The sequence below is a fragment of the Segatella hominis genome, from assembly GCF_004535825.1.
Taxonomy (GTDB): Bacteria; Bacteroidota; Bacteroidia; order Bacteroidales; family Bacteroidaceae; genus Prevotella; species Prevotella hominis.
Genome location: NZ_SGVY01000002.1, coordinates 115,344 through 170,983, shown reverse-complemented (window position 1 = coordinate 170,983; position 55,640 = coordinate 115,344). Strand labels below are relative to the sequence as shown.

At 46.8% G+C, this 55,640-nt stretch carries 32 protein-coding genes and 1 pseudogene; 24 read left to right on the top strand and 9 right to left on the bottom strand.

The window, feature by feature from the left end; translation table 11 throughout:
• The 5 genes and pseudogenes from EXN75_RS01380 to EXN75_RS01360 form a co-directional block, all read right to left on the bottom strand.
• Window positions 1-318: pseudogene (locus EXN75_RS01380) on the bottom strand (IS1380 family transposase); the annotation flags it as partial.
• A gap of 199 nt (window positions 319-517) precedes the next feature.
• Entirely contained in the window at window positions 518-1,549 is a 1,032-nt protein-coding gene (locus tag EXN75_RS01375; protein ID WP_118120265.1) for an L-rhamnose/proton symporter RhaT, read from the bottom strand.
• Between the two features lie 106 nt (window positions 1,550-1,655).
• The gene (locus tag EXN75_RS01370) at window positions 1,656-2,909 is read right to left on the bottom strand and encodes an L-rhamnose isomerase (protein ID WP_134842497.1); all 1,254 of its coding nucleotides are present in this window, start codon (window positions 2,907-2,909) and stop codon (window positions 1,656-1,658) included.
• Between the two features lie 74 nt (window positions 2,910-2,983).
• Complete coding sequence (gene rhaB / locus EXN75_RS01365) at window positions 2,984-4,483, bottom strand: rhamnulokinase (RefSeq protein WP_134842496.1); 1,500 nt, start codon at window positions 4,481-4,483, stop codon at window positions 2,984-2,986.
• A gap of 420 nt (window positions 4,484-4,903) precedes the next feature.
• Window positions 4,904-5,779 carry a helix-turn-helix domain-containing protein gene (locus EXN75_RS01360; RefSeq protein WP_134842495.1) on the bottom strand — a complete coding sequence of 292 codons (876 nt, stop codon included), beginning with the start codon at window positions 5,777-5,779 and terminating at the stop codon, window positions 4,904-4,906.
• 553 nt (window positions 5,780-6,332) lie between these two features.
• Here EXN75_RS01360 and EXN75_RS01355 point away from each other — a divergent pair.
• From EXN75_RS01355 to EXN75_RS17980, 11 genes are all read left to right on the top strand, one after another.
• The gene (locus EXN75_RS01355) at window positions 6,333-9,647 is read left to right on the top strand and encodes a SusC/RagA family TonB-linked outer membrane protein (RefSeq protein WP_134842494.1); all 3,315 of its coding nucleotides are present in this window, start codon (window positions 6,333-6,335) and stop codon (window positions 9,645-9,647) included.
• Between the two features lie 34 nt (window positions 9,648-9,681).
• On the top strand, window positions 9,682-11,985 hold the full coding sequence (locus EXN75_RS01350; RefSeq protein WP_167639423.1) for a RagB/SusD family nutrient uptake outer membrane protein: 2,304 nt from the start codon (window positions 9,682-9,684) through the stop codon (window positions 11,983-11,985).
• Window positions 11,986-12,027: 42 nt separating this feature from the next.
• Entirely contained in the window at window positions 12,028-14,898 is a 2,871-nt protein-coding gene (locus EXN75_RS01345; protein WP_134842492.1) for a SusC/RagA family TonB-linked outer membrane protein, read from the top strand.
• A gap of 18 nt (window positions 14,899-14,916) precedes the next feature.
• The gene (locus EXN75_RS01340; RefSeq protein ID WP_134842491.1) at window positions 14,917-16,743 is read left to right on the top strand and encodes a RagB/SusD family nutrient uptake outer membrane protein; all 1,827 of its coding nucleotides are present in this window, start codon (window positions 14,917-14,919) and stop codon (window positions 16,741-16,743) included.
• Window positions 16,744-16,878: 135 nt separating this feature from the next.
• Window positions 16,879-19,002 (top strand): hypothetical protein, encoded by a 2,124-nt coding sequence (locus tag EXN75_RS01335; RefSeq protein WP_134842490.1) that lies wholly within the window; start codon window positions 16,879-16,881, stop codon window positions 19,000-19,002.
• A 415-nt stretch (window positions 19,003-19,417) separates the two neighbouring features.
• Entirely contained in the window at window positions 19,418-24,028 is a 4,611-nt protein-coding gene (locus EXN75_RS01330; RefSeq protein ID WP_134842489.1) for a rhamnogalacturonan lyase family protein, read from the top strand.
• A gap of 474 nt (window positions 24,029-24,502) precedes the next feature.
• Complete coding sequence (locus tag EXN75_RS01325) at window positions 24,503-26,563, top strand: rhamnogalacturonan lyase (RefSeq protein WP_134842488.1); 2,061 nt, start codon at window positions 24,503-24,505, stop codon at window positions 26,561-26,563.
• 75 nt (window positions 26,564-26,638) lie between these two features.
• Complete coding sequence (locus EXN75_RS01320; protein ID WP_167639422.1) at window positions 26,639-28,255, top strand: rhamnogalacturonan acetylesterase; 1,617 nt, start codon at window positions 26,639-26,641, stop codon at window positions 28,253-28,255.
• 18 nt (window positions 28,256-28,273) lie between these two features.
• Complete coding sequence (locus EXN75_RS01315) at window positions 28,274-30,823, top strand: glycoside hydrolase family 2 TIM barrel-domain containing protein (RefSeq protein ID WP_246031256.1); 2,550 nt, start codon at window positions 28,274-28,276, stop codon at window positions 30,821-30,823.
• A gap of 595 nt (window positions 30,824-31,418) precedes the next feature.
• A complete protein-coding gene (locus tag EXN75_RS01310; protein ID WP_246031255.1) occupies window positions 31,419-33,629 on the top strand; it encodes a glycoside hydrolase family 127 protein in 2,211 nt (736 codons plus the stop codon).
• 70 nt (window positions 33,630-33,699) lie between these two features.
• On the top strand, window positions 33,700-33,978 hold the full coding sequence (locus tag EXN75_RS17980; RefSeq protein WP_246031254.1) for a DUF5675 family protein: 279 nt from the start codon (window positions 33,700-33,702) through the stop codon (window positions 33,976-33,978).
• Between the two features lie 11 nt (window positions 33,979-33,989).
• On the opposite strand, the gene EXN75_RS01305 is transcribed toward EXN75_RS17980, so the two are convergent.
• Window positions 33,990-34,955, bottom strand: coding sequence for a hypothetical protein (locus EXN75_RS01305; protein ID WP_134842487.1), 966 nt, complete (start codon window positions 34,953-34,955; stop codon window positions 33,990-33,992).
• A gap of 295 nt (window positions 34,956-35,250) precedes the next feature.
• On the bottom strand, window positions 35,251-36,231 hold the full coding sequence (locus EXN75_RS01300; RefSeq protein WP_134842486.1) for an ROK family protein: 981 nt from the start codon (window positions 36,229-36,231) through the stop codon (window positions 35,251-35,253).
• Between the two features lie 120 nt (window positions 36,232-36,351).
• Here EXN75_RS01300 and EXN75_RS01295 point away from each other — a divergent pair, with 120 nt between their 5' ends.
• From EXN75_RS01295 to EXN75_RS01270, 6 genes are all read left to right on the top strand, one after another.
• Window positions 36,352-37,029: a LysE family translocator gene (locus tag EXN75_RS01295; protein ID WP_134842485.1), complete on the top strand. Its 678-nt coding sequence runs from the start codon at window positions 36,352-36,354 to the stop codon at window positions 37,027-37,029.
• Window positions 37,030-37,109: 80 nt separating this feature from the next.
• Window positions 37,110-37,664: a DUF4924 family protein gene (locus EXN75_RS01290; protein WP_118116231.1), complete on the top strand. Its 555-nt coding sequence runs from the start codon at window positions 37,110-37,112 to the stop codon at window positions 37,662-37,664.
• A gap of 44 nt (window positions 37,665-37,708) precedes the next feature.
• On the top strand, window positions 37,709-39,295 hold the full coding sequence (locus tag EXN75_RS01285; protein ID WP_118116229.1) for a peptide chain release factor 3: 1,587 nt from the start codon (window positions 37,709-37,711) through the stop codon (window positions 39,293-39,295).
• Between the two features lie 38 nt (window positions 39,296-39,333).
• Entirely contained in the window at window positions 39,334-41,136 is a 1,803-nt protein-coding gene (locus EXN75_RS01280) for a chloride channel protein (protein ID WP_134842484.1), read from the top strand.
• A 74-nt stretch (window positions 41,137-41,210) separates the two neighbouring features.
• Complete coding sequence (fmt, locus tag EXN75_RS01275) at window positions 41,211-42,212, top strand: methionyl-tRNA formyltransferase (RefSeq protein WP_134842483.1); 1,002 nt, start codon at window positions 41,211-41,213, stop codon at window positions 42,210-42,212.
• Window positions 42,213-42,401: 189 nt separating this feature from the next.
• Window positions 42,402-42,974 (top strand): L-threonylcarbamoyladenylate synthase, encoded by a 573-nt coding sequence (locus EXN75_RS01270; protein ID WP_134842482.1) that lies wholly within the window; start codon window positions 42,402-42,404, stop codon window positions 42,972-42,974.
• Between the two features lie 94 nt (window positions 42,975-43,068).
• On the opposite strand, the gene EXN75_RS01265 is transcribed toward EXN75_RS01270, so the two are convergent.
• Both EXN75_RS01265 and EXN75_RS01260 read right to left on the bottom strand, forming a co-directional pair.
• The gene (locus tag EXN75_RS01265; RefSeq protein ID WP_246031258.1) at window positions 43,069-44,547 is read right to left on the bottom strand and encodes an MFS transporter; all 1,479 of its coding nucleotides are present in this window, start codon (window positions 44,545-44,547) and stop codon (window positions 43,069-43,071) included.
• A gap of 120 nt (window positions 44,548-44,667) precedes the next feature.
• Window positions 44,668-48,696 (bottom strand): DUF4922 domain-containing protein, encoded by a 4,029-nt coding sequence (locus tag EXN75_RS01260; protein WP_246031253.1) that lies wholly within the window; start codon window positions 48,694-48,696, stop codon window positions 44,668-44,670.
• Between the two features lie 136 nt (window positions 48,697-48,832).
• Between EXN75_RS01260 and rlmN the strand changes: the two genes are divergently transcribed.
• From rlmN to secG, 7 genes are all read left to right on the top strand, one after another.
• Window positions 48,833-49,900 carry a 23S rRNA (adenine(2503)-C(2))-methyltransferase RlmN gene (gene rlmN, locus EXN75_RS01255; RefSeq protein ID WP_118116221.1) on the top strand — a complete coding sequence of 356 codons (1,068 nt, stop codon included), beginning with the start codon at window positions 48,833-48,835 and terminating at the stop codon, window positions 49,898-49,900.
• 198 nt (window positions 49,901-50,098) lie between these two features.
• Window positions 50,099-51,040, top strand: coding sequence for a DUF4837 family protein (locus tag EXN75_RS01250; RefSeq protein WP_134842481.1), 942 nt, complete (start codon window positions 50,099-50,101; stop codon window positions 51,038-51,040).
• Between the two features lie 128 nt (window positions 51,041-51,168).
• A complete protein-coding gene (locus EXN75_RS01245; protein WP_134842480.1) occupies window positions 51,169-52,302 on the top strand; it encodes a PdxA family dehydrogenase in 1,134 nt (377 codons plus the stop codon).
• A 65-nt stretch (window positions 52,303-52,367) separates the two neighbouring features.
• Window positions 52,368-53,660 (top strand): sigma-54 interaction domain-containing protein, encoded by a 1,293-nt coding sequence (locus EXN75_RS01240; protein ID WP_118116215.1) that lies wholly within the window; start codon window positions 52,368-52,370, stop codon window positions 53,658-53,660.
• Between the two features lie 12 nt (window positions 53,661-53,672).
• A complete protein-coding gene (gene lptE, locus EXN75_RS01235) occupies window positions 53,673-54,194 on the top strand; it encodes an LPS assembly lipoprotein LptE (protein WP_118116213.1) in 522 nt (173 codons plus the stop codon).
• Window positions 54,195-54,383: 189 nt separating this feature from the next.
• On the top strand, window positions 54,384-55,130 hold the full coding sequence (locus tag EXN75_RS01230; RefSeq protein WP_118116210.1) for a tetratricopeptide repeat protein: 747 nt from the start codon (window positions 54,384-54,386) through the stop codon (window positions 55,128-55,130).
• A 14-nt stretch (window positions 55,131-55,144) separates the two neighbouring features.
• The gene (secG, locus tag EXN75_RS01225; protein WP_134842479.1) at window positions 55,145-55,561 is read left to right on the top strand and encodes a preprotein translocase subunit SecG; all 417 of its coding nucleotides are present in this window, start codon (window positions 55,145-55,147) and stop codon (window positions 55,559-55,561) included.
• The last annotated feature ends 79 nt before the right edge of the window (window positions 55,562-55,640 follow it).

The window sequence follows — 55,640 nt, the reverse complement described above, 5'->3', positions numbered from 1 at the left end:
AGATTTATAGGTGATGTTCTTACAAGTCAGTTCTTCGATAGCACGCAATATGGTGTCTGCGCTGCAAGTGCGAAGAGTTGGATGAAGAGACAAATGTTTCATCAGGTGAGTTGTAACATCCTCAATACATGAGCCGCCACAAAGATATACGCACATCAGAGAGCGTAGAATTTCGCTATATTGATAACCAAACATAGTGCATCTCAATCCCAAGGTGGAATCTATGGTTTGAGCTAAAAGAGCATCAAATTGCTCCATAATAGAAAAAATTCCTCCAAAAGGAGTGAGTTTCTCAGATTTTATTTGTACTTTTGCCATGTCATATTAGAGTTTTGCTTGTCTTCTTTTCGCAACACTAAGGTAAGTGAAAATTCTGACATGGCAAAATCCTGGGCAACTTTTTGTTGCTCAGGCACTTATAAATAATGTTAAACTATAGTGTTGCGGAATTAAGGTTGTTATACAAATGCTAATTAATATGATTGGTTTCTTCTTATACCATTGATATTCATCTGCATCAGATAAGCTGAGGCAAGAAGCAAGAGACGATGAGTACTAATATACCTACCAGCAGCACGCCAATGGTCTTGCCCGAACAGCCTTTCCATTCTTTCAGGATGATGCCCCATACATTGGAGAATACCACATTGAGAGCCATTAGGATGCAGAAGGAAAGGGTAGTGAGAACGGGTGATTCTGTGAGGAATCCTTTGCCCAATGACAAGCCGAAGAACTGACTGTACCACAAGGCACCGGCAAGGGCACAAAACAGAAGGTTGTTGCCCCATACTTCCTGTTTCTGATAATCGCCCCAAGTATGGTTCTTGGTATTCTGATAGAAACAGTAGATGGCATTGGTTACAAAACCGCCCAGTGTCACGAAGAAAGTGGCAGGGAGTGTCTTGTACATATCGGGAGTGAAACTGCCGAAATGAATGTCGCTGCCGAAGGCAAGACCTACGTTGAAGCAACCGCTCATGAAACCTGCAAGGAGAGCAATGGCAAGACCCTTAGGAAAGTTGAAGTCCTTCACTGCTGCCTTCTTTTCTTCCTCTGACAGTGATGCTGCTTTCATGCTGCCTGCTACACCGATGATGGCGATACCCACGAGGGTAACCACTACGCCGAGTATCACGCTGAACGTGAGTGACGACAAGGCATTCATCTCAGGGAAGAAGATGTTGAGCAAAACGGGTCCCATGATGGTTCCCAGACCCGCACAGGTTCCAAGGGCGATACTCTGGCCGAGAGCCACACCGAGATAGCGCATGGAGAGACCGAAAGTCAAACCACCCACGCCCCAAAGTACACCGAAGAGCATGGTCATCGCTACATTGAATCCGTTACCATCGAGCAATTCAAAGAAAGAATGTCCGTCTGGTACAGCCAATAAGGCTCCCAAGAAAGGCAGTATCAACCAGGCGAATACTCCCTGTACCAACCAGTAGGATTCCCAGCTCCAATCTTTGATCTTGTTGATTGGCACATAGCAACTGGATTGGCAGAAGGCACCCACGGCTATGATTAAAAGTCCAATTAATATTTCCATAATTGTATAATTAAAGTGAAGAGTGAAGAACGAAGAGTGAAGAATTCAAATGCTTTTTTAGCCATAAGACTATTGAATTCTTCGTTCTTCACTCTTCGTTCTTCACTTACTTGCGGTTAGCGAGAACTTCAGCCTCGTACTTCTCAATGTCAGCGATGTATTCCTCACCAACAGGGATGTTGTTCTTCAGGTTGAAGTAATCATATACAGCGCCGAATGGCAATGTCTTCTCTTCTTCCAAGAGAGCAAGACGCTGGAAGAGCTTGCCTTCATCCTCGTACTTGCGGAGGGTGTCGAGAGGCTCAAGGAATGCCTGCAACAATGACTTCTGGGCAGCACGTACACCGATGATGTAAGCACCGATACGGTTGATAGAACCATCGAAGTAGTCGAGACCGATATGAGCACGGTCGAGGGCATTGGTACGAACCAACTCAGAGAAGAGATTGCGGGTATTGTCGTCGAAGAGTGTTACGTGATCTGAATCCCAGTGCATTGGGCGAGATACATGGAGCATCAACTCAGGAACAAAGAGCAGGAGTGCTGAAACTGCATCCGATACGTTCTCTGTTGGCTCATAGTGACCTGTATCGAGGGTGTACATCACATTGTTCTTAGCGCAGTAGCCAGCGTAGAAGTCGTGTGAACCTACGGTGTAAGCCTCCAAGCCAATACCGAAGAGTTTAGCTTCGAGACAAGACTTCATGTTAGGCAACTCCTCTGCCAAGATCTCATCAAGAGAGTTCTTCAAAATCTCACGATAGCGTCCCTTCTCTACAGTGATATCCTTAGAGCCATCGTGTATCCAGATGTTCATGATACATGGATCGTTCTGGAACTTACCCATTGCATCAGCGATATGGCGGCAACGCTTGGTGTGCTCAATCCAAAACTCACGGATAGCAGGGTCTGGGTTTGATAAAGTGAGGTTGCCACTCAATGGGTGAGAGAAAGAAGTAGAGTTGAAATCGAGCTTCATGTTCTGCTCCTTTGCCCACTGCATCCAACCTGTGAACTGATCTACGGTTACCTCGTTACGGTCGATTTGCTTGCCCCCGAACTCACCATATATCTCGTGGAGATTGAGACGGAAGGTACCAGCGAGGAGAGAGTTTACCTTTTCAATATCCTGTCGGAGTTCATCGATATTGCGAGCCTTGCCAGGATAGTTACCTGTACTCTGGATACCTCCAGAAGCAGCCTCGCCACGCTCGAAACCAACTACATCGTCAGCCTGCCAGCAATGCAGAGAGATAGGAGTTTTCTCCAATGTCTCGATAGCCTTGTCGGTATCTACACCCAGAGCAGCATAGCGCTCTTTTGCAATCTCGTAATTCTTCAAAATCAAATCTGCTTTCATAATTGTCTTTAAGTTTTATATTGTTAATCTTTTATTGTTTATTTCTTTCTTTACCTTTTTACTTTTTTACTTTTTTACCCTTTTACCTTTAAAAACTTCTCATAAGCAGCATCCCAAGCATCCTTGTCCTGTGGCTCGAATTTCTTCAACTCCAGAGAGTTGGCGATGATTTGTCGCATTTCCCAGATATCCTTTACCAAGCCGGAAGCCTTAGCCTGCAGCATGATATTTCCGATAGCTGTACCTTCTTGTGGACCAGCAAGAACTGTTACGCCACAACTGTTGGCTGTAAACTGGTTGAGGTATTGGTTGAGAGAACCGCCACCGATGATGTGGAGCACGTTGATATCGAAATCTGCAAATTCTTTGAGCCATGTGAATACCTGACGGTAGCGAAGGGCAAGACTTTCGAAGATGCAGCGGCAGAACTCGCCGTAGCTCTCAGGTACATGCTGACCGGTCTTTTCACAATATTGCTTGATAGCTTCTACCATGCTGGATGGGTTGGCAAAGACAGCATCGTCTGGATTGATGATACTCTGGAAGGCTGGCTGCTTCATTGCTTCAGCAATCAGTTCGCCATGTCCCAGACAAGTCTGGTCACTGTTATTAGCAGCAGCCGCATCTTTCCATTCCTTACGGCAACGCTCGTAGATCCACATACCACAGATATTCTTGAGGAATCGGGTAGTACCCTCGATACCGCCTTCGTTTGTGAAGTTGAGTTCATAGCTATGTTCATTGATGATAGCCTTCTGAGTCTCTATACCCATGAGGCTCCAAGTGCCAGAACTGAGGTAAGCGAACTTTTCATTCTTGGCAGGAACGGCAGCTACTGCGCTGGCAGTATCATGCCCTGCTACAGCGATGACAGGTACTGCATTCAAGCCAGTTATCTTCTGTACTTCCTCGGTGAGTGTACCGATGATGGTAGCTGGTGCTGTCATTTCTCCAAACTGTTCGCGCTTCAATCCGAGACTCTCAACAAGATCCTGGTCGAGGTCGCCTGTCATCGGATTGAGAATCTGCGAGGTGGAGGCTACAGTATATTCGCAGATAGCGTTACCGGTAAGCATATAGCTCAGCGCATCCGGAATAAAGAGTATTTTGTTTGCATTCTCCAAAGCCACATTGCCAGCCTTGCGCATAGCGTATATCTGGAAGAGGGAGTTGAAGTTCATGAACTGGATGCCCGTCTTTTCATATACCTTTTCCTTGCTGATTTGCTCGTCGAAGTATTTCTCCATCATGCCCACTGTATGTGGGTCTCGATAGGCGAGAGGGTTGCGGAGGATGGCTCCGTCCTTGCCCACATATACAAAGTCGCATCCCCAGGTGTCGATTCCGATGCTCTGGATGTTGATGCCTCTTTGAGCCACGAGTTTCAAGCCCTTGATGATTTCCAGATAGAGCGCATAGATGTCCCAATAGAAGTGATTGCCCGTCTCGATGAGATGGTTGTCGAAACGTGTCAGTTCTTCCAGATTGAACTTTCCATCTGATAAACTACCGATAATGGTTCTTCCGCTGGTGGCGCCTAAATCCACTGCAAAGAAGTATTTCTTTTGTTCCATTTTGCTAGGTTTTTAAGTCTAATTTTATGTTATTGATTTCTAAGTTTAATTTCCGTTGATTCCGAAGTTCCTTATGTGTTACTTCAAAGTCTTTGTTGAAATTTTCGGTGCAAAGATAGACCTAAATCGTGAAATGCAACAAGGGATTTTGATTTTCAGCCCTTGATATTTGGCGGCAGTATAAAATTGGGGAAGTGATGGATGTTTTTGGGAGAAGTGATGAAAGAAGGATCATAGAATGGGAGGCTTAAAGGGGTGTATGGATAAAAAGGGAATAATCCAATGGGCTGGAATAAGACAAGGCTGCTTGTGAACCTTTAGTTCTGCAAGCAGCCTATAAGCATTTGATAATTATGAGTTGATAAATGTTAGTTACGTATTTTATTATGATTCTGATATAGTCTGTTCTGTTTTTCTGAATTATCTGTTCATGTTTCTGAAATCTGAAGGCTTCATGCCCGTCTGACTCTTGAATTTTGAAGAGAAGTAGTCTGGCGACTCGAAATTAAGGCGGTAGGCTATCTCCTTGATGCTATCATCGGTAGTGGAAAGCAGTTCCTTTGCCCTCTGCAGTTTCAGATTCTGCTGGTAAAGGGCAGGTGCGAAACCGGTGTGCTCCTTGAAGAGTTTGCGGAAGGAAGAATAGCTGATGCCGAGTTCCTGCGCAATCTCCTGAATGGTAAGGTTGCCTTCCAATGATTCGCGGATGCGAAGACGGGCTTTATTGATGATATCCACATGCTTTGAATCTTTATTCAATTCAATATTACGCTCCAAGGAGTACATCAGGCCGATGAGATGGTTGGCGATACCTGCCAAGGTTTGCTGGGCGTATGCAGCTTCCTCCTGAGCAATGTATCGTGCTTCCTCATATAGATTGACGATTTCGTTGCTGAACCCCACGTGATAGATCGGCTTCTCTGGAGAGAGGAACTTATGCTTCACTCGGTCGTCAATGTTTCTTCCCTTGAATCCTATCCAATAACTTTTCCATCCTTTTCCTTGAGTAGGGTGGTAAGTATGCCATTCGCCAGGAAACAACAGGAAGATGTCGCCAGCTTTGATGACGGTCTCTGGGCAGTGGGCTGACTGGAAAACACCTTCGCCCTCTGTCAGATAGAGCAACTGAAATTCATCCAGCGTTCTGCCTTTGTTGATATCAAAATAGTAGCCGTCAGCATGTCCCTTGGTAGGGTAGCTGTCGTGTGGCTCTATCACCTCATATCCGATAGTGCTGATGGTGAGCCCCCATTGTGCATCCCGTTCTGAGGCGAGCAAATATTTACTTGTTTGCATAGATCTTTCGTTATAAATGGTAGTTGTAACTTGTTTCTTTTGCAAAGTTACTAAAAAAAAAGGAAATGCAGAATTTTTCTATGATTATCGTTTCTAATATACCTATTTATATATAATAATATAAGCAATTTTAAGAAATAGAATTCGATATTTTAGGTTTGTTATCAAAAAAATAGGGTTAATAATCAAAATTTAAGGTAGCAAAATAAATAGATTCTGTACTTTTGCAACCGAAATAATTCTAAAACAAGACTTAAACGAAGTTAGAAATAAACTAAATCAAGAGCTTATACGGATTAGCGATTAACTAAAACGAGATTAGTGGTAAGCTAAAAAACGAGATTAGTGATCGACTAAAACAGAAGCATTCTTAAATTAGCTTTGTACAAGATGAACCTATTGGTTGCCTAAAGGAAGATGAAACTTATATGCAATTTCAAAATCATTCTGCAATAGCATTTGAGGCTATCAGATGAATATTGTAGCTGTCATTAAGCAAATTGACTTTTTTGGTATATAGGGGATTGGACAGAACATAAAACCTATATAAAATATGAGCAAACAAAACAAAATGATGAAAAAGTCTGTGTTGCCATTTGCTTTGGTATGCTCAGCGCTTATGCTCAGCCCTTACGTGGGGGGGCAAGCTCATGCTGAGGTGCTGAACGTGCAGCAGGCAAAGGCTGTCAAAGGTACGGTGGTCGATGAGACTGGCGAACCAGTGATTGGTGCGACCGTACTGGTTGTAGGCGGAAGTGCATCACAAGGTACTATTACCGATATGGATGGTAACTTCAGTATCAACGTCAAGCCAGGTCAGAAACTCAAGATTACCTATATTGGTTACGACGAAAGTATCGTGGCAGCCAAGGAAGGAATGAAAGTTCAGATGAAGACTTCTGGTGCTGTTTCTTTGAATACCGTTGAGGTTGTTGCCTATGGTGTACAGAAGAAGGTAACCATGACCGGTGCTATTTCCAGCGTAAAGAGCGAAGACTTGGTACGTACTTCTGTTGGTTCTGTCAACAATGTGCTGGGTGGTCAGCTTTCTGGTGTAACTACCGTTCAGTATTCCGGTGAGCCAGGTAGCGATGCTGCAGAAATCTTCGTTCGCGGTAAGGCTACATGGGGAGACTCTCAGCCTCTTATCCAGGTGGATGGCGTGGAGCGCACCATGGCAGATATCGACCCGAATGAAATCGAGAGTGTTACCGTATTGAAGGATGCTTCCGCGACTGCCGTGTTCGGTGTTCGTGGTGCCAATGGTGTTGTCCTGATTACTACCAAGCGCGGTTCACAAGGTAAGGCGAAGATCAGTGTGTCAACTTCCTGGACAGCCCTTTCACCTACCAAGATGGTGGAGCAGGCTAGTTCTTATGAGTATGCCAACTTCTATAATCAGATGTCTCTGAATGATTATTGGATGCGTGCAAACAAAAGTGTGGCAAATGGCAAATATCCAAATTTGGATGCATATACTTCAGAAAACACTTTTTCTAACAGTTTCTCTGAGGGTATTATTCAGAAGTTTGCCACTGGCTCAGACCCTATCCGTTTCCCAAGTACCAAGTGGGCTGATTACATCATGAAAGATGTAACTCTTCAGCAGCAGCACAACTTGAATATCTCGGGTGGAACTGATCGTGTGAAGTACTTTATCTCTGCAGGTTATTATTCTCAGGATGGTCTCTTCAAGGAGTTTGGTGCCAACTATGACTTCGGTTATCAGTACCACCGATTCAATTACCGTTCTAATCTCGACCTCAAGGCTACCAAGACTACTACATTGTCTTTCAATGTGGCTGGTAACGTGAGCAATGCCGACAAGCCATACACCGGTTCCGGTGCTGCTGGTCTGATCAAGCAGATTTATTATGCTACTCCTTTCTCCAGCCCAGGTATCATAGATAATAAGTTAGTTTACTGTACTACCGATTATACAGACGGATTGAAATTGCCGTTCACAGGAGATAATGGTATGGGTTACTATGGTAAAGGTTTCATGCAGACCAATATCAACAAGATACAGATGGATCTCGTGCTCGACCAGAAGTTGGATTTCATAACTAAGGGGCTGAGTTTCAAGGCGAAGGGATCTTACAACTCAGCTTATACAATCAACAAGCAGGGTAACTGCCAGGTGGCAAGTTACAACCCACTTGTGCAGTACGATGAGCAGGGCAATGTCATCTACAATGCTGATGGCACTCCTTATATCGTATATCGCCAGAACGGTAATGATACCGATCCTTCTTACTCAGCATCTCAGGGTAAGGCACGTGACTGGTACCTGGAGGGTAGCTTCAACTATTCACGAGTATTCGGCAAGCATACCGTGAATGCCCTGATGCTTTACAACCAGTCTAAGCAGTATTATTATTCTTATACTTCATATCCGGATGTACCTCGTTCTTACGTAGGTCTTGTGGGTCGTGTAACTTACGACTATGCCAACAGATATATGGCAGAGTTCAACATGGGTTACAATGGTTCTGAGAATTTCGCACCAGGTCGCCGTTTCGGTACCTTTCCTGCTGGTTCTATCGGTTGGATTATCAGTGAGGAAAAGTTCTGGAAGCCAATTTCCAAGATAGCTTCTTTCTTCAAACTCCGTGCCTCTTGGGGTCTCGTAGGTAATGATAAGACTTTTGATAAAATCCGATTTATGTATCTTGCTGACCCATATATCACCGGTTCTTATGGATTGGTCAATAATATGTCCAACTGGGCAGATACATACGGTTATCTCTTCGGTAATGCCCAGTCAGGTACCGTACAGGGAACATCTTCCATAGCCGGTGCTTACGAGTCTATCAAGAACAATCCGGATATCGGTTGGGAGAAGGCATTCAAGCAGGACTATGGTTTCGATCTGTATTTCTTCGGCGACCGCTTTAAGACAACCTTCGATTACTATCGTGAGCATCGTACTGATATCCTTGTACGCGATGCAACCGTACCATCTACCATTGGTTTCACCATGCCATATACCAATGCCGGTGAGACCAAGTCATGGGGTTGGGAACTTTCTCTCGGTTACAATGACAAGATAGGTAAGGACTTCCGCTTCTGGGGTAAGTTGAATCTCTCTTACAACCAGAATGAGATCATCGAGATGAGGGAAGAGCCTCAGAAGAACGACTATATGTTGGCAAAGGGTCACCGCATCGGTGCCCGTTCTATGTATAAGTTCTGGAAGTATTACGAGGGCGAGCAGACCAAGGTAGAGTATGAGCAGACTTTCGGTCAGCCATTCCCAGCACAGCTGAAGGATTACCTCATGCCTGGAGATTGTGTATATATCGATCTTGACGGCGATGGTAAGATAGATCCTAATGATAAGACCCGTGACAATGGTTATACGGATGATCCTGAGTACATGGCAGGTTTGACACTTGGTTTCAACTACAAGCGCCTGACCTTCAACATGCAGCTCACGGGTGCATGGAATGTAAGCCGTTACATCACCGATGTGTTCCGTCAGCCATTCTACTGTTCTTCCAATACAACCCAGGGTGGACTCCTCTCATACCATGTGAACAACACATGGACACCAGGAAGCTATGAGTCGCAGAATGCGCTTTATCCACGTGCCACTTGGGATAATGCTGAGCAGAATTATACAGAATCTGACCTTTGGGAGAAAGATGCGAAGTATCTCCGTCTGAAGACCGTATCTCTGTCTTACGATTTCATTAATCCTACTTTCAAGAAGATAGGTATGAACAAGTGCGAGGTAACCCTTTCCGGATACAACCTCCTTACCTTTACTCCTTACAAGTGGGGTGATCCTGAGACACGAGCATCCAATGCTCCTTCTTACCCATTGCAGCGTACCTACACCATCAGCTTGAATGTAGGCTTCTAATCAAAGGTAATGTAACAAAATGAACAAAGAAACAATGAAACATAATATATTATTTCGTAGTGCAGTAGCCATGTTGGTAGCAGGTGCAGCTTTCACAGCTTGTACCGATACCATCGCTGTGGGAGATGCTTCTCTCGACAAGGCGACCAGTTCTACTGCTACTATAGACTCTGTATTCCAGAATGCAGAATATACACGCCAGTTTCTTGTAGGTATCTACTCTAAGCAGTATTATGGTTTGCCATATTATAATGGTGGTACCAACATGCCTCATGCTGGTAACCCATATACAGGTAAGTTTGACGCCTTGACCGACTGCTGGCATGACTTCTGGAATGGAGCTGCTGTCTATTCTAAATATTACACGGGTTCTCTGACAGCCAATGTAGGTCGTTCAGACGGATTGGACGGTCCGCTTTATTCATACGACAAGGAGTTTCAGTGGAAGACCATCCGTTCTGGTTTGATTTTCCTGGCAAATGTTGACCGTGCTCCTGAAAAGGATATGGATGCATCCGAAAAGAACCGTCTGAAGGCTGAGGCACGCTGCCTTATGGTTGATGCCTTCTTCAATACCTTCCAGCACTTTGGTGGTATTCCTATCATGGATCACGTTCTGGAAACAGGCGAGGTTTCTGGCGAGTTCAAGCGCAATACCGTAGAGGAGTGTGTGAACTGGATGGTAGAGCAGCTCGACTTGGCTATTCAGGAAAATGATTTCCCTTGGAGCGTCAGTTCTACGATGACCGGTCGTTGGACCAAGGCTGGTGCGATGGCTTTGAAGTGTAAGATTCTTCAGTTTGCAGCTTCTCCATTACTCAATCCTAAGGACGGCAAACCATATTATGACGGTGCTTCTGACGAGGTAAAGCCATATATCATGTACACCGACAATTCTAAATATCAGGAGCGTTGGGATGCTTTTGCCAAGGCTTGCGATGAGTTCTATAATAAGTTGCAGGAGAAAGGCGAATATGAGTTGGAGCAGGCTAAGGTTCCTGCCAGTGCCAACACCGCAGACAAGAAGGTGCAATACTATCGTCTGGCATACCGCAAGGGTTATTACCTCAATGCTTCTAAGGAGATTTTACACTCTGTACGTGTGCAGGGTAATGATAACAGCCAATCAGGACGTTACTGTTGGCACTACTGGTATTCAAAGGCGGTTCCACGTAATGCCTACAGTCCTACACAGGAATATGTTGAGAAATTCTCATGGAGCGATGGTGAACCTTTCGACTGGGATAAAGCTGCCACGAAAACTTACAAGCAGGTGAGTGGCAAGGTGGTTACAGAACCGGATTCAACCATGGTATATAAGAAGGACGGTTCGTTTACAATCAATGTAACCAACTTCGTAACCAATAAATTCACAGGTGCGATTTCCCGTAACAAGAAATCATTGCATACGATGTTTGTAGATGGTACATTGCCAAGTGGTTCCCGCCAGATTACGACAGTTCTTACACGCGACCCACGCTTGTATGAGGAGTGTATTGTGAACGGACAGAATACAAACCTCGATTGGACAACCGCTTCTATGACAGGTTATCCTTGGGAACTCTGGTATAGTGGTAATGATGGTGGTACAGGTGTCCTGACCCAGCAGAATACTATGTTCGGTTCTGGTTATGGATTCAACAAATATTACTTGGGTGCAGGTGGTTATCCTGATGAATCTGCTGATTCTTACCGCTTCCCAACCCAGTGGGTTTCTCTGTCACTCTCAGAGTTCTATTTGCAGTATGCAGAGGCACTCGTGATGCGTAAGGATAAGGATGATAACAATGTAGGAAAAGCTGTAGCTATGGTGGATAAGGTTCGCTCTCGTGTAGGTCTTCCTACCATGGAGAGAATGTGGACCAATTCTATTTACCGCAAGTCAAAGGGTTATACAGCAACTACCAAAGAAGCAGCTGTCACTCAGAACGTGACTCTGAGCAATGGCGAGATTTCTACAGAGTTTATGGAAGAACTTCTCGATGAGCGAGTAAGAGAATTGGGACTTACCAATGCCCGCTGGTTTGATATGGTTCGCCTGAAGCGTACCGACTGGATGACCAAGCAACTGCACGGCTTGATGCAGTATCGTCTGATCCAGACCAGCGATGGTTTCCAGAGCCGTAATGCTGCGTGGGTAGGAGGTGACCGTGATAATGATCCGTCATCTACACAGCCTCTGTTCTTCCTGAGCTGCATCAAGACGATTACAGCCAATAGCCGTTATCTCTGGTCGCAGGATCCTAAGAGCAACGAAGTGAAGAAGTGGTTGTTCGATCCACTCCCACAGGCAGAAATCAATAAGAATTATGGTCTTGTACAAAACCCAGGTTGGTAAGAAGAACCTCAGGGAACTAACTAAGTTAAAATGAATTTGTATATGAAAACAAAGAATATATATATGTTGTCATTGCTTGCAGGCATAAGCCTGCCAGCAATGGCGCAGCAGGACATCATGGACTCTGTGGCATATAAGGACCAGACCGTAGATATAGGTGTCAACCGCACCTTTACCCGCGAGCAATCCACTTCTGCTGTCAGTGTCATCAGCAACAAGAATGTCAACAAGCGTGGCGCACGCAACATCGGTAATAATATCCTGGGTCAGGGCAATGGTCTCGTCAGTCTCGACGGTTCTGGTCTTTTTCATGCCCAGAATCCAGCTTTCTATATCCGTGGCATCCAGTCATCCAGTGGCAGCACTCCGCTCTTTATCGTGGATGGCGTAGAGCGTGCCATCGAGAATGTGGTAGCCGAGGATGTGGAGAGTGTATCTATCCTGAAGGATGCCGCTGCTACGGCTCTCTATGGTTGCAAAGGTGCCAACGGCGTGGTTCTGATTACTACCAAGCATGGTAAGTACAATACCAAATCCGTGACTTTCTCTTATGATCACGTGTTCTCTTTCCTCACCAACAAGCCTAAGATGGTAGATGCAGCTACATACGCATCAGCAGTCAACGAGGCTTATCATAATCAGAATGCTGGCGATGTCTATAGCTCAGATGTCATCAATGCCTATAGAGATGGTTCCAATCCGCTCTATTATCCAAATGTAAACTGGGCTGATGAAACCTTCCGCAATGTTTCCAACAACGATCGCTTCAATGTTGAATTCAAAGGAGGTACCAGCAACTTCCGTTATTATACCAACGTGCAGTTGCTGACCAACAAGGGATTCATCAAGAACTTCCAGAACGACGGATATTCTACACAGAATAAATATACTCGTGGAACACTGCGTTCCAATATGGATATTGACCTGGGTCTCAAAACAAAGTTGCATACCCACTTGTATGGCTTGCTGACAGAACAATCGCAGCCAGGTGCACAGGCAGACATCTGGTCTATGATCTATAAGGTGCCAGCCAATGCTTTCCCAGTGAAGGCTTCAGAGACCGTATGGGGTGGTAATACAGTATATACTACTTCCAATCCAGTGGCTCAGAGCCAGGGCGCAGCTTACTATAAGAACCATCAGCGTGCGCTCTATGCCGACTTGGTGTTGGAGCAGGATCTCTCATCCATCACCGAGGGTTTGAGTGCTCAGGCTCAGTTGGGTTATGATACCTGGTCTAATGTCTATGAAGACCATTCCAAGACCTATCGCTATGCCTACTACGAGGTGCCAACCAATGGTTCAGTCGTTGCTGATGGCGAAGGAATACTCTCTGCCGTACAGGGTACAGATTCCAACATGGGTACAGGTTCCAACAATAACTCATGGATTCGCCGTTGCGTATGGAATGCAGCACTCAACTATGACAGGAACTTCTCTGAGAAGCATCACGTATATGGCCAGTTGAAGTACGATTACGAGTACAACGACAAGACAGGTACCAATACCACCGTCTATCGCCACAACATCTCTCTGTTCGGTCACTATTGTTATGACAACAGACTGCTCTTCGATGTAGCCCTGGTAGAGAGCGGTTCCAGCCGTATGGCTCCTGGCGACAAGTGGGCGATGTCTCCAAACGTTTCTTTCGCCTGGAATATCTCCAATGAGAAGTTTATGAAGAATGTGAAGTGGCTCGACTTCCTGAAGTTGCGTGCTTCCTGGGGCAACCAGGTACTGGATGTGCTTCCTGGTGGAGACGTATGGACCTATTACGACCAGTTCTATCAGATGAACGGCGTAAGCTATCCATTCGATGCTACCTATACAGGTACACAGTGGGGTAATACCTATCTTGGCACAGCCAAGACCCAGCATATCGATCACGAGAATGCAAGCAAGTTCAATGTCGGTTTCGATGCCACACTTTTTGGCGGTCTGAATATCTCTGCAGATTATTACTACCAGCACCGCTATGATATCTGGTATTCTACAGCAGGCAGCTACTCCAGCGTATTCGGTATGACAGCTCCTTATGAGCCAGTAGGAGTCATCAATTCCCATGGCTTCGATGTATCGGCAGACTACAGCAAGAAGTTGAACAAGGATCTCACCATCAGTCTCGGTGGTTCCCTCACACTCAACAAGACCATCGTGAAGAATCAGGCAGAGGCTCCACAGCTCTATGCCAATACCTCTTCTACAGGCAAGCGATACGGCCAGGCATTCGGTTATATCGCAGATGGCTTCTTCCAGAAGAGTGACGACCTGAATGGCGATGGCATTATTTCAGCTTCAGAGATGAAGGAATTGGGCTACCCAATCCACAATTTCACAACCATTCATCCAGGAGATGTAAAGTACGTGGATCTGACAGGTGACGAGACGATAGACAACAACGACCGCAAGGCGATAGGTTACAGCACTACTGCGCCAGACCTCTACTACAACTTCCACCTCGGTGCAGAGTACAAGGGATGGGGTATCGATGCCATGTTCCAGGGCGTAGGCAAGTGGACCGGTTTCAAGACCACCAATGGCTTGTACCGTTCAGCCGTAGCTAATAACACGCTGTCTCAGTATCTTTACGAGAACTCCTGGTCTGCAGAGCGTGGCAATACCGAGAATCCAAAGTTCCCACGTCTCTCAGCAACCAGCAATGCCAACAACAATTTGAACAGCACGCTCAACATGTTTGACCGCAGTTATCTCAAGCTCCGCTATGTGGAGATGTATTATTATCTGCCATCAGCATGGTTGAACAAGATAGGTTTCATCAACAAAGTGAAGTTGTATGCTCGCGGAACAGACCTCTTCACGCTTGATCATCTCGACGAGGCAGATGCCGCTTCATACGGTACAACCCAGCCTCTTACCAGAAGCCTTCAGGTAGGTGCTGCAGTAACATTCTAAATTTAAGAAATTACGATTATGAAAGTAAATAAAAAACTATTTTGCTTTGTGTTGGCTGCCATGACGTTGTCTTCTTGTAATATGGACTACAATGAATATACAGCCTACGACAAGGAATACATCCAGCGCTCGTTCAAATACGTGGGTGGATTGATGACCACGATATATACCGATATCGATACCGACTGGGGTAACCTTTCGGGAGCCATGCTTTCCTCTGCTACTGATGAGTCTGAATATAGCCACGATGGCAATGCAGTAGAGGATTTCTACAACGGCAACTGGAGTCCTGTCAATGCTCACCAGACCATCTGGAAATCTGCTTATGAGGGCATTACCTACTGCAATGAGGTGATAGACAACTGGTCTAATCTTGAATTCGACCAGTTTAAGCTCAATCTCGATTATGAGAAGCAGATGTTCCTCTACAACAATTATCAGTATGAGGCTCGCTGGGCACGTGCTTACTTCTATTACACCCTGGTTCGCCAGTACGGCGGTGTACCTTTCAAGGTTCACAATACCACAGGTACCGAGGAGACAGCACTTCCACGAACCAGTGCCGACGAAATCTTCAACTTCATCATCAGCGAGTGTGATGATATCAAGGACAAGATTATCGAAGACTATGCAGGTAAGTCGGATATGATTCTCTCCAAGGCAGAGACCGCCCGCGCCAACAAGTATGCCGTTCTGGCGCTGAAGGCTCAGGCAGCTCTCTATCATGCCTCACCACTCTTCACACAGGGCAAGACCTCAGAAGAGAAGAAGAATCTCTGGGCCATCGCCGTGGCTGCCAATAAGGAACTTATCGATGCTGCAGAGGCTAAGGGCTACGGGTTAGCTACCAACTTGGAGGACCTTTGGGGCACGGAGTATTATTCAGATGCTTCCAGTACCAAGGAGATACTCTTTGCGCGCCGCACCGCTTCTTCCAGTTCTTTTGAGGGCTACAACTTCCCAGTAGGTTATTCTTCCGGTCAGGGCGGCAACTGTCCTACACAGGATCTGGTAGATGCCTTTGAGTGTACCGATGGTAAGAGCATCGCGGAAAGCAGCTTATATGATGCGACAAAGCCATACGACAACCGTGATCCACGTCTTGCCAAGACCGTTGTACTGAATGGCGAAGCATGGCCTAATGATCTGGCCGCTTACAATAGTGAGCATCCTACTATCGAAACCTATACAGGTGGTTATCATTCCCGTACAGGTAATGCAGCAGGAAAGGCATATGCTACTACAACCGGTTACTATCTGAAGAAGTTCTGTAATGCAGACCAGATTCTCCGTGGTCGTTCCGGTTATGCAGCTACCACATCTCCTCACGGTTGGCTCACCTTCCGTATGGGCGGTATGTATCTGAACTATGCAGAGGCTCTCTTCCAGTATTTCAAGGCCTGCGGCAATGCCAATGCAGCCGATGCGAGTGGTGCAGTAGTGATTACCGATGAAGAAGGCAACCAGACAACCGTGAATGTACCGGCTACCCAGACTGCAGCCAAGATGGCGAGCAAGACCCGCCTGCGTTCCGGCATGCCAGCCATCGCAACAGGTATGAGCAACGAGGCTTTCTGGGAAAAGTACAAGAACGAGCGCCGTGTGGAACTCGCTTTTGAGGGACACCGATTCTATGACGTGCGTCGCTGGATGGAGGATGGCGATAAGTTCATGAACATCCATCGCATGGAAATCACCAAGAACGAGGATGGCTCTTATATATATAATAAGGTGGCTGTGACTCGTGGCGATGGACAGTGGGAGAGCAAGTGGAATCTGTTCCCATTCTCTCAGACCGAGATTTTGAAATCCAATTATGCTATCCAGCAGAACCCTGGATGGTAAGTATCTGGTTTCTTGCCCCAAAAACAGTATTGAATTTCCTGTCCGAAATCATTTCGCCCACCTTCGGGTGGGCAGATGATTGGGGAATAGGACAAAATATTAAATACAAATTATTAACAACTAAACGTTTTAACAATGAAAAAGTTTACTTTTATTGCAATGCTTTTGGCTGTATTCGCAATGACAGCAAAGGCTCAGGTGATGGACAAGTACTTCTTCAAGGTGCCAACTGATAAGATGTCTGAGGGCTGGATTATCCAGGATGCAGGTAACTTCGCAGCAACACCAGGTAAGGATTATCTTGAGGTACAGAACAAGAAGAATGGTGGTCGTATGCTCAACTATTTCTGGAATGAGGCTGCATGGGCTGGTGTAGATCCTGCTACTCTTCCTAATCACACCTACAAGTTCACCATGGACTTGAACATGTCTAACATGGCTGCCCGTGCAGACATGGAGTTTGTGCTCCTTCCTGTTGATATGTGTACTCCTACTGATACTCGTGTAAGTACTCATAACTATCACTGGTACAAGGTTAACGACGGTGATGACTATTTCTTCCGTTGGAGAGTAGGTGAGAAGCCTGCTGCTGCTAATGGTGATTACACTATTTGGATTAACGAGGAGCCAACAGCAAAGAACGACTGGAGCCAGACTACAGAGGAGACTCTTACCCTCTCAAGCCAGACTACTTATAAGTTTGCTGTCGTTATCAATACTGAAGCTAATACAGCTACCTATACCATTTCTGATGCAGAAGGAAATCCTTTGAAGACAGGTGTTCACAACTATACTTGCGAAGAGGATCGTGCCGGTATCTTCGTATTCGGTATGAACGGTACTTCTACTCACCAGCTCTCTAACATCGGTCTTTCTTACGAGGCAGAGGGTCCATTTGCTCAGGAGCCTTCTGTAGATTTGCTTGCAGCTATTGGTCAGCAGCGTGCCTATTACGTAACATTCCCAGAGGGCCATACCCTGCATTGGACCCAGCTCGGTGATGCTGAGGGTATTGATGGTACAGCTTACGCTGATGGTGAGGAGTGCTCTGTAGCTTATAGCGATGCAATTGATACCCGCGAGATGGAGACCAGCGGTGAAGGTGGTTCTAAGATTATCTTCTGCAACAAGACTGGTCAGTTGAAAGTTTGGACAACTCTTGAGGATGACGAGACCAACAAGTCTAACGAGGTTGTCAACGATGTAGTTTGCCAGCAGATTACCATGCCTACTCCATCTGCTTCAATTGTAAATGTAGAAGAGGGCTACAAGAAGGTTTATCAGATTGTGGCTGATAACTCTGAGACTTTGATGAAGCCTACAGTTACTATCCACTATAAGAAGACTGTTGGTGGTGTGACAACTGAGGGTAATGTGTTGACAGGTGAGACTATTGCATTGGATGGTCAGGGTTCATTGGAACTTTATTCATACGACGGTACCCACCCTGTAGAGATGCCTTGGTACGCTCCATCAGAGAAAGTAACTGTAGAAAACAACGTTGAGTACGTAGTAGCTGATAAGAAGGACTACGCTTGGACTAAGGAGGAGTGCGATGCAGCAAAGACTGGCTTCACTGTAACTGAGATTGTTGATAATGCCAACAAGTCACACTGGGACCGCGCTTATTCAACCCAAATGTATGGTTATGATGCAAATGGTAATTCTACTGCATGCACAGAGGCAGATGCAGCTAACTATGTATCTACCAAGAAGGGCTTTGGTATCTTTGATATGGCAAGTATTGGTACCGACAATGCCAAGTGGAATGTTCAGGTTCCTGAGGATGCAACAACAGCATTTGCTCCATTGGCTCCAACTGCAGACTTCATTGCCAACTCTAAGTATGAAGCTTCTGCATGGAGCATCTTCCCATACGAGGGTATCGTTTACTACAACATAGCTGTTACCAATGCTGCTTTAAGTCTCGACGCTAAATATACATCTGATGATGTAGAGAAGCCAAACTTCTACATTGTTCATACTCGTGGTGGTTACGACCGTCCTGACAAGGGTGATTGCAACAAGACAACTGTTTGTGTAGCAGGTGAGAATTTCAACCTCAACCGTTACGATACAGCTCTCTGCGATGTAAAGGTAATGACTTACAAGGGCTTTGTGCCAGGCGTTTCTGGTATCAAGAATGTAAATACAGCAGAGACCTCAGCTTCAGCAGTGAAGAAGGTAGTAACCAAGAATGGTGTTGTTATCGTCAAGGATGGCAAGACATTCTCTGTAGCAGGTGCTCAGCTTAAGTAATTTGTTTCATAGATAAAGCATTGGCAATTATGGTTTTTATAATTTGCCGAGATTGAATCAATTATTTTGTGTAAAGGGATGCAGGGATGCATCCCTTTCTTTTTCCTCTTTCTCTTTCTTGTCCTCTTTCCCTTCCTCTCTCATTTCTCATTTGTAATTTCTCATTTGTCATTTTCTTGTCTTTCTAATTTCTAATTTTCTTTTCTTGTCATTTCTCATTTGTCATTTCTCATTTCTAATTTGTCATTTTTTTCTTCCCTTTTCTCAAAATAATAAGGTTAAATATCATATTTTATGGATGCTTTCTCAAATATTCTGTGTACTTTTGCCAACAAATCAGTTAAACCTGAATAAAACAACAATAATCGATATAAATCGACAATAAACAAGAATAAAAACAATAAAACCTACAATAATGAATAAAAAACTACTCGCAACATCTGCTTTAGCATTATTGGTTAGTATGGGAGCAAATGCCCAGCGCTTTACCGATAAGTTGGATCGTGGACTCATTGCAGTGCAAACCACAAATGGTGTGTACTGCTCTTGGCGTATCCAGGCCGATGAATACTATGATGTAAAGTACAATCTTTACAGAAATGGTATGAAAGTAAACTCAGAACCCCTCGATGTTTCCAACTTTACAGACAAGTCTGGTTCATCAAGCAGCACTTATACCGTAAAGGCAGTAGTGAACGGGGTAGAGCAATCTGCTTCCAAGGAAGCTACAGTTTTCAATACTAATTATAAGGAAGTAAAAATCCAGTATCCTGCTGCCCTGAAGTCAACTTATATCCCTAACGATGCCTGCTGTGCTGATGTGGATGGCGATGGCGAGTTGGAGATTCTGATGAAGTTCACCAACCAGCAGGAAAGTGAACAGCTTTATCCGAAGAATGGACCTACCATCAATGGTGTGGAGACCCGGGAATATACTATGCTGGCCTGTCTGAAGCAGGACGGTAAGATTCTCTGGTGGGTGAACTGTGGTCCTAACATGGGCGACTTCCAGAACAATGAGCAGAATATCGTAGGTTACGACTGGGATATGGACGGCAAGGCAGAAGTCGTAATGCGACTTGAAGAAGGCTCTACTGTCCACATGGCTGATGGCACTACCTATACCATTGGTGCTGACGGCAAGAATGGTTCTGCATGGACTAACTATCGCCAGCCAAAGGCTGAAGGAAGCGTAGAATGGTTTACCCATTATGGCAAGGAGTTCCTCTGGTATTGCGAGGGTGCTACCGGTAAGCCATACCAGTGCATAGATTATCCTCTGAAGCGTCTGGAAGCAGGCGAGACTGATCTGAAGGCTGCTTGGGGTGATGGCTACGGCCACCGTTCCAACAAATTCTTCTTTGGTGCTCCTTATCTCGATGGCAAGCATCCAAGTATCTTCCTGGCGCGTGGTATCTATACCCGTCATAAGTTTATAGCATACGATGTAGATCCTAATACTCATGCCCTGAAAGTTCGCTGGCAGTGGACCAATAACCAGCCGGGGTCTCCTTGGTATGGTCAGGGTTATCACAACTATATCGTAGCCGATGTGGATTGGGACGGACGTGATGAAATCGTATACGGTTCTATGGTTATCGACGATAACGGAATGGGACTTTCTACTACTGGTCTCGGTCATGGCGATGCTCAGCATGTAAGTGATTTTAATCCTTATATCCATGGTCAGGAGATGTTTGCTTGTAATGAGGATGCTCCTTCCAACAACTATCGCGATGCAACTACGAGCAAGATATATTATCGCAAGACAGATACCAATGATGATGGTCGCTGTCTGGCTGGTAATTTCTATAATGATATTCCGGGCGCCGTAGGTCACAGTGCGCATGATACGCCGATATCTACCATTACCAATGACCATGTAACAAGAAATACCAATGGCCTCAGCATGAACTTCCGTATTTATTGGGATGGCGACCTTCAGGAGGAGTGCTTCAATAATACAGAGATAACCAAGCCGGGAAAGGGAACATTAGAAACTCTGATGGGTGCTTATTCCAACAACGGAACCAAGGCTACTCCTTGTTTCCAGGGCGATGTGTTCGGCGACTGGCGTGAGGAAGTGATAGAGCGCACGGGTAGTAACAACATCCGCATCTATACCACGACCACTCCAACTCCTTGGCGCAACTACTCTCTGTGGTACGATCATCAGTACCGCAATGCGATGGTATGGCAGCCATGCGGCTACAACCAGCCTCCTCATGCTTCTTACTTCCTCGGTGAACTGGAAGGCATCACGATAGCTCCTCCACCACTCACCACCACTGGTCGTGAAGAGGTCGGTTCCTCTATCTCCAAGACATTGGACGGCAAGCATGCTCTTCTCGCTACTACTGGCGATGCCACTGTAAGCGTGGCAGAAGGTGCTTCTCCTGCTGTCTTTACCGACAATGCTCCTTCATGGGTGCAGGGTACGGCTCCGAGCGAGTGCAGAACCAAGGATACTGAAATCAAATATACTTACTATACTCATACCCTCACTGGCGGTGCCTTCTCTGGCAACATGCGCTTAGTGAAGCAGGGAGACGGTACACTCGTTCTTCCTAACGTAACCCAGACCTACACCGGAAAGACCGATGTATGGGCAGGTACACTGCAGTTTGACGGAACGATGGAGAAGAGTCCGGTATGGCTGAACCGCTTTGCTGAATTGAATTCCAACGGCGGTAACTTCAAGGGCGGTATCAAGGCTGACTATGGTTCTGTCATCCGTCCTGGCGGAAAGGACCAGATAGGTACGCTGACTACTTCCGATCTCCAGCTCGGTTTCGGTGCCCGCGTCGTCTTCGATGTGAACGGCGAGAATGTAGATAAGCTGGTTGCTGCCAAGATGAGTATCGAGAAGAAGAACTGGGAGAACGGTCCTCAGTATTCTGCTCCAGTATTTGAGTTTACATCGGCTCCTCAGCCTGGTACCTATACACTGGCAGAGGTAGGTGAGCTGACTGGCAACTTGGCTGACATCACTGTGGAAGGCCTCTCTGGCGAGAAATACAGTTTAAAGTATGCTGATGGCAAGTTGACTATTACGGTGAGCAATTCACGCGACAGCGAGTCTGTTGTCTGGACTGGTGCCAACGGTTCTATATGGGACCTGATGGAGTCGGAGAACTTCAATTCTTCCGATAAGAAATTCGTTTCGGGTGACAACGTAACCTTCGATGATACTGCCGTTAAGTCTGATGTAAAGATCAATGAGGACCTCGCTCCTGGCAACATCGTCTTCAACAATAACAGTAAGGTATATACCTTGTCTGGCAATGGTGCTATCGAGGGTAATGGCTCTGTTACTTTGAAGGGTAAGAGTGCAGTCAATATCAAGAATACCAACCGATATACGGGCGGTACCTATATTGATGGCGGTTATCTCCGACCAGCAACGCTTGCCAATAAGGACGGTCTCGAATATGGTTCGTTAGGTGCAGCCGACAATACCATTACCATGTCCAACCTGGGTAAGTTGTGGGTAAATGCTTCCATGACTTCTTCTCATCCTATTGTATTGGGCGAGAATGGCGGTCAGATAGAGACTTATACAGGTACAAACCTGATTGTGAATGGCGGTATCAGCAAGATGAATAAGGGAACCAACCGCGATCTCTACAAGTTGGGTAGTGGTACACTGCAGCTCAACTGTGCAGCCGATTTCGACAAGCTCTATATCAATGCCGGAACTATCTATGACTTCCAGGATGCCCATTTCAATGGCAAGACGATTGTGCTGAATGGCAGCAAGGTGGTGCTGCAGGCAAATAACAGTATCTACAGCAGCAACTCGGATAATGTGAATATCGAGGTGCCTAAGGGTAAGTCGGGTATCTGGTATCCTGATGGACGTTGCGACTATACCGGTAAGCTGACCGGTGAGGGAACCATTGATATCTACGGCACCTGGATCCGCTGTCCTTTCAAGGGCGACTGGAGTAAGTTTGCCGGAACCATCAATGCAAAGCGTGGAAGCAAGAATGCTTACGAGCCAGTATTTGATTTCAACAACAGCTATGGTATTCCTTTGGCAACGCTCAATGTAGATTCCCGATTTACACAGGATTATGCATTCTGCACTAACGGCAAGAATTTTGCTATCGGTGCCTTGACAGGTTCCGGCTATATCAGTAATGGTGGATACTTCGGTTCCGGTACCAATACTTTGACGATTGGTGGCAAGAATACGAACTTTGAGTTCAAGGGTTCTATCAATGGTAGCTATGTGGTGAAGAATGGTACGGGTATCTGGACCATCTCTACTGAGAATGTACTTGCCAATGCCAAGTCGCTGAAGATTCTGGATGGAGTCGTGAAACTGAACAAGGCAGCTGCAACTGCATCCATGACTGCTCCAACTATCCTCTATGTACAGGGCAGTGGTGAACTTCGCGGTGTAGGTTGCTCTTTGGGTATTAATCTCCTGAAAGGTGGTATCTTGCGTCCAGGCAGCAATTTGCCTACAGCTCAGACCAGCAATGCGGGCGTTATCAATATTCAGAAGAACCTGGTAGCCTACGATGGTTCCAGCATTTATGTGAACAAGGCAAAGGCAGATTCTCTCGTTGTCAATGCATATACAGGAAGCAAGAGTCTCGGCTGGGCATATCTGAAGGTAGGTGGCAATGCTACTCTGAATGGTACCATCAATGTCACATACAATGCGAATGGTTGGACTCCTGCAGAGGGTGACTATGTGCGTGTTGTTGACTGTGCAGGCACGATCAGCGGTACTCCTAAATTTGACTTGCAGGCGCTCCCTGCTGGTTTGGGTTGGGATACAAGCAAGTTCCTTACAGAGGGAGTTGTCTATGTAGCCAATGCTACAGGTATCCGTGAGATCGGTTTCGACGCTGGTTCATTCCAGGCAGATGTCTATACGCTCAACGGCTTCCGCATGACAAGTTTGCAAACTTCTATGGCTACCTTGCAGAGCGACTTGAAGAGTCGTGGTTTGGCTCCTGGCTTGTACATTGTCCGTACTGCTAAGGGAACTATCAAGGTTACCTTGAAGTAATCCAAGAAAAATTTTCAGTAAAGACTTTAGTTTGCTGGTTATAATATAGTTAATGAAATCTAAACGAGGGTGTGTCATAAGTCTATGGCACGCCCTCTTATTTTTCTTCATGTTTTTTGCATTGGAGGCATTCTTGCTACGTCGATTACTCACGGATTTACGCGGAGGCGACCTGTTCGGTCGTTGCAGATACCCCCTGAGAGTGGAATATGTCCCACAGATTTCACAGATTTACACAGATTTTTCCTGCTTCAATTTCCTTCCCTTCCATCTCTTTCCTCTATTCTCATTTCTCATTTCTCACTTCTCACTTCATTATCCCTTTTTACCTTTTTACTTTTTTACCTTTAAAAAAAGCCGCTGCCAAAAAATAGAGAAAAATAAGCAAAATATAGAGCGAAAATTGCATTATTTTTTTTACTTTTGCAGAGAAATTCTAAATTTATAATAAATGTCTGAAAAGACAATCTACTGATGAGAAAAAGACAATTATATATTCTTTCGCTTCTTACTGTCTTTTGCGCTTTTGGAAATGATTGCGCTTATGGACAGAACAGTAATGTATATGGGCAGAAACCTTCACAATTCCCGATGGAACGTCCCGACCGTGGGCTGGTGGCTTTGCCGGCTGCCGGAAAGGGAATCTATCTCAGTTGGCGACTCCTCGGTACGGATAGCAAGAATGTCTGTTTTGATATAGAGCGGGATGGAAAAGTGATTGCTCATCATATCCGGGCAACCAACTTTACTGATGTAAAAGGTTCTCCTGCACATTCTTATCGCCTGATCAGTTATCAGAATGAGCCGAAGATGGATGTACAGATGCAACGGGAGGTTTCTAAACCAGTGAAGCCTTGGACTGATCTGTATAAGTCGCTGCCCATCAACCGCCCTGAGGGTGGCACTGCTCCCGATGGCAGGGTCTATACCTACACTCCGAACGACTGTAGCGTGGGCGACGTGGATGGTGACGGTGAGTATGAATTGATAGTGAAATGGGACCCTTCCAACTCTCACGACAATTCCCACGATGGCTATACGGGCGATGTGATTCTTGATTGTTATAAATTCGACGGAACACAGCTCTGGCGCATCAATCTTGGCAAGAATATCCGTGCCGGTGCCCACTATACCCAGTTCTTGGTTTTCGACTTTGATGGCGATGGAAAGTCTGAAATGATTTGCAAGACTTCGGCTGGAAGTATCGATGGACAGGGCAGGTTTGTTAGCGAATCGGCTACTGATACAGAGATTCGTTCGCTCGATAATGCGGCTGATTATCGCAACCGTAGGGGGCGCATCAAGAATGGTCCGGAACTGCTCACTGTCTTCAATGGCGAAACGGGTAAGGCGATGCATACCATCTGGTATAATCCTAACAGAGCTTTCGGTGTGGGAAGACAAGTGGCTGAGGGTGAACGACTTGAGGCTGATGGCTTTCCTGCTTATTCGTCTGTTTGGGGCGATAAGGACAACTATGGCAACCGTGGCGAAAGATACCTCGCTGGCGTGGCTTATCTTGATGGAGCTGCCCATCGGCCGAGTGCCGTGATGTGCCGAGGATACTACACCCGTTCTTATCTCTGGGCAGTGGATTTCGATGGTAAACAACTGACGACGAAGTGGTTGCATGCTTCTCTCACTCCTCACGACTGGGTGGTGATGGATGGCGAAGGCAAGGTAATCAAGGAGGCGCATGGGCTCTCTGCGACGGCCTTTGCACAGGGCGCCCACAGCCTGGCAGTAGGAGATGTGGATGGTGATGGATGCGACGAGATTACTTATGGCTCGGCTGCGGTCAATCACGATGGAAGTCTGTTGTACTCTACGGGGCTCGGCCATGGTGATGCGCTCCATCTCTCTGATCTCGACCCAGACAGACCGGGGTTGGAAGTCTTTATGGTACACGAAGAGCGGCCTTATGGTTCTGATTATAGGGATGCCCGTACTGGCGAGATTCTCTACCGTACGCTGGATAGAGATGATACCGGAAGGGGTGTGGCTGCGGATATTGACGGGCGGCATCGGGGCTTTGAAATGTGGAGCCTGGACAGAAAGGAAGTAAGGGATTGTCATGGAAAAGTGATTGCTGACAATCCTTCACAAATGCCGGCGATGAACTTTAGAATCTATTGGGATGGCGACCTGCAGGACGAACTGCTTGCCAATGGCCGCAGACCGCATTTTGCTCCGTACCTACAGAAATGGAACGGAAAGAAGGCCGTACCGCTGCCTTTGAGCAACGGAAAACATCTCAGTGAAATGGGGCATTCTGTGAGCAACAACTGGACGAAGGCTACTCCTAATCTGCAGGCTGATATCTTCGGTGACTGGCGCGAGGAGGTGATCTACTGGGACGAGAGCGATGCCTCTCATCTGAATATTTTCACTACGAATATCCCGACGGAATACCGCATTCCTACGCTCATGCACGATCACATCTATCGCCTGAGTGTGGCTTGGCAAAATGTGGGATATAATCAACCTCCTCATCTGGGATATTATCTGCCTGATCATGCAGAAAGGATTAAGTGAAGAATGAAGAACGAAGAGTGAAGAATTCTCTTGTATATAATATAACGATAATAATTTGATAAAAATACGTAGCTAATGAAAAGAATATTGTTTGCAATGTCGCTGATGGCGGCAACAACTGCTTCTTTTGCCCAGGTGGCAAAACCGATGGAAGATGTAAACCATGTGATTGACAATACAGTGGACAGTCTCAACAAGGCGATGACCGCCCGCATTGTTCCTGGAACCAGCAGAAAGGGCAACAATCCTGTACTCTTCCTGATAGGCAACTCTACCATGCGCAATGGCACCCTGGGCAATGGAAATAACGGCCAGTGGGGCTGGGGCTATTACGAACACGAGTTCTTTGACGAGAATAAGATTACGGTTGAGAATCAGGCGCTCGGAGGCATGAGCAGCCGTACTTTCTACAACCGTCTCTGGCCAGATGTGCGCAAGGGTATTAAGGCTGGCGACTGGGTGATCATCTCTATCGGTCATAACGATAACGGTCCTTACGATAGCGGTCGTGCGCGTGCCAGCATTCCTGGCATCGGCAAGGATTCGCTCAATGTCACCATCAAGGAGACGGGCGTGAAGGAGACCGTTTATACCTACGGCGAGTATATGCGCAAGTATATCAACGACTGCAAGGCGCTCGGTGCTCATCCTATCCTGATGTCGCTTACTCCTCGTGATGCCTATGATGAGAATGATAAGATTGTGCGCGTGAATAAGACTTTCGGTCTCTGGGCGAAGCAGGTGGCAGAGCAGGAGGGCGTTCCTTTTGTAGATTTGAATGAGATTTCGGCAGCCAAACTCGACAGTTACGGTCATTGGAAGGAGAAGTATCACTTCTTCAAGGACCATATCCACACCTCCCGTTTCGGAGCGATGATGAATGCCCGTTCGGCTGCAGAGGGATTGGCAGAGAGTAAGGACCCGAGTCTGGCTCCGTTGCAGGCGATGATGATCAATGTGGCTCTTCCAGTGGAGAATTTTCAGCGAGAGAAGGGCAAGCCGGTGGTTTTCTTTACTGGCGACAGTACCGTAAAGAATGCTGACAAGAAAGAGGATGGTATGTGGGGCTGGGGCTCTCAGGCTTATACCATTTTCAATCCTAAGAAGATTACCTGTGTGAATGCTGCCAAGGCGGGTCGCAGCAGCCGTTCCTACCTCAATGAGGGCAGATGGGAGAAGGTATATAACAGTTTGCAGCCGGGCGACTATGTGCTCATTGAGTTCGGTCATAACGACATCTGTTCCTTGACCGATAAGAAGATGCGCGGTTCCATTCCTTGTGCTAAGGATACTTGCAATGTCTATCAGATGCAGGAGAGCAAGCAGTTTGAGGTAGTTTATTCTTTCGGCTGGTATCTGAAGAAGTTCATTCAGGACGTTTACGAGAAGGGTGCTCATCCTATTTTGGTTTCCCTGACTCCTCGCAATGAGTGGCCACACGGCAAGATGGAGCGCCGCAACGATACCTATGGCAAGTGGTACAGAGAGGTGGTGGCAGAGACCGAAGTTCCTTTCCTCGACCTTCACAATATCGCTGCCGATTCTTATGATAAGATAGGCAAGGAGAAAGTGAAAGAATATTACAAGAAGGATCATACGCACACCTCTCTCAAGGGTGCTCGTCATAACGCAAAGTGCGTGGCGAAAGGATTGAAGAAAATGAAGAGCCCATTGGCTAAATATTTGAAATAATAATTTTGAATGAAATATATGACAGCAAAATATTTTTTCTATTCTGGCCTGCTGATGTTGCTTTCTGCATCTGCTGGCACTGCTTCTGCATCTGCTGGTAATACTTCTGTATTTGCTGGCAATGCTTCTGCATCAGTCCGAGATACGATTTCTCTCGACAGAGGTTGGCAGTTCCATCGTGGGGATGTTTCCGACGTGAATATGCTGAAGAATTTGCAGGCTAACGATGAGGTAGTCAACCTGCCTCACGATTTCCTGATTGGACAGGACTGGGTGGCTCCTGATGCCAGCGAACGTCCTGATAATAGTGATGCAGGTAGTAACGTTCGCAGCCGTTTGAGCCCACGTGGCTTTAAGGAAATGGGTATAGGCTGGTATCGCTATGAACTGACTCCGAAGGCCGAGTGGAAAGGCAAGCGCATTCTCCTCGATTTCCAGGGCATCATGCTCGTGGGCGATGTTTACCTCAATGGTAAGCGAATAGGAGGTACTGACTATGGTTACCTCGGCTTTGATGTAGATGTGAGCAAGTTGCTCAAGTTTGGCGAAGTCAATGAGATTGCAGTGAAGGCAGATACCCGCAATCCGAACAACTCCCGCTGGTTTACCGGTGCCGGACTTTATCGGGATGTCAACCTTATCGTCACCGACAAGGATTTGTATTTCCCTCGCCATCCGCTCTTCATCCGTACCGTCAACAATCAGGAAGTGAAGATTCGGGCTAACATCTTCAACCAGCAGAAAAAGGCAAAGGCTGCTGGAACTTTCATTCCTGTAGAAGTCAGAATCTTGGATGCTGACGGCCATGTGGTGGCGCAGCAGAAAACGGATGTGGATTTCAATGCCAAGTGGCGCGACAGAGAGTATGAACTGCCAGCTATCAAGATAGAGAATGCCAAACTCTGGTCGTGCGATACACCTTATTTATATACTGCCGAGGTTACGCTTTACGATAACGAGGGTAAGGTGGCTGACCAGATACGAGAACCGTTTGGCGTGAGAACCATCGAGATGAATCCGCAGCATGGTCTGCTCGTTAATGGCAAGAAGGTGCTCCTGCAGGGTTTTGCCAATCATCATACTCTCGGTGCGTTAGGTGCAGCAGCCTATCCACGTGCCATTGAGATGCGACTCAAGATGATGAAAGAGTTCGGATTCAATCATGTGCGAACTTCCCATAATCCCTATAGCGAAGACTTCCTTAGACTTTGCGACAGATTGGGTATTCTCGTGGTGGATGAACTCTATGATAAGTGGTTGGCGCAGTATGCTGGTGGCAGAGTAGATTGGGAGAGTCTCTGGCAGAAGGATATTCCAGAATGGGTGAAGCGAGATAGAAATCATCCGTCTGTGGTGCTCTGGAGTTTGGGTAATGAACTGCAGCAGTATTCCAATCTGCCTTTCAACGACTGGGGTGTGACGGCTTATGAACTGCAGAAGCAACTGCTCCATCGCTACGACGACACCCGTCTCACTACCGTGGCCATGCATCCGCGCTATCGCAATCTGGATACTGATTCTATTCCAGCTGATCTGGCTGTGGCTACCGAGGTGAATTCCTATAATTATAGGTATATGTACTTTCCGGGCGACATGAAGCGCTATCCGGAAAAGACGTTCTATCAGAGTGAGGCGAGCACGGCTGCGATGGGTCCTAACTTCTATGAGATGGATCGTGATAAGGTGCTCGGGTTAGCCTACTGGGGTGCCATCGACTATCTGGGCGAGAGTATGGGATGGCCTGTTAAGGGCTGGAATCAGGGTGTTTTCGACCTGTCTCTGCAACCGAAACCGGATGCTTATTTCGTGAAAAGTATGTTCTCTGACGAACCTACTGTGCATATCGGCATCATTGAGAAGGCTGGTGGCAATGTGCAGTGGAATGGCATCAATGTTTCGGCTGGCAAGCTTTCTGAGAACTGGAATCGGGAGGAAGGCGAGAAGGTTTCGCTCTATACCTATACCAATGGAGACGAGGTGGAGCTATTCCTGAACGGCAAGAGTTTGGGTGTGAAGAAAAATAGTGACGACCCTAAGTTGCGTGCTCGCATCAAGTGGGACGGCATCGCTTATGCGCCTGGCACTCTGCTGGCTGTGGCCCGGAAGAATGGCAAGGTTGTGGCTCGCCATCAGATAGAGACTACGGGCGAGGCAGTGGCGCTGAAGATGGTGCCTGATGCTGAGACCTGGCATGCTGACGGACAGGATCTGATGCACGTGAGAGTGTATGCTGTAGATAAGAAAGGCAGGAGAGTGATGGATCTGAAGGATAAGAACGCATTCAGCAAGTTGACTTTCACGGTGAAGGGTGATGCGGATATCGTGGCGGTGGATAACGGAAATATTAATTCGGATGAACTGCACGTGGGCAAGAAGCAGTTGAACAAGACTGCCGAGCGTGCGCTCTATCAGGGTTCTGCGCTTGTGATCTTAAGAGCAGGAACTCAGCCGTCTAAGGTTGAATTAACAGTTGCTTGCGAGAATGCGGTGTCTGGTCAAAAGTCTGCTGCATCGGGCGTTCAGAAAGGTAATCTGAAAACAAAGAGAATTGTATTAGTTACAAAATAGTGTCTTGAAAAAAGTTCCTTGAAATCTTTTATTAAAAGGTTTTGGGGAATTTTTTTTAAGGGTTCTTGATTTTCTTTAAATGGTTCTTGTTTTTTTTAGGGGTCTTGGATAGTTTCTTGAACCTTTCTTTCTTTGTTTATGCAAAAAAAACTGATATTACTGATATTGATATCGCTGAGAGTGGTAAAAAACTGTTTTTTTTATATCTATTTTCATCCCGATAGGGTATAAAGTAAGCTTCAAAAACATAGGCTACTCCCGATAGGGTATAAAATAAGCTTATAAAACATAGGCTACTCCCGATAGGGTATAATGATTCTTATAAAGTGGGTATTTGTTGTGATTTTCGTGATAAATGCTCATTTTTACTTATAATTATCTGTTTTGTTTTATTTTTTTTATTATATTTGCAGTCGAAAACGACTTTGTTGTCGATTTCACACTTTAAAAAGTAAATATGCTACGTTAATCGTATTATATAATAATTGGGTTTTTGAATCCATTTTGGGTTTCTGCATCCATATCGGGACTCTGATACAACTATGGATAGATTTATTAGTCGCAACAATAATATAACTATAAAATACCTAATAAAATGATGAAAAAAAGAATTTTCTCTGCAGTCTTACTTTCTGCTGCAATGTTAGCTCCTGCTGCTTTGCAGGCTTCGGCTATGGCTGCCACGGCTTCTTCAGCCAAGTCTGCTGGTGCATCTACCACGGCTTCTTCAGCTAAGTCTGCGAATGCTTTAGTCAAGGCTTCTTCAGTGAAGTCTAAGGCTTCTGCATCCCAGAAAACCAAGGTTTTGGACAATGGTTATCCCTTTGCTCAGGTACCTTTCACCAGTGTGAAAATCGCTCAGAATACCTTTTGGGGTGCGCGTCTGAAGGCTGCCCGAGAGGTAACTGTGCCGTTGGCTTTCAGCAAGTGCGAGAGCGAGCACCGCTACAAGAATTTCGAGATGGCTGCCTATACCTTGCAGCATCCGGGACATGCCGGTCTCGATACCAAGGAGTGGGACGTGAGCAAGTTTATGGGCTTCTCTTTTGATGATACCGATGTCTATAAGACCATCGAGGGAGCCAGCTATATCCTGCAGACCTATCCCGACAAGAAGATGAAGGCCTATATCGACAGTGTGCTCAATGTGGTGGGCGCTGCGCAGGAGCCTGACGGATATCTCTATACCGCTCGAACCATCAATCCGAAACATCCTCACGGTTGGTCGGGTGCTACCCGCTGGAGCAAGGTGGAAGTGCTGAGCCATGAGCTTTATAATCTCGGTCACATGGTGGATGCAGCCTGCGCCCATTATCAGGCTACGGGCAGCAGAAAATTCCTCGATATAGCCAAGCGATATGCCGACTGTGTGATCAGGGAGGTGGGTCCTCAAGCCGGTCAGCACAGGGTTGTGCCGGGGCATCAGATAGCCGAAATGGCACTTGCCCGCCTCTATACCCTTACGGGCGAAAAGAAGTATCTCGACGAGGCTAAATACTTCCTCGATGCCCGCGGTACTACCTCTATCCACGATGCCTACAGCCAGAGTGACAAGCCTATCCTGAAGCAGAACGAGGCTTGGGGACATGCCGTGCGTGCCGGATATATGTATGCCGGAATCGCTGATGTGGCTGCCCTGACGCGTGATTCGGATTATATCAAGACCATCGACCGCATCTGGAACAATATTGTTTCCAAGAAGTATTATCTCACGGGCGGTGTGGGTGCCCGTCATGCTGGAGAGGCTTTCGGTGCTGACTATGAGTTGCCTAACATGACTGCCTACAACGAGACTTGCGCTGCCATTGCCCAGGTGTATCTCAATGAGCGCATGTTCCTCCTGCATGGCGAGAGCAAGTATATCGACTGTCTGGAGCGCACACTTTATAATGGCGTGATTTCGGGCATGAGCATGGACGGAGGCCGCTTCTTCTATCCAAATCCATTGTCGAGCGATGGCAAATACAAGTTTAATGCCGACGGTACCACCACCCGCCAGCCTTGGTTTGGCTGCGCCTGTTGTCCGAGCAATCTGAGCCGTTTCATCCCTTCATTGCCGGGTTATCTCTATGGCGTGAAGGACAAGGATATCTACGTGAATCTCTTTGCCGGAAATACTTCTACCATCCAGGTGATGGGCAAGGAAGTGGTGCTGGAGGAGACTACTGAGTATCCTTGGAATGGCGATATCAAGATTTTGGTAAAGAAGAGTGGTGTGAAGGGTACCAATCTGCTGGTGCGCATTCCTGGATGGGTTCGCAATCAGGTGGTTCCGAGCGACCTTTATAAGTATAGTGATGCCGAGAAACCTGCTTATAGCGTGAGCGTGAACGGCAAGGCTGTGGAGGCTGATCTGTCTGCCAACAAGGGGTATCTGCCTGTGAAGAATATCAAGAAGGGTGATGTGATCCGCATCCATTTTGATATGCCTGTACGCACGGTTGTGGCTAACGGAAAAGTGGTTGACGACAGAGGTAAGGTGGCAGTAGAGCGTGGTCCATTAGTGTATTGCGCAGAGGCTGTGGATAATGATGGCGCTCCTGTACTTCGCAGCGTTGTAGCCAAGAATCCGGCTTTTTCAGTGATAGATGGTTATAGCATCTCTAATACTGAGTCTCAGGGCGCTCCTGCGTTCTCTGTGAAGGCTATCCAGACCGATGCTCAGGTGCTCGATCATGCTGCTGATGGCATGGTTTCTGTGAAGAATCAGAAACTCACATTGATTCCTTATTATGCTTGGAATCATAGAGGTGCTAATCAGATGAATGTCTGGTTCTATCAGGATTTGCAGGTTTTGGAGAAGTAGGTCTCATCGATTCATTTTTTGTTCATCGGATGACACGGAATTAATTCGGAGGTTTCCGGCTCGCAAGGTAGTGGGGCTGACGGCCATTCCCGAGGGCAGTTATCCAGTGGTCATAACGAAATCGCCCCGCTTCCGTCGCTGGTTTCCGCTGCTGGTAGGCGTGCCGGTTTTCACTGGCATACGCATACATAGCGGCAACATGGCGGCAGATACGCGGGGCTGCATTCTCGTGGGTGAGAACACGATAGTGGGCAGGTTGACCTCCTCTCGTGCCACGCTGACGAAGCTCATCACCTCCATCATGGCGGCGAGCGATCAGGGTGTGGCGGTCTGGATCACCATCGTCTGAATCTTATTGTTTTACTTCACTAAAATCTTCTTGACGGCACCATTGCTCATCTTAATGATGTTGATACCCTTGGTCAGCTGAGCTTTGCGGGTACCGTTGGCGCTATAGATAGAAGTAATTTCTGCATTCTCGAGATTGTCGGAGGTATTGCTGATACCGTTAGTGATGTCCTCAATCGCTTTCTTGGCAGCTGCAATAGTTGTCTTGAGCTTATTGATGTCAGCATTGGAGGTATCGAAAGTACCTTTGGTAGTCTCCTGCAATGCAGTTTTGATAGCGCCCAGAACAGATTCCTGATCGTTCAGCTTCTCGTTCTTGAGCAGGCTTGCAGCCTCAGTGAAGAGAGAAGTATATTCTGTATAGGCATCCTTCTGGTCTGCAGAAATGATATACCAGTCATTGTCAATAGAAGGGTTTGTGCTTGCCACGTATTTCTCACCGCTGACGCTGAAGTAGGCAGTTTGTGAGCCGTTTAATGTGATTTTTTTATATTTTGTGAGTTTATAGCTATTCTTTGTAGAACCTTTTACGATGGTAAAATCTGTTGCTTTTCTGTCGTCAGATACCTCTGCATGCCACTGGTGGACAGGAAATATATAGATATATTCCAAGAACAGGTGATCTTTTGTCTTGTTATCGCAAGTAAAACAACGGGTTTTATCGCCATCAATCGTCCAGACGTCTGCATTCTCGATATTTTTCACGGTAGCAGTCTTACCGGTGATAAAAGTCTTAGTAGCCACGTTGTAGATGTAAGCCTTCTGACCATTACCAACGAGTTTTACAGGTTGGAGCCAAGAGCTTTCAGCAGCAGGAGCGAAAGTTTCATTCTCGTTGCTACCATTTTCATTGCCTTCAACAGTACCATTTTCTGTGTTACCTGAAACATTCTGCGCAAGAGCAGTTGTGCCTACTGCCAGAAGGGCAGCGAGCATCATACCTTTGGCCATATTAGCCAGTGTGTAAATTTTCTTCATTTTTACTTGTTTGATTATTTATTATATTGAATACAATCCTTACCTGAACATAGGATATGATTCTTTCCTGAATATGGGATGCAAATCCCTTGATATGGACTATAAATCTCTGTTTACTAAGAACTTAAAGATCGTGTCATTTACTTACAGTCTGCAAATACGAAAAATACTCCCAGAGTAAATCTCCGGGAGTACTATTCACACAAAAAAACTATCTCACGATAGCGGTATACCGAAAATATCAATATACAAAATGCTTTTTTTTAAAACTTTATGCTTATTAAAGAGAAATATCTTACAAATCCCAGCCCACTGCACTGGCACCAAGTACCGCAGCAGAGCTGCCATCGAGAGTAGAGATCAAGAACTTAGCCTTGCCCCTAAAAATCTTCAATACACTCTTGTCGTAAGATTCCTTGAGAGGCTTCATCAGGAGGTCACCAGCCTTGGTAAGACCACCGAAGAATACGAATGCCTCAGGAGAGCTGAACGCAGCGAAATCAGCGCAAGCCTCACCCAGCATCTTGCCAGTGAAATCATATACTCGCTTAGCCAAAGCATCACCCTTACCAGCAGCTATGCTGACATCATAAGAAGTAATATCTTCTGGCTTCATATCGCGAAGTAAAGATGGCTCATCGCTCTTCTCGAGGAACTCACGGGCTGTGCGAGCCACACCAGTAGCAGAGCAGTAAGCCTCCAAGCATCCCTTACGGCCGCAACCGCAGAGACGACCTTCCTCGCCGCGAACCATGACGACATGGCCCAACTCGCCTGCGAAACCATCGCAGCCATAGACCATCTTGCCATCAATCACAATGCCGGAACCAACCCCCGTACCGAGTGTCACGTCGATGAAATTCTTCATACCACGAGCCACACCGTAGGTCATCTCGCCCAATGCAGCTGCGTTGGCATCATTGGTAAGAGCCACAGGCAGACCACCCAGCGCATCGCTGAAGAGTTTAGCCAAAGGCACTACACCATCGTGAGCCCAAGCCAAGTTAGGAGCGAACTCGATAGTTCCGCTATAGTAATTGCCGTTAGGAGCACCGATACCCATCGCCTTAATCTTATCGATACCACCCACGGTATCGATGATAGGCTGGAGAGCCTCCACGGCAGCCTTTACATAGTCATTAACATCATCATAACCACCTGTCTTGATAGCAGTAGTAGCTTTTATTTCGCCACGAGCATCTACGATGCCGAATACGGAATTGGTACCTCCCAGGTCCAAACCTATAACATATGGCTTAAGTGCATTCTCTGTCATGTTTTTCTATTTATTTAGTTAGAATTATGGTGCAAAGATATAAAAAAGTTTGTAACAAACAAAGTTTTACACGAAAAAATTACAAGATATGGCCTTTTTTTTGTAACTTTGCGCCTTGTTATGAATTTAGTGTTTCCGATTCAGATAAATATACTTGATTTTATATTCAAGGGAATTATCATAGGTGTGATTGCCTCAGCCCCAATGGGACCTGTTGGCATCTTGTGTATCCAGCGCACTTTGAACAAGGGCCGCTGGTTTGGTTTCGTGACGGGTGTCGGTGCCGCTTTCAGCGATATCGTGTATGCACTCTTCACGGGTTTGGGAATGAGTTTCGTGATGGACATTGTCAATAATGCCCAAAACAAGTTCTATCTGCAGATTTTCGGAGGCCTTCTGCTCCTGGTGTTCGGCGTATATTGCTTCAAGAGCAATCCTACGAAGAACATGCATCAGAGCAGCAAGAAGCAGGGCACGCTCTGGCACAATGCCATCACCGCCTTCTTCGTTACGCTCTCCAATCCGCTCATCGTATTCCTCTTCATGGCCACCTTTGCCCAGTTTGCCTTCGTAGTGCCGGATATGCCGCTGGAGATGAGCGTGGGCTATCTGAGCATCATGTTCGGAGCGCTGATGTGGTGGTTCGGTCTCACATGGCTCATCGACAAGATCAGGGGCAAGTTTGATACCAACGGCATCCTTATTATTAATAAGGTAATAGGAAGTATCGTGATTATCTTCTCGCTTATCGCTCTCGTCGGAACCGTGTTTAATCTCTATCATCTCCCGGAATTCTAAGGGAGTATGTATAATTTCTAATTTGGAATATAACATTTCTGATTTGAAATATAGCATTTCTAATTTCTAATTAAAAAAAGATGTTTGTAGCTCAGGAATTAAAGAAGAAAAGTATAGCAGAATACCTCCTGTATATGTGGCAGGTGGAGGATATCATCCGTGCCTGCGGCTGTTCGCTCCCAGTTATCAAGAAGCACTATATCGAAAATTTTGATTTCACTCCGGAACAGAAGGAGGAGGAAATCGACTGGTTTGGCAATCTCATCCGCATGATGAATGAGGAGGGAAAGCGCGAATCGGGACATCTCAATATCAACAAGGTGCTGCTCCAGGACGTGATCGACCTGCACGGCATGCTGCTGCAGAGCACCAAGTTCCCTATCTATAATGGCGAATATTACAAGGTGCTGCCATTCATCGTGGAACTGCGCAACAGGGGCGACAAGGACGTCAACGAGATAGAAACCTGTCTGGATGCCCTCTACGGAGTGATGCTGCTCCGACTGCAGAAGAAGCCGATTACTCCGGAAACAGAGCGTGCCATCAAGGAAATAACTACCTTCGTGGGACTGCTCAGCGACTATTATATCAAGGATCGTACCGAGGGATTGAAATTTGACGATGACGACATGTAGTTATACATTATTATATATACATTTTAAAATCATATAAATCATAGATGAAAGAAATAGAAAGAAGAAGAACGTTTGCCATTATCTCTCACCCGGATGCTGGTAAGACAACATTGACCGAGAAATTCTTGCTTTTCGGTGGACAGATACAGGTGGCTGGTGCCGTAAAGAACAATAAGATACGCAAGTCTGCCACTTCCGACTGGATGGACATCGAGAAGCAGCGTGGTATCTCTGTATCTACTTCTGTGATGGAGTTTGATTATCTCCCAGACGGACAGTCTGGCGAACCATATAAGGTGAACATCCTCGATACTCCGGGTCACCAGGACTTCTGCGAGGATACCTACCGCACACTTACAGCCGTGGATTCTGCCATCATCGTGGTGGATTCTGCCAAGGGTGTGGAGGCGCAGACCCGCAAGCTGATGGAGGTGTGCCGTATGCGCAATACGCCGGTTATCATCTTCATCAACAAGATGGACCGTGAGGGTCGTGATCCGTTCGACGTGCTCGATGAGCTGGAGGAGGAACTCAAGATTTCCGTTCGTCCACTCTCATGGCCTATCGGACAGGGCGCCCGATTCAAGGGTGTGTATAATATCTACGAGCACCAGCTCAACCTCTTTACGCCTAACAAGCAGCGCGTAACCGAAAAGGTGGAGGTGGATGTGCAGTCTGAGGAGCTCGACCAGCGAGTAGGTGAGCGCGAGGCTGCCCAGTTGCGCGAGGAACTGGAACTGGTGGATGGCGTATATCCTGAGTTTGACGTCGAGACCTATCGCTCTGCCGAGGTGGCTCCTGTGTTCTTCGGTTCTGCATTGAACAACTTCGGTGTGCAGGAACTCTTAGACTGTTTCGTTCAGATAGCTCCATCGCCAAGACCTACCAAGGCAGAGGAGCGCATGGTGGAGCCTGAGGAGCCTAAGTTTACGGGTTTCATCTTCAAGATTACTGCCAATATCGACCCTAACCACCGTTCCTGCATCGCATTCTGCAAAATCTGTTCGGGCAAGTTTGTGCGCAATCAGCCTTACTATCACGTGCGCCTCGACAAGACCGTGCGTTTCTCTTCGCCAACCCAGTTTATGGCGCAGCGCAAGAGTACCATCGATGAGGCTTATCCGGGCGATATCGTAGGTTTGCCAGACAATGGTATCTTCAAGATCGGTGATACGCTGACTGAGGGTGAGAAGATTCACTTCCGCGGTTTGCCATCCTTCTCTCCACTGCTCTTCAAGTATATCGAGAATGATGATCCGATGAAGAGCAAGCAGTTCCAGAAGGGATTGGAGCAGCTGATGAACGAGGGTGTGGCACAGTTGTTTGTCAACCAGTTTAATGGTCGCCGCATTGTGGGAACCGTGGGTCAGCTTCAGTTTGAGGTAATCCAGTATCGTCTGGAGAACGAATATAATGCCAAGTGCCGTTGGGAGCCAGTTCACTTGCATAAGGCATGCTGGATAGAGGCCGATGACGAGAAGGAATTGGAGAGCTTCAAGAAGCGCAAGTACCAGTACATGGCGAAGGATATCGAGGGCAGGGATGTGTTCCTGGCCGATTCAGGCTATGTATTGAGCATGGCGCAGCAGGACTTCGAGCATATCAAGTTCCACTTTACTTCGGAATTCTAATAATATAAAAGGATAACTTTTTAAAGAAATAATAAGAGATGATAGATGAAATGGCAGAAAAACCGGGCACAATAGCCAAAATGGTAGCGTGGCAGAAGGAGCATATCTCCGACCGCCAGATGACGCTTATCCTGGCTTTTGTTATCGGTCTGCTTGCCTCCGTTGCCGGATTTTTCCTGCATAGTATCGTGCACGAGATACAGATATTGCTCACTTCGGGTTTTGAGAAAAGCACCTACAATCTGCTTTTCCTCTTGTTTCCTATCGTGGGCATCTATCTTACCTCGCTCTTTATCAAGTATGTGGTGCGAGACAATATCTCTCATGGTATCACGAGAGTGCTCTATGCGATTTCTGCCAAGCAGTCGAAACTGAAGGGACACAACTGCTGGTCGTCGGTAGTAGCTTCTGGTATCACCATTGGATTCGGTGGATCAGTAGGAGCCGAGGCGCCGATTGTGCTCACGGGTTCAGCCATCGGAAGTAATCTGGGACAGATATTCCGCATGGACAAGAAAACGATGATACTGCTCGTAGGATGCGGTGCGAGTGCCGCCATTGCTGGTATCTTCAAAGCCCCAATCGCAGGTCTCGTCTTTACCCTTGAGGTGCTGATGGTAGATCTCTCGATGGCTTCATTGCTGCCTATCCTCATCTCCTGTGTTACGGCTACCTGTTTCAGTTATATCCTGATGGGCGAGAAATCGCTCTTCGATTTCACGCTCACCGACCCATGGGAGCTCGACCGTGTGCCGGCGTGCATCCTGCTGGGCGTATTCTGCGGTTTCGTGAGTCTCTACTTCATGAGAGCCATGTCGGCCTGCGAGGGATTTTTCGCCCAGTTGAAGCAGTATCCGTATGTCAAACTGCTCTTCGGAGGCATTATCCTGAGCAGTCTCATCTTCCTCTTCCCATCGCTCTATGGCGAAGGATATTCGGCAGTCAACATTCTGCTGAAGGGTAGAACAGAGGCCGACTGGGACATGGTGATGAGCAATTCGCTCTTCTATGGTCACAGTCAGTTGCTCGTGCTATATATCGGACTGGTAACCTTCACCAAGGTGTTTGCCACCTCAGCAACCAATGGTTCAGGCGGTTGTGGCGGAACCTTTGCTCCATCGCTTTTCATCGGCGGTTTTGCTGGCTTCTTCTTTGCCCGCATCTGGAACATCTACAAGTTAGGCGTTTATATTCCGGAGCAGAACTTTACGCTGATGGGCATGGCAGGCGTGATGACGGGCGTGATGCATGCACCGCTGACGGGCATCTTCCTGATAGCCGAACTGACAGGTGGTTACCTGCTCTTCATCCCACTGATGATCGTGTGCATCTGCTCGCTGCTTACCATCAGCATCTTCGAGAGCCACAGTATCTATGCGCTCCGACTGGCAAGGGAAGGCAAGTTGCTTACCCACCATATCGACAAGGCAGCCCTCACGCTGATGGGTATGCAGAGCGTGGTGGAGAAGGACTATCATCCGGTAAGTCCCGACCTGCCGATGGGTAAGTTGGTGTCAGAAATCAGTCGCAGCAACAATAATTTCCTTCCGGTAGTCAATCAGGCTGGCGTCTTGCTGGGCATCATCGATATCACCCGCATCCGTCACATCATCTTCCGTTCGGAACTCTACACGCGCTTCAAGGTAAAGCAGCTGATGCTCCAGCCTTCAGCCGTGCTCAGCGATCACGAACCGATGCAGGAAGTGATGAAGAAATTTGACGAAACTGATGCCGCCCAGTTGCCTGTAGTGGATGTGAACGGCGTGCTGAAGGGATATATCAGCCGTACCCGGCTTTATTCGACTTATCGCCAGATTGTGGCGGATATGTCGGCGGAGTAGGTTAAGTGAAGAGTGAAGAGGGAAGAGTGAAGAATTCTACGGCTTTACTGTTTTTAACTTCAAAATATTAGTTTATGGAGAAAAAAGATTTAAGAATCGTATTTATGGGAACCCCGGAGTTTGCGGTGGAATCCCTCAAGAGCCTTGTAGAAGGCGGATATAATGTGGTGGCTGTAGTAACCCAGCCCGACAAACCGGTGGGTCGTCATCAGGACACTCTTCAGCCTTCGCAGGTCAAGCAATATGCCCTCTCAAAGGGCTTGCCAGTATTGCAGCCAGTGAAGATGAAGGATCCGGAATTTGTAGAGCAGTTGCGCAGTTATCAAGCCGACCTGCAGGTGGTGGTAGCTTTCCGAATGCTGCCAGAAGTGGTATGGGATATGCCTCGCTTCGGCACCTTCAATGTGCATGCAGCCCTTCTTCCTCAGTACCGCGGTGCTGCCCCTATCAACTGGGCTGTCATCAATGGTGAGACGGAGACAGGCGTCACCACCTTCTTCCTCGACCACGACATCGATACCGGTCGTATCATCATGCAGAAGCCATTCGCCATCCCCGACGATGCTGATGTAGAGTATGTTTATGACGGACTGATGCACTTAGGCGCTGAGATAGCCGTAGAGACCATCGACCGACTGATAGCATCCGACGGAAATATCGACTCAATGCCGCAGGACGAGATGATCACGACAGACACCGTGCTTCATTCAGCTCCGAAAATCTTCAAGGATACCTGCCGTATCGATTTCAATCAGCCAGCCAAGAAGGTGTATGATTTCATTCGCGGTCTTTCGCCATATCCAGGCGCCTGGACTGAGATTCAGAAGGAAGGCAGTAAGGCGCAGGTGCTGAAAGTATTCAAGACTTCCAAAACAGGAAAGGCAGTTGTTGCTTCTTCAGAGAATGCCGCTTCTTCTGTAGTAGGAACCTTGAGAGTAGAAGGCAAGAGCCTGCAAATAGCCTGTGCAGACGAATGGCTTCAGCTCGACACAATACAGATTAGCGGCAAAAAGAGAATGGAAGCCCGTGATTTCCTCAACGGAATGAGAGATATCGAGCAGTACAGAAGTATTTAATAAGGGAAGTACTTTCACCTTAATATATAATCAAGAATTGTTTTTTGAGGTGCAAAGAATTTCTTGTAAATAGAAAATTGGTTTTTGAGAAACAAAGGACTTCATGAAAATCAAGAATCATTTTGAGAGACAAAGGATGAATCAATTCCTTCATATATAAGGATAAACAATAATAAAGGAGAATAAAAAATGACTCAACAGGAAGATATTAAGAATGCAATAGAATGCATGCGCAAGGGTGGAGTGATTCTCTATCCTACAGATACCGTTTGGGGTATCGGTTGTGACGCTACTAACCCAGAGGCAGTGGCAAAGGTTTACAAAATAAAGCAGCGCGACGACAGTAAGGCGCTTATCTGTCTAGTGGATAGTGCTGACCGTATGGCGCGTTATTTCCGCAATGTGCCTCAGGTGGCTTGGGATTTCATCGATGCAGCCATGCCTGTGAAGCCAACTACCATCATCCTCGATGATGCTACGGGTGTAGCCAACAATCTGGTGGCAGAGGATGGCAGTCTTGCCATGCGAGTAACTTTCGAGTCTTTCAGCAAGGAACTCTGTTATCGCTTCCAGAAGCCTATTGTGAGCACCAGTGCCAATGTGAGTGGTGAGCCTGCAGCGCAGAACTATCGTGATATCGACCCGACATTGCTGGAGCAAGTAGATTATGTTTGCTGGACCCGTCGCCAGGAGCATAAGCCTCACACACCATCCAGCATCGTGAAAATAGCCAAGAATGGAGAGGTGACGATTATCCGATAAAGTTAATCTTCAAAGAAACGAAAAGAGGATGTGTTGTAAACTTATGACACACCCTCTCTTTTCTATTAAATATTTATTTTTTTCGGGAATCCCTTTACTTTCGGTTTCCCTTTTCGTTTTCGTTCTGTAAATCCTGCTTTCCCGAAGAATCCTCATTTTCCAGATATTCTTCTTCCGTTATCTCTTCTTCCCATATATCATCTTCTTCCGTTATCTCTTTTTCCAATATGTCCTCTTCATTCGTCACTTCTTCGTCCAACATTTCCCCTTTATCTTCCTCCTCCTCCTTTTCCTTTTTTCCGAAGTTAGGATCTATTTTGAGGTAGACGGTAACCAGGAAGGTGATTACGCAGCATGCCATCACGACGATGAAGAAATGGCGGTATCCCAAGATGTCTTTCAGATAACCCGAAACCATGCCCGGAAGCATCAGGCCGAGATAGGAAATACCGGTACAGATGGAGTAGTGAGAGGTCTTGAACTTGCCCTGACTGTAGAATAGCATGTAGAGCGTAAGCACCGTGAAGCCTAACCCATAACCGAACTGCTCTACGAACAGGCAGGAGGACACCATCACGATATCAGAATTGAGCGAATAGCTAAGATAGATATAGACGGCATCCGGCAGGGTGATGGCGCAAACCATTGGCCACAGCCACTTCTTCATACCGTCGCGGCTCACTAAGATACCTCCGATGATGCCACCCAGAAGGAGACCGATGAGACCAACCGTACCATTGGCAAGTCCGTATTCCTGCGGTGACATGCCCAGACCACCCTGCGAGTTAGGGCGAAGAATGAAAGTCTTGGTCATTGTATTGAGCAAAGCCTCCGGGAAGCGGTAGAACAGCAGGAAGAGCATCACGATGACCGTCTCTCTCACTCCGAATTTCGTAAAGAAAGTGCGGAACATATTCTTCAGTTCGTGAGTCACTTCGCCCACAGTTCTCTCCGTCTGCACATCCTCTTTCGGCGTAGGCATCAGGCGGCTATGGTAGAGCCACAGACCGATGAAGATGCCAGCTAATCCGTAGAAAATCAGTGCCCACGAGAAGCGTATCTGATTGCGGAACATCACCTGCAGCACACCAGCCAGCATCACTAAGAAACCATTCACAAAGATGATGGCGAGGCGGTAGAAGGTGTTGCGCAGACCCACAAACTTCGTCTGGTTGTGCTCATCCAGCTCTATCATATAGAAGCCGTCGGCAGAGATGTCGTGGGTGGCGCTGCAGAAGGCGATGAGGAAGAAGAAGCACATGGTGGCCTGAAACCAGAAGGCCGTAGGCAGCGAGAACGCAATGCCTGCCAGTGCAGCTCCGATGAGCGCCTGCATCGTAAGTACCCACCAGCGCTTCGTTTTCAGCAGGTCGATGAACGGGCTCCACAAGGGTTTGATTACCCAGGGAAGCGCCAGCCATCCTGTATAGAGACCCACTTCGGCATCCGTGAGTCCCAACTGCATGTACATCACTACAGAGAGAACTGTCACGATCACGTTGGGCAGTCCCTCTGCAAAATATAGGGTAGGGATCCATGCCCATGGATTCCTGCTATTCTTCTTTGTTACCATTTTATCCATTAGATATTACTTATCTTTTGTCCATTAGATATCGTCCTGTTTCTTAGACATCGCTTGTCTATCAGAAATTAGACCTTACTCGTTGATCAGAAAGGACTCTATCCTTAGACCTTACTTGTAGATTTTCTTGATTTCTGCTCCCTGATAGTATCTCAGCAGGATATCATCGTAGGAGTATCCTTCGTTGCCCATCACGGCAGCACCTATCTGACAGAGACCCACTCCGTGTCCCCATCCGGCTCCGATCAGTTCGAAGCGCTGAGGAACCTGGTTCTCGTCCAGATCAAACTTATCTACCACGAAAGCCGAACTGTAGAGATGGCTGTCGCTCAAGGCTCTGCGTATTTCCAGCTCCTTGCCGATGGTGAAAGTCTTTTCGGTACCGATAATCTGCAATTTGCTGATGCGTCCGCTCGTACCGCGTTCCACAGCCTTCATGTCGAGGATGTCGCCGAAGTTCATCTTCAGTTTTTCTTCGAGCAGCTGCTGCAGTTTCTCCTGGGTCAGCGTCACCTTCCAGCGGTAGAAATCGGCAGTCTCCTGGTCATAGTCGTTTAATACTTCCGAGAGCACTTTTCTGTCTGTAGTATTGCAGAAAGCAGGCGGGTTGGAGCGGATCCAGCGGTCAGCCTCTTCCTCCTGAGTCAGATCCGGAAGTCTGTATTCAGAATCCATCAGAGCCTTTGAACCCTTCAAGTTCTCAGTATCACTTGCGTCCTTCAAGCACTCGGCATTCATAGAACTCTTCAGTCCTTCCGGCTTGATTCCCAAAGCAATATCCCTCACAGCAGAGAGATAGCTCTTAGGCGTGTTCTCCCAGCAATATTGGAATTCCTCGGTGATACCGCCGCAGCACTTAGAGAACCGGGCATCGCAGATTTCCTCGCCATCCATCAGAATCTGTCCCTTGGTCTGGCGGATAGCTTCTGCCACATGTGGAGAAGTCTCCTTGGTGATGCCCTGGTAGCGTTGGCAGTGGTCGTCGGCGCAGACATCAAAGATGGTGTGGTCTTCGCGGTCGTACCAGCGGATGAGCATGTCGTCTTTCTTGACAAAAGAGAAGAAATTGTTTCCGCTCTTAGCCACGTCTCTGCGCTTTTTCATCTGTGCCAGGAGCCATGAACGGGAGATTACGGCATGCGCCTTGAGGAGTTCAAGACTGGAGGTGGCACTCATCTCGCTGGATATCACGCTCTCCAGATACTTCTCCACAGGAAGCTCGTTGATGGCGCAGATCTTGTCTGATTCTACCACGAAATGGAGCGTACCTAAGAAGGTCTGTGTTTCCTTGCGTTCCCAGTGGAAGTTGACGCCAATAGTGACATCGCTCAGTGAGAAGGAGGCATCGCAGCTCTGTGGATGGAAGGTAAGCGAACTGTACTGATTGCCGTTCCAGAGCACACCTCCCTCGGAGAATTCCACTTCCTGTTCGCCCGTAACCACTTCGCCCTTGGCAAGGTAAGGCTTGTTGAGCGAGAAGTGAATCTTCTGACCGCTCACGATGCCCACAGAGACATCCGGCTGCTTACCATTATTATATAAGGTGGAAGTAGTGATGGTGCTTTCCTCAGCCTCCTTGGCAGCCTTCAGCTTATGGATGATGCTTTCCATCTTCTCGCAGGAAATGCCGCATTCCTTCAGGATAGCCTCAGCCTTCTCCTCGGTGAGCTTGCGGAAATCCTCTTCGCGTGGCATGATGATGAGTCCCGACATATCGAGGGCTCCCGGAGAAACCATGATCTGGGCATCGCCCTCGGCAAAGTAGGCTTCCGGGCGGTGCTTCTCTCTTGGAATCACGATACTGATATATTCATCACCCTTGCGCCAGGCCACGATGTTCATCATCGGCTCAGTCTCGTCGCCGCGCTGAGGCATCGCACTGTAGAGGCGCTTGAAGAGCATCTCGTCGCATTCCTCGCTCTTGGAGATAATCACGAAGGCTGGAACAGTATAGTCGCGGATGGCTGCTATCTTCTCCTCGTCGTTCAGGCAGATGATATCTGTCAGGTTGCGTGAGAGGCGCTGCCAGTTGTTCTGCAGGGGAAGTATGCCGCTGGTTCCTGCCTGGAAATGCAGATGGTCTGGAGCCGAGGCACCGCACTTCGGACCGTTGTAGAATACCATCAGTTCGCTGTGCAGACTCAGGAATCGGTGCATCTCGCCATAGTTCTTGAAGATGGCCTGCGGCTGATGCTTGCGTGCCGGAATCGTGAAATGTACCGGAAGGATAGGGAACGGATTGACCAGCAGGTAGAAACGTTCGTCTATCTGCTTGGACATCTGTACCTTCGGACGGTTCTTCTCGCAGAGAAAGCATGGGCGCTCATCGAGGGTCTTCTTGTCTATCTTGGCACCTGTGCTCACGATGCGGGCAGGGTTCCATTGCAGTTTGAGAAGGTCGGAGAGAGTCTGGCTCTCCACATGCTTCAGGTCGCGGTAGCGATGGCGGGCATCCTCCCATCTCTCCAACTGGCGGTTGAAGAAGCGTGAGATACTGCTGTCTTCCATAATGTCGGCCTTGCCCTGCAGCATCTGCTGGCGTGCCTTCAGTTCCATCGTGCGCAGACGGTCTTTATAGAGATTGTTGGCATTCACCTTTTCGATACTCAGAGCGGCATCACTGTTGCCTCCCCAGCGGCGGCAGAGGTACAGTTCATCATAGATTCTTCCGATTCTGTATCGGCGAGAGAAGGCAAGTCCTAAGGCATAGTCTTCACCATAAGACGTGTTAGGGAACTGTATCTGTCTGACGAGCGGTGTGAAGAATGCTCTCGGAGCACCCAATCCGTTGATGCGCAGTGCGTTGTTGCAACCGTTTTCCTCGGTCCATTCCTTATGGTCTATCAGTCCTGGAGGCAGGGTGTTGAGGTCGAAGTCGCACATGCGGTACGAGCCGATCATCATCGCTGCCTTCTGGTTGTGAAAGGCATCTACGATTTTCTGGAGAGTCTTCGGAGACGAATAGAGGTCGTCGCTGTCCAACTGGACTGCAAACTTGCCGCAGTACTCGCTATTGATGGCTACATTCCAGCAGCCGCCGATGCCGAGATCGTTTCTCTCTGGCACAATCTGTACGAGCCGCCCCGCCTGTTTGTCGTTTCTGGCTTCCATCTCGCGAGCGATTTCATCAAGAATCTCGCCAGTGCGGTCGGTAGAATGATTGTTGACCACGATGACGTTGAACTTGAAATTGGCTTTCTGGCTCAGCGCACTCTTCACGGCATCCGCGATGGTCTTCTCTCTGTTGAAAACCGGGATGATCACAGAAGCCTCGTAGAAGAATTCCTGTTCGCCGAAATCCGGCTGGCGATAAAAGCTGGTATCGATGAGGGCTCCCACCTTGTTGAGGTGCTGCGTGCAAGCCTTTTCCATCTCTATCTGCACCTCTCTGTTGCGAGGGTTCACATAGTCGAATTGCTTCTCGCCGCTCTTTCGGTTGTCGAGTTCATCTTCTGTATAGAGGAATTCATTGAGATGGAAAATCTCTCCCACGCGGCTCAGGTAGAGACGGAGGTCGTAGAGACCCGCATATTGATAGTCAGCTCTGTCCTGCTGGGCGATGAAGTCGCGGAGGGCTTGCGCCTTGATGAACCAGAGGCTTCCGAAATCGAAGTCGTCGCGAAGGCTACCAGACTGGTAATCAATAACCGGATGCTTGATCAGCTTGCCAGTTTTCGCTTCTTGTTCAGCTTTCAGTTTATGAGTTTCTGCTCCATCCGCTTTTGCTTCAAGAGTTTCTGCTCCATCTTTTTCTTCTTTTCCTCCAACTTTTGCAGCCTCATTATCTTCTTTGATTAAGGAATAAAAGTCGGAGTAAACCATGACGGCACCCGTGTCGTCTGCCGTGCGTAGGAATCGTTCCAGGGCATAGAGTCCCCATCTGATCGGAGTCGTCTTGGTGCAGATCATCACATAGTCGGCATCGGTGTTTTCAGCAATGCTTTCTACCGTGTTGCTGCTTTCCAATCGGTCAATGACTACGAAGGTGCATCCATCAGGCACTTGGTGATGGGCTGCAAAATCAGCGCTCACCAGGAGATTGATATGCTGAACCGTCTTGTTGTCATGAAGTTCCAGAAGTGCGCTTTGGGCTACTTCAATGTCTTCACAAGGTAAGAAAAGGTCTATTTTTTCTCTCATTTTTTGTGTTATGTTTTTGCGTTTCGGCTCCCTTTCCGGAGGTCAAAACGGTATTTTTTATCTATATTTTAGCTTATTATATTAAAATATGTGGCAAAGATAACAATTTTTCGCCAAAAAATACTATCTTTGCACTATGAATGATGAAAAAAAATATCTTTTGGGGCTTACCCTTGCTGAATTGAAGCAAGTGGCTAAGGACTTGGGTATGCCTGCCTTCACGGGTGGGCAGATGGCTAAATGGCTCTATGAACAGCATGTGAAGAGCATCGATGAGATGACTAATATCTCGAAAGCTAACCGTGCCAAGCTGGCCGCAGAATATGAGATAGGATGTGCCGGATATACCGATGCACAGCATTCCGTAGATGGTACCATCAAATATCTGTTCCCTACGCGCAGCGGAAAGTTTGTAGAGACGGTCTATATCCCCGACAAAGACCGTGCCACGCTCTGTGTCTCATCACAGGTGGGATGCAAGATGAACTGCCTCTTCTGTCAGACTGGTAAGCAGGGGTTTGAAGGAAGTTTGCCTGCTGGCGATATCCTCAACCAGATCTACTCCCTGCCAGAGGTGGACAAACTCACCAATATCGTGTTTATGGGACAGGGCGAGCCGATGGACAATCTGGATAATGTGTTGCGTGCCACGGAAATACTGACCGCTGACTATGGTTGGGCATGGAGTCCGAAACGTATCACAGTAAGTTCGGTGGGCGTCAAAAACAAGTTGAAGCGATTCCTCGAAGAGAGCGAGTGCCATGTGGCTATCTCGATGCACGATCCGATACCTTCTGAGCGAGCAGAACTGATGCCTGCCGAGAAGGGTATGGGTATAGAACAGGTTGTGGAGCTGCTCCGCAATTATGATTTCTCTCATCAGCGTCGCCTGTCTTTCGAATATATCGTGTTCAAGGGAGTGAACGACAGTATGCAGCACGCCAAGGCAATCATCAAGTTGGTGAAGGGCCTCGACTGCCGTTTCAATCTGATTCGTTTCCATCAGATTCCGGACATCCCGTTGCAGGGCGTCAATGATGAGAAAATGGAACAATTCCGTGATTATCTCACTTCTCACGGTGTCTTCACCACCATCCGTGCCAGTCGCGGACAGGATATCTATGCAGCTTGTGGCTTGCTCAGTACATCCAAGAAAATCGGAGAAATCAGAGAGCACGAGGACGAAGAACGCTCTTCGCGATAATCCCGTTTCTTCTTCGATAGAAAGTCTTTTCTCGCGGTAGGGGGCTCTTGCCGAGAGTATTCTTGATAGGAGTTTTTCTTCTCGACAGGAGTTGTCCTTTTGATCAAATAGTTCTTCAAAGACTTTACTCTGTGAATGAATTTCTCCTGAGCTGAAGACCTTTCTTTTGAAGATAAGCGACAAAACGATGATAAAATAATGATGAATTGGAAATATCTGAGATTATTTCTTGCAATCTGCTTTGTATTCGTGCTGGCTTGTTGCAAAGACGGAAAGAGCAGTCGGCTTCCTGAAAGTATCGGTCAGCCCTATGAGGTGGTGCTTGAAGGAGATACGAATCGCATCGTAACTGCTATCTTGCAGGAGAGTGTGCCAGATATGCCTCAGCCGGAACCCATGTTTAATATCATACAGGTGAGAAAAGGAAAACTGACAAGCCTGTATCAGACGGTAAGAAATCGGGTCGTCGTGGATGTGGATAAGAGAAATCGTGACTTTGAAGTGAAAATCAGCCAAGATGTCAATGCTGCTCCGCAAGTCATTATCCGTATCAAGGCGCAGACCGTAGAACAGTTGAAAAGCCGCTTGGATGGAAAGAGACTCCGCCAGATACTGGACGAATCGGAACTGAAGCATCTGGCGTCTGTCATCCGGCAGAATGTAGAGAAGCAGAAAGAGGTAAAGCGGCTCTTTGGCATCGACATGAAGATTCCTGCTGACATGCAGTCAAGTAAGCGTGGTAAGGATTTCCTGTGGCTGTCAAATAATGCAAACTCGGGTATGCAGAGCCTCCTCATATTTAAGTTGAGAGATTTTTGGCGAGGGAATCCCTATCTTCCATCTGCTCTCAAACCGAAAGTTGACAGCGTACTACGTGTCAACGTGCCGGGTGAGGAGGATGGCATGTACATGCAACTTGCCTATATCAGGGAATATTTAAATGGATGCTGGGAAATGAAGGGGGATGCCATGGGTGGACCCTATGTGATGAAGCTGATGTCTGATGCCGACTTCACACAAGGGCGGAACGTCCTTGGAAAATATAATGCATTAGTCATCATTGGTTTCGTCTATGCGCCCGAAATGAAGAAAAGAAATTTAATCAAGCAGTTGGAAGCTGTGCTGACAACTATCAGGTAAAAATTTCGTAAGCTGCAGATACCAACTTCGTAAGCTGAAGTTGAAAATATCGCAAGTTTCAGCTTATCACCATCGCAAGTTTCAGATAAATATCATAAGTTTCAAATAAATACATCAAAATATAATATATGGACAATCAGAAAGTAAGGGTGGCTATCACCCACGGAGATACCAATGGTATCGGATATGAACTCATTTTTAAAACCTTTGCAGAGCCAGAAATGCTGGAACTCTGTACACCTATTATATATGGCTCGCCAAAAGTAGCTGCCTATTATCGCAAGGCCATGAACTTGCCAGGTCAGTTCTCTATCATTCAGCAGGCTGAGGATGTACAGGATGGAAGAATCAATCTTCTGGCTGCTGTAGATGACGAGGTGAAAGTGGATATGGGTATGCCTACGGCTGACTCAGGACTGGCTGCAGTAAAGGCGCTCGATCGTGCCATGACTGATTATCGTGCCGGTCTCTACGACGTGCTGGTTACCGGACCTATCAACAATGCCAATGCGCAGATGGATAATTATCCTTTCCCTGGTCATAGAAATTATATTGAGACCTGTCTTGGTGAAGGCAAGAAGGGATTGTCTATGCTGATTGGCGGTGATCTCCGTATCGCATCGGTCACAGAAAAGACACCTCTGAAAGATGTACCTGCAGCTATCAGTCTGGAGGCGATCGTAGAAAAAGTAACCCTGATGCAGCAGACTCTCAAGCGTGATTTCTATATCAGCAATCCACGTATCGCAGTACTTGCTTTGAATCCAAAGACCAATGAGGATAGCAGTTGCGGTACAGAAGAGCGCGAAATCATTATCCCTGCTATTGATGCATTGGCAGAGAAAGGTGTGCAGGCGTTTGGTCCGTATGCTACAGATGAATTCTTCGGAAAAGGCTATTTCAGAGACTTCGATGGTGTGATGGCTATGTATCATGACCAGGCAACAACTCCTTTCCATTCACTATATACGGAAGACGGTGTAGTCTTCACTGCCGGCATGCCAATCATCCGTACTGCGGCAGATGTTACACCGGAGTTCTGTATCGCAGGAGTAGGAGAGGCTGATGAGACTTCTTTCCGCCATGCAGTCTATTTGGCTGTGGATGCTTATCACCATCGCAATGAGTATGATGAGGCTCGTGAAAATCCGCTTCCAAAGCTTTATCGCGAAAAACGTGATGAGAGCGAGAAAGTGCGTTTTTCTATCCCAAAGAAGCATTCTAATGCTCCTTTTAACCCAAAGCCTGAGGTGAAAAGTTAAAAAAATGACTATTTTATGCCATTTTTGCAGATTATTCAAAAAAAATGCGTAATTTTGTCAGCTAAATGGACACAAGTGAACTTCAGAAAGTAAAACAACGGTATAACATCGTGGGTAATAGCGATGGATTGAACCGTGCGCTCGATGTCGCCTTACAGGTGGCACCGACGGATCTTTCTGTGCTTATCATCGGTGAATCGGGTGTGGGTAAGGAAATCATTCCGCGTGTTATCCACGATCATTCACCACGCCGCCGTGAAAAGTATTTTGCTATCAACTGTGGTAGTATTCCTGAAGGTACTATAGATAGCGAACTCTTCGGTCATGAGAAAGGTTCCTTTACGGGAGCTATCGGAGAAAGTGAAGGATATTTCGGTATCGCCAATAAGGGAACCATTTTCCTCGATGAGGTGGGCGAACTGCCTATCCAGACACAAGCCAGATTGCTCCGTGTGCTGGAAACCGGTGAATATATCCGCGTAGGTGGACAGGAAGTGAGAAAGACTGATGTGAGAATAGTGGCAGCTACGAATGTCAACATGCGCAAAGCCATCAGTGAAGGTCGCTTCCGCGAAGATCTCTATTATCGTCTGAATACCATTCCTATCCAGATGCCGCCGCTTCGTGAAAGAGGTAATGATATCCTTCTGCTCTTCAGACTTTTTGCGATGCAAATGGCTGAAAAGTATAGGTTGCCTAAGATTTCGCTCAGCGAGGATGCAAAGGGCATCATGCTCAAATATAAGTGGCCGGGAAATGTAAGACAACTCAAGAATATCACAGAACAGATGTCTGTGCTCAGCCAGGAACGGGAAATCAGTGCTGAAATGCTCTTGCATTATATTCCGATGGATGAAGAGTCAACCCAGTTGGCTACGATTCCTTCCCAGACGGGCGGTGCTCATAGCTACGAGAGCGAGCGTGAACTTCTCTATAAGATTCTCTATGAGTTGAGAGGCAATGTGAGTGACCTCCGTCGTGATGTCAGTTCACTGCGTAAGCAATTGGATGAAGCCCGTCAGCTCAATGGTGCCAGTGGATTTGCAAGTCCTAATGCTATTACTCCAGTAGAGTCTGTAAGCGACTTCCCTGCGAGAATGGATAAGACACCAAGTATCCGTCCGGTCATTCCGCATCATGCGACAGAAGATGCCATCGTTGAGGAAATCAATGAACCGGAAACGCTGAATCTGAATGATTTGGGGCGCCAGATGCTCGAAAAGGCTTTGGAACGAAATAACGGAAATCGCAAAAAGGCTGCGCAGGAACTTGGTATTTCCGACCGTACCCTGTATCGCCGACTCAAGCAATATGGACTCAATGGCGATGAGGAAGAAGAAAAAGACAAAAATAAGTAAGACAATTGGAATATGAAGCGTTTTCGCAAACATATATATATAATAGGTGTCATCCTTACTATTGGCATTCTTGCTGCATGCTCCGTGAGCTATAAGTTCAATGGCGCAAGCATCGACTATACCAAGACCAAGACCATTCAGATAGCTGAATTCCCTATTAGAAGTACCTATGTATGGGGACCGATGGGACCGATGTTCAACAATGCCTTGAAGGATGAATTTGCTAATCATACCCGCTTGCAACAGGTCAAGAGAAATGGAGACCTGAAGATAGAGGGAGAGATTACACAGTATAGCCAGCGCAACAAGAGTGTTTCGAGCGAAGGCTATTCTGCACAGACCGAATTGTCTATTACTGTAAATGTGAGATTCACCAATAATGTGAACCACAATGAAGATTTTGAACGCCAGTTTACTTCTTCAAAGAGTTATGAGACTACCCAGAGCCTGGCTTCGGTTCAGGAAGAACTGGTCAACCAGATGGTGAAGGATCTGGTGGAGCAGATTTTCAACGCTACTGTTGCAAACTGGTAATTAGGCATTCTCTCAAGAAATATGCATTCTCTCTGGAGTTATAATTCTCAGGGGAGATATTGTTCTCATGAGAGATATATGTAGGCAGAATAGAAGCATTTTGTCTGAAAGATGAATTTCTTCTGAAAAGTTGAATTCGTTAGAAAAAAAGTTTTTAAAAATTATAACTGTTAATATTATTAGAGATTCGTGGAATTAACAAGATTGATACAACATCCGGAGGAGATGAATAAAGAGACTCTTTATGATCTCCGTGAGCTGTTAGCACTCTATCCGTACTATCAGACGGCTCGATTGCTGATGTTGCAGAACTTGTATTTGCTCCATGATGCCAGTTTTGATGAAGAACTTCGCCGGGCAGCTATCTATATTACTGACAGAAAGGTGATATTCCAGATGGTGGAGGCAGCTCATTATCAGCTCAAGAAAGAGTCGCATGCTGCGGCTGGAAAGAAAGATAATACGGCTGATAGAACTTCTGATTTGATAGACAACTTTCTGGAGTCTATACCTGCTGATAAGGAAGACGAGGAAAAGAAAAAGGAAAAAAGAAAACCAACTCCTGCTGATGCAGCCGTCGATTATGTGGCTTATCTTCTGGAAACAGAAGGGGAGACTGAGGAAGAGAACTCCTCTCGTACCATCTCGCTTATTGATGATTTCATGGAGGATGGAGGATTTAAACTTCCTAAGATTGATGTTTCTGCTGATTATCAGCCTGAGTACAAACCTGAGTTGGATGACAACAACAAGGAGGAACAGGCTGAAAATAGTGGAGTCTTTACTGAGACTTTGGCTCGTATCTATATTAAACAGGGAAAATACCAACGTGCACTCGACATTATACGCCGTTTGCATGAAAAGCATCCAGGCAAGAGCATGCATTATGCTGACCAGATGCGATTCTTGGAAAAATTGATCAAAAATAATAAATAAAAATAGTTTTAAAAATGTACACATTATTTGTAGTATTAATCGTCTTGGTAGCATTGCTGATGATTTTCATCGTGCTTATCCAGGAGTCAAAGGGAGGTGGTCTCGCATCCAACTTCTCTTCTTCAAACGCTATCATGGGTGTTCGTAAGACCACTGATGTAGTAGAGAAATTAACTTGGGGCCTTGCTGCTGCTATGGTTATCATCAGCGTAGCTTGTGCTTATGTAGCTCCAACAGCTGTTGGTGAAAGCAGTGTAATGGAAAATTCTGCTACAACTGAGCAGACTGCTCTCCCTGCTATGCCAGGTGCTAACAATGCTGCTGGTGCTCAGACTGCAGCTCCTGCTAAGGGTGCTGATGCCCAGAAGGCTGCCCCTGCTGCTGATGCTCAGAAGGCTGCCCCTGCAGTTCCTGCAACTCTAGCTAAGTAATTTTTCTACATTACTGCGAGAAATTTAAAAGCATTTTATGAAGAGGGTGTGTCATGAATTCGTGACACACCCTCTTCTG

Excerpts from the sequence above, each read along its gene's own strand:
- EXN75_RS01325 (WP_134842488.1), top strand. The coding sequence starts at position 24,503 with ATGAGAAAAAGACAATTATATATTCTTTCGCTTCTTACTGTCTTTTGC.
- EXN75_RS01305 (WP_134842487.1), bottom strand. The coding sequence starts at position 34,955 with ATGAAGAAAATTTACACACTGGCTAATATGGCCAAAGGTATGATGCTC.
- fmt (WP_134842483.1), top strand. The coding sequence starts at position 41,211 with ATGGAGAAAAAAGATTTAAGAATCGTATTTATGGGAACCCCGGAGTTT.
- EXN75_RS01240 (WP_118116215.1), top strand. The coding sequence starts at position 52,368 with ATGGACACAAGTGAACTTCAGAAAGTAAAACAACGGTATAACATCGTG.
- EXN75_RS01360 (WP_134842495.1), bottom strand. The coding sequence starts at position 5,779 with ATGCAAACAAGTAAATATTTGCTCGCCTCAGAACGGGATGCACAATGG.
- EXN75_RS01370 (WP_134842497.1), bottom strand. The coding sequence starts at position 2,909 with ATGAAAGCAGATTTGATTTTGAAGAATTACGAGATTGCAAAAGAGCGC.
- EXN75_RS01355 (WP_134842494.1), top strand. The coding sequence starts at position 6,333 with ATGAGCAAACAAAACAAAATGATGAAAAAGTCTGTGTTGCCATTTGCT.
- rhaB (WP_134842496.1), bottom strand. The coding sequence starts at position 4,483 with ATGGAACAAAAGAAATACTTCTTTGCAGTGGATTTAGGCGCCACCAGC.
- EXN75_RS01300 (WP_134842486.1), bottom strand. The coding sequence starts at position 36,231 with ATGACAGAGAATGCACTTAAGCCATATGTTATAGGTTTGGACCTGGGA.
- EXN75_RS01250 (WP_134842481.1), top strand. The coding sequence starts at position 50,099 with ATGATGAATTGGAAATATCTGAGATTATTTCTTGCAATCTGCTTTGTA.
- EXN75_RS01315 (WP_246031256.1), top strand. The coding sequence starts at position 28,274 with ATGACAGCAAAATATTTTTTCTATTCTGGCCTGCTGATGTTGCTTTCT.
- EXN75_RS01350 (WP_167639423.1), top strand. The coding sequence starts at position 9,682 with ATGAAACATAATATATTATTTCGTAGTGCAGTAGCCATGTTGGTAGCA.
- lptE (WP_118116213.1), top strand. The coding sequence starts at position 53,673 with ATGAAGCGTTTTCGCAAACATATATATATAATAGGTGTCATCCTTACT.
- EXN75_RS01340 (WP_134842491.1), top strand. The coding sequence starts at position 14,917 with ATGAAAGTAAATAAAAAACTATTTTGCTTTGTGTTGGCTGCCATGACG.
- EXN75_RS01375 (WP_118120265.1), bottom strand. The coding sequence starts at position 1,549 with ATGGAAATATTAATTGGACTTTTAATCATAGCCGTGGGTGCCTTCTGC.
- EXN75_RS01290 (WP_118116231.1), top strand. The coding sequence starts at position 37,110 with ATGTTTGTAGCTCAGGAATTAAAGAAGAAAAGTATAGCAGAATACCTC.
- EXN75_RS01285 (WP_118116229.1), top strand. The coding sequence starts at position 37,709 with ATGAAAGAAATAGAAAGAAGAAGAACGTTTGCCATTATCTCTCACCCG.
- EXN75_RS01320 (WP_167639422.1), top strand. The coding sequence starts at position 26,639 with ATGAAAAGAATATTGTTTGCAATGTCGCTGATGGCGGCAACAACTGCT.
- EXN75_RS01270 (WP_134842482.1), top strand. The coding sequence starts at position 42,402 with ATGACTCAACAGGAAGATATTAAGAATGCAATAGAATGCATGCGCAAG.
- EXN75_RS01280 (WP_134842484.1), top strand. The coding sequence starts at position 39,334 with ATGATAGATGAAATGGCAGAAAAACCGGGCACAATAGCCAAAATGGTA.
- rlmN (WP_118116221.1), top strand. The coding sequence starts at position 48,833 with ATGAATGATGAAAAAAAATATCTTTTGGGGCTTACCCTTGCTGAATTG.
- EXN75_RS01260 (WP_246031253.1), bottom strand. The coding sequence starts at position 48,696 with ATGAGAGAAAAAATAGACCTTTTCTTACCTTGTGAAGACATTGAAGTA.
- EXN75_RS01245 (WP_134842480.1), top strand. The coding sequence starts at position 51,169 with ATGGACAATCAGAAAGTAAGGGTGGCTATCACCCACGGAGATACCAAT.
- EXN75_RS01295 (WP_134842485.1), top strand. The coding sequence starts at position 36,352 with ATGAATTTAGTGTTTCCGATTCAGATAAATATACTTGATTTTATATTC.
- EXN75_RS01335 (WP_134842490.1), top strand. The coding sequence starts at position 16,879 with ATGAAAAAGTTTACTTTTATTGCAATGCTTTTGGCTGTATTCGCAATG.
- secG (WP_134842479.1), top strand. The coding sequence starts at position 55,145 with ATGTACACATTATTTGTAGTATTAATCGTCTTGGTAGCATTGCTGATG.
- EXN75_RS01265 (WP_246031258.1), bottom strand. The coding sequence starts at position 44,547 with ATGGTAACAAAGAAGAATAGCAGGAATCCATGGGCATGGATCCCTACC.
- EXN75_RS01345 (WP_134842492.1), top strand. The coding sequence starts at position 12,028 with ATGAAAACAAAGAATATATATATGTTGTCATTGCTTGCAGGCATAAGC.
- EXN75_RS01310 (WP_246031255.1), top strand. The coding sequence starts at position 31,419 with ATGATGAAAAAAAGAATTTTCTCTGCAGTCTTACTTTCTGCTGCAATG.
- EXN75_RS01330 (WP_134842489.1), top strand. The coding sequence starts at position 19,418 with ATGAATAAAAAACTACTCGCAACATCTGCTTTAGCATTATTGGTTAGT.